Below are 57188 nucleotides of genomic sequence, written 5' to 3'. Positions count from 1 at the left end.
ATGACGGCCTCGGCGACCTCCTTCATCCCGAGTCGGCGGTCCATCGCGGTCTTCTGGATCCAGCGGAACGCGTCGGACTCGCTCAGCTTGAGCTGGCTCATGAGCACGCCCTTGGCGCGGTCGACGAGCTTGCGCGTCTCGAGCCGCTCGCCGAGGTCGGCGATCTCGGCCTCGAGGGCCTTGAGCTCCTGCCAGCGCGACGTCGCGATGTCGATGGCGGGTCGCAGGTCGTCGGCGGTGAACGGCTTGACGATGTAGGCCATGACGCCGGCGTCGCGGGCCCGCTCGACGAGCTCGGTCTGCGAGAACGCGGTGAGCATGATGACGGGGCACAGCTTGGCCTCGTGGAGCTGCTCGGCGGCCGAGAGCCCGTCGAGGACGGGCATCTTGACGTCCATGATGACGAGGTCGGGCCTGACCTCCTTGGCGAGCTCGACGGCCTGCTCGCCGTTGCTCGCCTGGCCGACGACGTCGTAGCCCTGCTCCCCCAGCATCTCGACGAGGTCGAGACGGATGAGCGCCTCGTCCTCGGCCACGAGGATGCGGGTGGCGCTGCCGACCGGCGCCGCGTTGCCGGCGTCCTCGGGTGCCGGCGTCGCCTCGGCGGCGGCCGGGGCCGCGGAGGCCTCGGCGGCGGTGGCGGGGGTCGGCCTGGGGGTCGTGCTCTCGTCAGTGCTCACGGGCAAAGCGTAGCCGGGGCCACGTTTCCGGCGCGTTTCGGGACCGTCATCCCCGCGTCGCGGTGGGCCCGGGGCCGGCCGTGGGGGTCACGGGCGGCCAGCGGTGCCGAGGGCGGGACTCGAACCCGCACGGCCTTGCGGCCAGAGCATTTTGAGTGCCCCGTGTCTGCCATTCCACCACCCCGGCCGGAGTGCCGCGCCAGCATACCCGTGACGACTGGGGAGCCGCGTCCGGTGGCCGCCCGCCCCTCCCCCGGACGCAGGTATGCCGCCGGGCCGGGCCCGGCGGCATACGTGGTCTCTCGATCGTGCGGTCGGACGAGCTCAGCTCGTGACCTCCTCCGGCCGGTAGGCCGGGGCGGCCCGGTTGACCGCGTCGCCGACGCGGTGGACGCGCAGCGCGTTCGTCGAGCCGGGGATGCCGGGGGGCGAGCCGGCGACGATGACGACGCGGTCACCCTCGGCGATGCGGCCCTCGGGGATGAGCTTGAGGTCGACCTGCATGGCGAACTGGTCGGTGTGGTGCATGCGCGGCACGAGGTAGGTCTCGATGCCCCAGACGAGCGCGAGGCGCGAGCGGACGCGCGGCTCGGAGGTGAAGGCCAGCATGGGCAGCCGCGGACGGATGCGGGCCATCCGCGTCGCCGAGCCGCCGGTCTCGGTGAAGGTGATGAGGAACTTCGCCCCGACGACCTCGCCGATCTCGGCCGCCGCCTTGGTGACCGCACCGCCGACCGTCTTGGGGTTGGTCTTCATCGGGGCGATCTTGTCGTAGCCGTGGACCTCGGTGGACTCGATGATCCGCGCCATGGTGCGCACGGAGTCGATCGGCCAGGCACCGACGGACGTCTCGCCGGAGAGCATGAGCGCGTCGGCGCCGTCGAGCACCGCGTTGGCGGCGTCGGAGGCCTCGGCGCGGGTCGGACGGGGGTTCTCGATCATCGACTCGAGCACCTGCGTGGCGACGATGACCGGCTTGGCCTCGCGGCGGGCCAGCTCGATGGCGCGCTTCTGCACGAGCGGCACGTCCTCGAGGGGCATCTCGACGCCGAGGTCCCCGCGGGCGACCATGATGCCGTCGAACGCCGCGACGATGCCCTCGAGGTTGTCGACGGCCTGCGGCTTCTCGATCTTGGCGATGACCGGGATGCGCTCGCCGAACTCGTCCATGATCGCGTGGACGTCGACGATGTCGTCGGCCGAGCGCACGAACGACAGGGCGATCATGTCGACGCCGAGGCGCATCGCGAAGCGGAGGTCCTCGCGGTCCTTGTCGGACAGGGCGGGGACGCTGACGGCCACGCCGGGCAGGTTGATGCCCTTGTTGTTGCTGACCTGGCCGCCGATGACCGTCTCGGTGAGCACGTCGGTGTCGGTGACCTCGACCGCGCGCAGCATGACCTTGCCGTCGTCGATGAGCAGCACGTCGCCGGGAGTCACGTCACCGGGCAGCCCGTCGTAGGTGGTGCCGACGATGCTGTCGTCGCCGTCGACCTCGCGGGTGGTGATGGTGAAGCGCTGGCCGGGGCTCAGCGTCACCGGACCGCCGGAGAAGCGCCCGGTGCGGATCTTGGGGCCCTGGAGGTCGACGAGGATGCCGACGGCACGTCCCGACGCGTCGCTCGCGGCGCGGCAGTCGCGGTAGACCTGCTCGTGCACGGAGTGGTCACCGTGGGAGAGGTTGAGACGGGCGACGTCCATGCCGGCGTCGACGAGGGCGCGGAGCTGGGTGGGCGATGAGGTCTTGGGTCCGATCGTGCAGACGATCTTGGCGCGACGCATGGTTCAACCTTATGGGTGCTGTGACGTGGGTCACCACGCGGGTTCGTCCTGTGGGACGCCCCGCGGCGTCGTCGGCGCGGGATCCGTTGTGGCTCAGGGTGATCATGAGCGTATGCCGTGTCGCCGGGGTGGCGACACGGCATACGTCCGGGTGTGGCGGGGTGGCCGGATGCCGGCCGGGCGGTCAGACGGTGATCGGGCGGTCGCTCGGGCCGATCGGTCGCGGGAGCGAGCTCGAGCCGGTGAGCCAGGCGTCGACGCCGGCGGCGGCGGCGCGGCCCTCGGCGATGGCCCAGACGATGAGCGACTGGCCGCGGCCGGCGTCGCCGGCGACGAAGACGCCGGGGACCGAGCTCATGAAGTTCTTGTCCCGCCGGACGTTGCTGCGCTCGTCGAGGTCGACACCGAGCTGCTCGACGACACCCGGACCCTGTGGGCCGAGGAAACCCATCGCGAAGAGGACCAGCTGGGCCGGGATCTCGCGCTCGGTGCCGGGCTTGGACGTCGGGCGGCCGTCGACGAACTCGACCTCGGTCAGTCGCAGGGCCGCGACGTTGCCGTCGTCGTCGCCGACGAACTCCGTCGTGCTGACGGCGTAGAGGCGCTCGCCGCCCTCCTCGTGGGCGCTCGCGACGCGGTAGAGCATCGGGTAGGTCGGCCACGGCTGGTTGCCGGGGCGGTCCTCCCCCGGCTGCGGCATGATCTCGAGGCTCGTGACGGACGCCGCGCCCTGTCGGTGGGCGGTGCCGATGCAGTCGGCACCGGTGTCACCGCCGCCGATGACGATGACGTGCTTGTCGGTGGCCAGGATCTGGCTCTCCACCGGCTCGCCGAGCGCAGCCCGGTTGCCCTGCGGGAGGTAGTCCATCGCCTGGTGGATGCCGCCGAGCTGACGGCCGGGGACGTCGAGGTCGCGCGGGACCGTGGCCCCGAGCGCGAGCACGACGGCGTCGTAGCGGTCGCGCAGCTGGCGACCGGTGATGTCGACCCCGACGTCCATCCCGTTGCGAAAGCGGGTGCCCTCGGCCGTCATCTGGTCCAGACGCCGGTCGAGGACCGACTTCTCCATCTTGAACTCGGGGATGCCGTACCGCAGCAGACCGCCGGGCTTGTCGGCGCGTTCGAAGACGGCGACCGTGTGGCCGGCGCGCGTCAGCTGCTGCGCGGCCGCCAGCCCGGCCGGGCCCGAGCCGACGACGGCGACCGTCTTGCCCGACAGCCGCTCGGGCGGAAGCGGCTTGACGAGACCCTCGTCGAAGGCGCGCTCGATCGTCGTGACCTCGACCTGCTTGATCGTCACGGCCGGCTGGTTGATGCCGAGCACGCACGCCGTCTCGCACGGTGCCGGGCAGAGGCGGCCGGTGAACTCCGGGAAGTTGTTCGTCGCGTGGAGCCGCTCGATGGCGTCGGACCAGTCCCCGCGCCAGGCGAAGTTGTTCCACTCGGGGATGAGGTTGCCGAGGGGACAGCCGGAGTGGCAGAACGGGATGCCGCAGTCCATGCAGCGGCCGGCCTGCCGCTGGAGCTGGCCGAGCTCCTGCTCCTCGTAGACCTCCTTCCAGTCCCGGATGCGCACGGGGACGGGACGGCGGGCCGGGAGCTCACGCTCGCGGGTGGTGAGAAAGCCTTGGGGGTCAGCCACGGGAAGCCTCCATGATCCGGTTCCACACTTCGGGTCCGTCGAGGTCGAGGCCTTGCACCTCGGCCTCGGCCCGGACGTCGAGGACACGCTGGTAGTCGCGCGGGAGCACGAGCGTGAAGCGGTCGCGCGCGGCCGCCCAGTCGTCGAGCAGGGCCTGCGCGACGGGCGACTCGGTCCACCTGACGTGGCCCTCGAGCAGCTCGCAGAGCGGCTCCTCGTCGTCGGGCCGCAGCGGCATGAGGTCGACCATCTCGCGGTTGACGAGGTCGGCGTCGAGGTCGAGGACGTAGGCGACACCACCGGACATGCCTGCCGCGAAGTTGCGCCCGGTCCGGCCGAGCACGACGGCCGTGCCACCGGTCATGTACTCGCAGCCGTGGTCGCCGACACCCTCGACGACCGCGTGGGCGCCGGAGTTGCGCACGCAGAAGCGCTCGCCGACGATGCCGCGCAGGAAGAGCTGCCCGGTCGTCGCGCCGTAGGCGATGACGTTGCCGCCGATGACGTTGTCCTCGGCCACGAGCGTGGCGTCGCGGTGCGGACGGACGGCGACACGGCCACCCGACAGGCCCTTGCCGACGTAGTCGTTGGCGTCGCCGAACAGCTGCATCGTGACGCCCGCCGGCAGGAAGGCGCCGAAGGACTGTCCCCCGGATCCGGTCATCGTCAGCTCGATCGTGTTGTCCGCGAGACCGTGCGGGTGCGCCTTGGTCACGTGGTGGCCGAGCATCGTGCCGACGGTGCGGTTGACGTTGCGCACCGCGATCTCGGTGCGCACCGGCTCGCCGGACTCGATGGCCGACAGGGCGCGGCTCAGCAGCTCGTTGTCGAGCGCCTTGTCGAGACCGTGGTCCTGCGTGGCCGACTGGTGGAGCGTGCCACCGGTCGGGTTGTCGGCCACGGCGAGGATGGGGCTGAGGTCGAGGCCGGAGGCCTTCCAGTGCGCGATGGCCTTGTCGAGGTCGAGGCTGCCGACCTGGCCGACGGCCTCCTCGATCGAGCGGAAGCCGAGCGAGGCCAGGTGCTCGCGCACCTCCTGCGCGATGTACTCGAAGAAGGTCTCGACGAACTCCGGCTTGCCGGAGAAGCGCGAGCGCAGCTCGGGGTTCTGGGTCGCGATGCCGACCGGACAGGTGTCGAGGTGGCAGACGCGCATCATGATGCAGCCCGAGACGACGAGCGGCGCGGTGGCGAAGCCGAACTCCTCGGCGCCGAGCAGCGCGGCCACGACGACGTCGCGACCGGTCTTGAGCTGCCCGTCGACCTGGACGACGATGCGGTCGCGCAGGCCGTTGAGCACGAGGGTCTGCTGGGCCTCGGCCAGGCCGAGCTCCCACGGCGCGCCCGCGTGCTTGAGCGAGGTGAGCGGCGAGGCGCCGGTGCCGCCGTCATGGCCGGAGATGAGCACGACGTCGGCGTGCGCCTTGGACACGCCGGCCGCGACGGTGCCGACCCCGATCTCGGAGACGAGCTTGACGTGGATGCGCGCCGCCGGGTTGGCGTTCTTGAGGTCGTGGATCAGCTGCGCGAGGTCCTCGATCGAGTAGATGTCGTGGTGCGGGGGCGGCGAGATGAGCCCGACGCCGGGCGTCGAGTGCCGCGTCTTGGCGACCCACGGGTAGACCTTGTGCCCGGGCAGCTGGCCGCCCTCGCCGGGCTTGGCGCCCTGCGCCATCTTGATCTGGATGTCGTCGGAGTGGGTGAGGTAGAGGCTCGTCACGCCGAAGCGTCCGGACGCGACCTGCTTGACGGCCGAGCGCCGCTCGGGGTCGAGCAGGCGGTCGATGTCCTCGCCGCCCTCGCCGGTGTTGGAGCGGCCGCCGAGGTGGTTCATCGCGATCGCGAGGGTCTCGTGAGCCTCCTTGGAGATCGAGCCGTAGCTCATCGCGCCGGTGTTGAAGCGCTTGACGATCTCGCTGACCGGCTCGACCTCCTCGATCGGCACGGGCAGGCGCCCCGTGACCCCGGTCGGCCGGAAGCCCATGAGGCCACGCAGCGTCATGAGGCGGGACGTCTGGTCGTCGATGCGCTCGGTGTACTGCTTGAAGATGTCGTAGCGGCGCTGCCGCGTCGAGTGCTGGAGGCGGAAGACCGTCTCGGGGTCGAAGAGGTGTGGCTCGCCCTCGCGGCGCCACTGGTACTCGCCACCGACCTCGAGGGTGCGGTGCGGCTGGTGGACGCCGTCCGGCGGGTAGGCCCGGGCATGCCGCTCGGCCGCCTCGCGGGCGATGACGTCGAGGCCGACACCGCCGAGCTGGCTGACCGTGCCGGTGAAGTAGCGGTCGACGAGTGGCTGGGCCAGGCCGATGGCCTCGAAGACCTGGGCGCCGCGGTAGGAGGCGACGGTCGAGATGCCCATCTTGGACATGACCTTGAGGACACCCTTGCCGAGCGCCTTGATGAGGTTGGCGACGGCCTTCTCGGGCGTGACGCCCTCGATCTCGCCCGCCCGGACGAGGTCCTCGACGGTCTCCATCGCCAGGTAGGGGTTGACGGCGGCGGCGCCGAAGCCGATGAGCAGGGCCACGTGGTGGACCTCGCGCACGTCGCCGGCCTCGACGAGCAGACCCACCTGGGTGCGGGTCTTCTCGCGGATGAGGTGGTGGTGGACGGCAGCCGTGAGCAGCAGCGACGGGATGGGCGCGAGGTCACGGCCCGAGTCCCGGTCGGAGAGCACGACGAAGCGGGCACCGCGCCGGATCGCCTGCGAGACCTCGGCGAAGATCTCCTCGAGGCGGTCGCGCATGGCGGCCGCTCCCCCGGTGACGTCGTAGAGGCCACGGACGACGTGCGTGGCGTAGCCGGGCAGGTCGCCGTCGGCGTTGATGTGCACGATCTTGGCGAGCTCGTCGTTGTCGATGACGGGGAAGTCGAGGACGAGCTGGCGGGCGTGGCTCGGGGAGGCCGACAGCGCATTGCCCTCGGGGCCCATGTACGTACCGAGTGAGGTGACGAGCTCCTCGCGGATCGCGTCGAGCGGTGGGTTGGTGACCTGCGCGAAGAGCTGGGTGAAGTAGTCGAAGAGCAGGCGCGGCCGCGAGGACAGGACGGCGATGGGCGTGTCGGTGCCCATCGAGCCGAGCGCCTCGCCACCGGACCGGGCCATCGGCGTCAGGAGGATGCGCAGCTCCTCGGCGGTGTAGCCGAAGGTCTGCTGGCGGCGGGCGACCGAGGCGGCCGTGTGCACGATGTGCTCACGCTCGGGGAGGTCCTCGAGGCGGATGAGACCCGCGTGCAGCCACTCGGCGTACGGCTTGGCCGCCGCGAGCTGGCTCTTGATCTCCTCGTCGCTGACGATCCGGCCGTGCTCGGTGTCGACGAGGAACATCTTGCCGGGCTGCAGCCGCCCCCGCTGGACGATGGTCCTCGGGTCGAGCTCGAGCACGCCGGACTCCGACGCGAGCACGACGAGTCCGTCGTCCGTGACCGTGTAGCGGCCGGGTCGCAGGCCGTTGCGGTCGAGGACCGCTCCGACGAGCGTGCCGTCGCTGAAGCAGACGTTGGCCGGACCGTCCCACGGCTCCATGAAGGTCGAGTGGAACTCGTAGAAGGCCTTGCGGGCGGGGTCCATCGTGGCGTGGTTCTCCCACGCCTCGGGGATCATCATGAGCACGGCGTGCGGGAGCGAGCGGCCACCGAGGTGGAGCAGCTCGAGCACCTCGTCGAAGCTCGCCGAGTCGGACGCCTCCGGCGTGCAGACGGGGAAGATCCGCTCGAGGTCGCCCGGGATGATGTCGGACGTCAGGAGGCTCTCGCGGGCGTGCATCCAGTTGCGGTTGCCCTTGACGGTGTTGATCTCGCCGTTGTGGGCGATGAATCGGTACGGGTGCGCGAGGGGCCACGACGGGAACGTGTTGGTCGAGAAGCGCGAGTGCACGAGGGCGAGCTCGCTCTTGAACCGGTGGTCGGACAGGTCGGGGAAGAACGGCTCGAGCTGGCCGGTCGTCAGCATGCCCTTGTAGACGATGGTGCGGGAGCTGAGCGAGGCGAAGTAGACGTCGACCTCGTGCTCGGCGCGCTTGCGCAGGCAGAAGGCGAGCCGGTCGAGACCGAGGGCCACCTGGCGGCCGATCGAGCTGCTGACGAAGAGCTGCTCGAAGAACGGCATGCAGTCCCGCGCGACCGTGCCGACGAGGTCGGCCTCGACGGGGACCTCGCGCCAGCCGAGCACCTTGAGGTTCTCGGCGACCGCGATCTCCTCGATGCGCGCCTTGGCGGCCGCGCGCTCGATGGGGTTCGGGGGCAGGAAGGCGATGCCGGCGGCATACGCCCCGCTGTTGGGGAGGGTGAAGGGGACGGTCGCCCGGAAGAACTCGTCGGGGATCTGCGTCAGGATGCCCGCTCCGTCACCGACGAGCGGGTCGGCGCCCGTGGCACCCCGGTGGTCGAGGTTGCGCAGCGCCGTGAGGGCGTGGTCGACGATGTCGTGACCTGCCGTCCCCCGCATCGTCGCGATGAGGGCGACGCCGCAGGCGTCGTGCTCGAACTCGCGTCGGTAGAGACCGGAGTTCTCCGGGTGTGCACTGAAGAGGGCACGGGTGCGGGTGTGCGGCGGCATCTTCACCGTCCTTCTGCTGGGTCCCAGGCGGGCGACCGCGACGGGGCCACGCGACATGACTGAGGGCATGTGGACGGCACTGGCCACAGGCGTTGCTGACGACGATATCGGAGGGACCGCTCGTCCTACCTGTTGATACGGCGGATTCCGAATCGTGAGACGCCGTGCTCACGTCCACGGTCGGGACGTGACGCAGACCGCATCAGGACTGCGCCGGACGGTCCGCCTTCGCCTCGGTGCCCACGGTGTCGTTCGGCCGGTCCGAGCCGGTCTGCACCGAAGGATCTTCGGGGTCACCGGCGCCCGGCTCGTCGGCCTGCTCGTCGGCCCGCGCGTCGGCCGGCCCGCCGTCCGCCGCCTCGTCCGCCTGGTCGCCCGCGCCGTTCGCGCCCGCCGGGGTCGGCTCGTCCGGTGGGACCGGGACCGGGGGCTGCTCCATCCGGGCGAAGTGCCGCCACAGGTAGACGCCGAGCAGGAACACGAGGATCGAGACCCACGTGTTGACGCGCTGACCGAGGATGAGGTTGGCCGAGTCGGTGCGCATGTTCTCGATGACGATGCGGCCGATGGGGTAGCCCATGACGTAGGCGGCGAAGACCTGCCCGGCCTTGAGCTGGCGATGACGGCCGAGCCAGATGAGGAAGGCCGCGAGCAGCAGGCACCAGAGGGCCTCGTAGAGGAACGTCGGGTGGAAGTAGCCCTTGACGACGGGGTTGCCCTGGCCGTCGACGACGGCTCGCCCGAGGGAGGTGTCCCACTCGTAGATGCGCAGCCGCCACGGCAGGTCGGTGGGCGCGCCGTAGATCTCGTTGTTGAACCAGTTGCCGAAGCGGCCCATGGCCTGGGCGATCGCGAGCCCGGGCGCGGCGGCGTCGACGAAGTCGCGGAAGGCGACGCCGTTCTTGCGGCAGCCGATCCACGCGCCGACGGCGCCGAGCGCCACGGCGCCCCAGATGCCGAGGCCGCCCTCGTAGATGGCGAACGCCTTCCACGGCTGGCCGTTCTCGCCGAAGTACGGCTGCGGCGTCGTGATGAGGTGGTAGATGCGTCCACCGACGATGCCGAACGGCACCGCCCACGCGGAGATGTCGATGGCGACGCCCTTGCGGTGGCCGCGGGCCTCGAGCCGCTTCTGCGTCAGCCAGACCGCGACGACGATGCCCGCGAGGATGCACAGGGCATAGCCGCGGATCGGCAGCGGGCCCAGGTGCCAGACCCCGACGCTCGGCGACGGGATGTCGGTGGGCAGGACGGCGCCCAACGCCGCCGGGACCCCGGCGAGGAGGCTCATGACCGACCCCGGCGGACGCCCTCGGCGAGCTCGCGGGCGAGGGAGCCGAGCGCCTCGAGGCCCTGCTCGTCGGAGTCGGCCTCGGTGAGGCAGCGCACGAGCGCCGATCCGACGATGACGCCGTCGGCGTAGCGGCCCACCTGGGCGGCCTGGTCGCCGGTGGAGACGCCGAGCCCGACGCAGACGGGCAGGTCGGTGTGCTCGCGGGTGCGCGAGACGAGGGCGTCCGCGGCCACGCCGACACTGGCGCGGGCACCGGTGACGCCCATGACGGCGGTCGCGTAGACGAAGCCCCGGCACTGGGAGGTCACGGCCTCGAGGCGCTCGGGCGTCGAGCTCGGCGCCACGAGGAAGACCTTGTCGAGGTCGTGGGCATCGGCAGCGGCGATCCAGTCGCCGGCCTCGTCGGGGATGAGGTCCGGCGTGATGAGCCCGGCTCCCCCGGCAGCGGCGAGGTCGGCGGCGAAGCGCTCGACGCCGTAGCGCAGGACCGGGTTCCAGTACGTCATGACGAGCGCACCCGCGCCGGCCGCCGAGACCTCGCGGGCCGCGGTGAAGATGTCGGTCAGGTGCACGCCGGCCGCGAGGGCCCGCACGGCAGCGTCCTGGATGACGGGGCCGTCCATGACGGGGTCGCTGTAGGGCACGCCGATCTCGACGATGTCGACGCCGGACTCGACGAGGACCTTCATCGCGGCGATCGACCCCTCGACCGAGGGGAAACCGACGGGGAGGTAGCCGATGAGGGCCGCGCGGTTGTCTGCACGGCACTTCTCGATGACGGTGGCGACGCTCACTGCTGCTCCCCCATGCCCTTGGCGCCGTCGTCGTCCGGCAGGCGCGGCGAGCCGTCGTCGTCGATGAGGCCGAACCACTCGGCGGCCGTGTGGACGTCCTTGTCGCCGCGCCCCGAGAGGTTGACGAGCAGGACGGCGTCGGGTCCGAGCTCGCGCCCGACCTTCATGGCGCCGGCGAGCGCGTGCGCGCTCTCGATGGCGGGCAGGATGCCCTCGGTGCGCGAGAGCAGCGAGAAGGCCTCCATGGCCTCGACGTCGCTGATCGGGCGGTACTCCGCGCGCCCCGACTCGAGCAGGTGCGCGTGCTCGGGTCCGACGCTGGGGTAGTCGAGCCCTGCCGAGACGCTGTGCGACTCGACCGTCTGGCCGTCCTCGTCCTGCATGACGTAGGTGAAGGCGCCGTGGAGCACGCCGGGGATGCCGGCCGAGAAGCGCGCCGCGTGCTTGCCGGACTCGACGCCCTCGCCGCCCGCCTCGAACCCGATGAGCCGGACCGAGCGGTCGTCGATGAAGCGGTGGAAGATGCCCATCGCGTTGGAGCCGCCGCCGACGCAGGCGAGGACGGCGTCGGGCAGCCGACCGACGAGGTCGAGCACCTGCTGGCGCGCCTCGACCCCGATGACGCGGTGGAAGTCGCGGACCATCTCGGGGAAGGGGTGCGGCCCGGTGACGGTGCCGAGGACGTAGTGCGTGGTGTCGACGTTGGCGACCCAGTCGCGGAACGCCTCGTTGACGGCGTCCTTGAGCGTCTTGCTGCCGTTGTCGACCGCGACGACCTCGGCGCCGAGCAGGCGCATCCGTGCGACGTTGAGCGCCTGGCGCTCGGTGTCCTTGCGACCCATGTAGACGACGCACTCGAGACCGAGCAGGGCGGCCGCCGTGGCCGTCGCGACGCCGTGCTGGCCGGCGCCCGTCTCGGCGATGACGCGCGTCTTGCCCATCCGCTTGGTCAGGAGGGCCTGGCCGAGGACGTTGTTGATCTTGTGCGAGCCGGTGTGGTTGAGGTCCTCGCGCTTGAGGATGACGCGCGCCCCGCCGCAGTGCTCCGCGAAACGCGGCACCTCGGTGATGATGCTCGGCCGCCCCGTGTAGGTGCGCTGGAGACGCTCGAGCTCGCCGACGAACTCCGGGTCGACGACGGCCTTGCGCCAGACCTCCTCGAGCTGCTCGAGGGCGGGGATGAGCGCCTCGGGGACGTAGCGTCCGCCGAAACCGCCGAAGCGGCCGTATGCCGGCACGTTGGATGTCGTGGTCATGCTCACTCTCCTGCCGAGCCGGGTCGGGCCGAGGCCCGGACCGCGGTCGCGGCGTCGATGAAGCCGCGGATCGCGGCCTCGGGGGCGCCGTCCTTGACGAGGGCCTCGCCGACGAGCACGGCTCCGGCTCCCGCGCGCACGTAGGCGGCGACGTCGGCCGGCCCGCTGACCCCGGACTCGGCCACGCCGACGACGCCCTCGGGGACGCGCGGCAGCAGGTCGGTCACGGTGCGGGGGTTCACCTCGAGGGTCTTGAGGTTGCGGGCGTTGACCCCGACGAGGACGGGGTCGAGCGCGAGCGCCCGGTCGAGCTCGGACGCGTCGTGGACCTCGACGAGAGCGGTCATGCCGAGCTCGCGGGCCTGGTCGTGCAGGTCACGCATGAGGTCGTCGCCGAGAGCCGCGACGATGAGCAGGATGAGGTCGGCGCCGTGGGCCCGGGCCTCGGTCACCTGGTAGGCGTCGACCATGAAGTCCTTGCGCAACAAGGGAGTCCGGACCGCCGCGCGCACCTCGTCGAGGTCGGCGAGGCTGCCGGAGAACCGGCGCTCCTCGGTGAGCACGCTGATGGCGCTCGCTCCCCCGGCGGCATACGACCGCGCCAGCAGGCCGGGCTCGGGGATGTCCGCCAGCGCGCCCTTGCTCGGGCTGGACCGCTTGACCTCGGCGATGACGGCGACGCCCTCGGCGGAGCGGATGCCCGGCATCGGGTCGAGCGCCGGGGGCACCGACGCGAGCAGCGCCTCCAGATCAGCAGGCGACAGCGCGGCGCGACGGCGTCCGAGATCCTCGCGGACGCCGCTGATGATCCCGTCGAGAACCGTCGGCACTGCTCTCAGCTCTTGCCGAGGGTCTCGGCGCCCGTCTCGTCGGGGGCGTCGACGATCGAGCCCGCCTGCGCGTGGTGCCCCTTGTTGCCGTAGCCGGCCATGGACATCGTCTTGCCCGCGGCGACACCGGCCACGATGACGACGGCACCGATGATGCCGAGGACGAGGCTGGGGATCACGACCGCGACCGACGCGATGGCCGTGCCGAGCAGGATGACTCCGACCCCGGTCCAGGCTGCGGTGCTGTGACCGTGGTCCTCGTGCTGCTCTTCCATGGCGTCCTCTCTGGTCCGGTCGGCGCCACTCGCGTGCGGGCCGACGACGTTCATTCTGTCAGGTCTCGTCAGGGGCGTCGCGCAGGGTCGGGTCCCGGCCCTCGGTCAGCTCGTCCCACGTCGTGCGGACCTCTCCACGCGGCCCGCTCGCCGGCTTCTCGCCCCGCTCGTAGCGACCCGAGAGACCGGCCCACGTGCGGCTCGACACGGCGGCCCAGGCGGACCCGAGGGCCAGCAGGAGCGCGGCCGCGACGGCGAGCCAGACCCACACGGTGCTCGCTCCGGTGGCGGCCGGAGCCGTCGTCCGGGCGAGCTCGCGGGCGACCGCGTCGGCGACGGTGTCGACCGGGCGCAGCGCGACGAGGACCGTCATCGCCAGGGCACCGAGCGACGCCAGCACGATGACGGCCGCCGAGACGGCCCGGATGATGCGGCCACCTGTCATGAGGCCGAGCAGGGCCACCACGCAGACGGCGGTGAGTCCGACGACCCCGGGTGCCGCGGTACCGCCGGTCACGTCGGTGACCGCCTGGCTGAGGACGTCCTTGGACTCGCCGCTCGCCCACGAGCGCGTCGTGAGGCCGAGCAGCAGCGCCGCGGGGACGAGGACGACGAGGGCTGCCCGCTTCTTGTCGAGGGCGCCGGGCCGGGTGCGGGAAGTCGTCATGGGCGGTGGTCTCCCAGCGGTCGCAGGCCCGCGGCGGCCGCCACGGCGCGCAGGGCGGCGGCGGCCTTGTTGACCGTCTCCTCGTACTCGAGGTGCGGCACCGAGTCGGCGACGATGCCCGCGCCGGCCTGGACGTGCGCGCGGCCGTCCTTGATGAGCGCGGTGCGGATGGCGATGGCCATGTCGAGGTCGCCGGCGAAGTCGAGGTAGCCGACGACACCGCCGTAGAGACCGCGGCGCAGCCCCTCGTAGGCGTCGATGAGGGACATGGCCCGCGGCTTGGGGGCTCCGCTCAGCGTGCCGGCGGGGAACGTGGCGACGAGCGCGTCGTAGGCGCTCTGGTCGTCGCGCAGGTCACCGACGACGGTCGACTCGATGTGCATGATGTGGCTGTAGCGACGGATCGACATGAAGTCGACCGTGTCGACCGTGCCGGCGCGGCAGATGCGCTGGAGGTCGTTGCGGGCGAGGTCGACGAGCATGAGGTGCTCGGCCCGCTCCTTCGCGTCGCCGAGCAGCTCCTCGGCGAGGTGCGCGTCGTGGTCGGGACTCTTGCCCCGCGGGCGCGACCCGGCGATGGGGTGGGTGATCGCCTGGCGTCCCGTCACCTTGATGAGCGCCTCGGGGCTCGAGCCGACGATGTCGTACGCCGTGCCGTCGGGGTGCGGCAGCCGCAGGAGGTACATGTACGGGCTGGGGTTGCTGACCCGCAGCGCGCGGTAGACGTCGAGGGCGTCGGCCCGGCAGGGCACGGTGAAGCGCTGGGAGACGACGATCTGGAAGGCCTCGCCGGCCCGGATCGCCTCCTTGGCCTCCTCGACCATCTCCTCGTACTCGGCCTGCGTGTGGCTGCTCGTCGGGTTGCTCGGGGTGGGCTCGATGGTGGCCACGGTGCTCGGCGCCGGGGCCGCGAGCTCGTCGGTCATCCGGTCGAGACGGCTCACGGCATCGGCCCACGCGTCCTCGATGCGCTCGTCGGTCGCGTCGTGGTTGACGGCGTTGGCGATGAGGAGCAGGGAGCCGTCGCTGTGGTCGAAGACCGCCAGGTCGGTGGCGAGCATCATGGCGACCTCGGGCAGGTCGAGCTCGTCGCGGCCGCCGTCGGGCACCTTCTCCCAGCGGCGGACGGCGTCGTAGGTGATGGCCCCGACGAGTCCACCGGTCAGGGGCGGCAGACCCGGCGTCCGCGGCGTCGCGAGGGCTGCGACGGTGTCGCGGACCGCCGCGGTCGGGTCACCGTCGGTGGGCAGTCCGGTGGGCGGCTCGCCGATCCAGTGGGCGCGGCCGTCCTTCTCGGTCAACGTCGCCGCGCTGCGCGCCCCGACGATCGAGTAGCGCGACCAGACGCCGCCGTGCTCGGCGGACTCGAGCAGGAAGGTGCCCGGGGCGTCCTTGGCGAGCTTGCGGTAGACGCCGACCGGGGTCTCCGCGTCGGCGAGCACCCGGCGTACGACCGGGATGACGCGACGGTGCTCGAGCGCCAGCTCGGTGAAGACCTCGAGGCTCGGCCACGTGCGTCCCCACGCGAGGTCGGCGTGTGGCGCGGGCGCAGCGGCGAGCGAGGTGTTCGAGTCGGGCACCGAGCCATTCTGGCTCACGCGGTCGTATGCCGTGTCCCCGCCTCACCCTTCGATCAGGCCCCCGGCGCTCCCCCACCACCTCGAGTGAGCGCGCAACCACAGTCGAGTGAGCGCGCAACCACAGTCGAGTGAGCGCGTAACTACAGTCGAGTGAGCGCCCGGTCACAGAATCGTGGGGCGCAGCGCTCGTTCGAGTGGGACCACGCGCTCACTCGAGTGGGACGGGGCGCTCACTCGAGTGGGACGGGGCGCTCACTCGAGTTTGCGTCAGGGGGTGGGGGTGGGCTCGCCGACGGTGGCGGGGAGCACGCGCGCGTCGAAGCACGTGCGGTCCCCGGTGTGGCAGGCCGCACCGACCTGGTCGACGGTGACGAGAAGGGCGTCACCGTCGCAGTCGAGGCGGACGCCTTTGACCCACTGGACGTGGCCGCTCGTGTCGCCCTTGCGCCAGTACTCCTGCCGGCTGCGCGACCAGAAGGTCACCCGACCCTCCACCAGCGTGCGGCGCAGGGCCTCGTCGTCCATCCAGCCGACCATGAGTACGTCGCCCGTGTCGTGCTGCTGCACCACGGCGGCGACGAGGCCGTGCTCGTCGCGCTTGAGCAGCTCGGCGATCTGCGGGTCGAGGCTGGTGGGGTCGGGGATCGGGTCGAGGGCGTCGGTCACCTGCCCATTGTGCCGGGACGGTCCATCCCGCCGACGGCCCGGTCCGGTCCACGCCGCCGATGGCCCGGTCCACCCGCCGACGGCCCGGTCCGGTCCACGCCGCCGATGGCCCGGTCCACCCGCCAGCGGCCCGGTCCACCCGCCGACGGCCCGGTCCGGTCCTACGATCGGCGGATGGCGACCGACCCGGCAGCCCGGACCGTGCTTTTGCTCCCGAGCCCTCTGCTCCCGGACTCGGTCCACGACGGCCTGCGCGACGCCCTCGACCACCGAGGCCTGGGCGCCTCCGTCGCACCGGCCGGGCTCGACGCGGGTCAGGGGGCGCTCGACCTCGTCCGGCGGTGGGCGCGCCTCGTCGGACCGGGCACGGTCCTCGTCGCACACAGCAACGCCGGCTACCTCGCACCGCTCGTCCGCGCGGCCGGCGGGGCGACCGCTCCGGTCGTGTTCATGGACGCTGCGCTGCCGCCGGCCGCCGGGTCCTGCGCGCTCGCTCCGGCTCCGTTCCGCGCGTGGCTGGGCGAGCTCGCCGACGCCGAGGGACAGCTACCGCCCTGGACCCGGTGGTGGCCGCGCAGCGACCTCGACGAGGTCCTGCCCGCGGACCTCTTCGCCGCGGTGGACGCGCAGTGCCCGCGCCTGTCCCTCGACTACGTCGACACCGTCGTGACGGTGCCGCCCGGCTGGGTGGAACGGCCCAACGCCTACATCGCCTTCGGCGACACCTACGCGGACGAGCGCGCCGTCGCCGTGCGCCACGACTGGCCCGTCGCAGACCTCGCGGGCTCGCACCTGGCCTTCGTCACGGAGCCCGCCGTCGTGGCTACGGCGATCGCCTCGCTCGTCGAGCGGCTCGGCGCGTAGGAGCGGTCAGACCGCCTGCTGCTGTGCGACCCACGACTCGTGGAGCTTCGAGTAGACACCACCGAGGCGGACGAGCTCCGTGTGGTGGCCGCGCTCGACGATGCGGCCGGCGTCGACGACGATCACCTCGTCGGCCGCCTGGGCCGTCGAGAGCCGGTGCGCGATCGCGATGGAGGTGCGGCCGCGGGTCAGCGAGTCGAGGGCACGCTGGATCCGCACCTCCGTGCTCGGGTCGACGGCCGACGTCGCCTCGTCGAGGACGAGCAGGTCGGGATCGGCGAGGTAGGCACGGGCCAGCGCCACGAGCTGGCGCTCTCCGGCCGAGAGCGACTCCCCGCGTTGGCCGACGTCGGTCGCCAGGCCGAGCGGCAGGGTCTCGACCCACGGGTCGAGGCCGAGCTCGGTGAGGGTGAGCCGCACGTCCTGCTCGCTCGCCTGCGGCCGTCCGAAGCGGACGTTGTCGAGCAGGGTGCCGTCGAAGAGGAACCCCTCCTGGGGGACGAGCACGACGCGGGACCGCAGGGACGAGAAGCGGATCGTGCGCAGGTCGACCCCGTCGAGCAGGACGTGGCCGCTGCTCGAGTCCATGAGCCGCGTGAGCAGCTTGGCGAGGGTCGACTTGCCCGAGCCGGTCTCGCCGACGATGGCGACGCGGCTGCGCGGCGCGATGGTGAGGTCGATGTCGTGGAGCACGGGCGCGCCCCCGGGGTAGGCGAACCCGACCTCGTTGAACTGCACGGTGATCGGCCCGCGCGGGAGCGTGACGCCCGCGTCGCCGGGGTCGGAGACGTCGGCCGGCGTGTCGATGATGCCGATGACCCGGCGCCATCCGGCGACGGCGTTCTGCATCTCGTTGAGGATCTCGGTGGCCTGCTGCACCGGCTGGGTGAAGAGGTTGACGAGGAAGAGGAAGGCGAGCAGCTCGCCCAGGGTCAGGCTGCCACCGGCCGCGAGGACGGTGCCGACGACGAGGACGACCGCCGTGGTGAGCCCGGAGACGAGCTGACCGGAGGTGAACGCCACGACCGAGCGGGCCTGGGCGCCGATCGCGGCCTTGCGGTGCGCCTCGACGGCGGCGTCGATCCGCTCCGCCGTGCGGTCCTCGACGCCGTAGGCGCGGATGGCCTGGGCCCCGACGACGGCCTCGGAGATCGCGCCGAGCATGTCGCCGACACGCTCACGGACCTTGGTGTACGCGCGCCCGACGATGCCCTGGAACTTGCGGATGATGACGAAGAGCGGCACGAAGCAGAGCCACACGACGAGGCCGAGCAGCGGGCTGTAGACCACCATGAGGACGGTCGCCAGCGTGATCTGCGCGATGTTGATGAGCAGCATGAGCCCGCCGAACTGCACGAACATCGAGATCGTGTCGACGTCCGAGGTCACGCGCGAGACGAGCGACCCTCGACGTTCGGTGTTCTGGGTGAGCATCGCGAGGTCGTGGATGTGGCGGAACGCCTTGAGGCGCAATGTCGCCAAGCCGTTCTCGGACGAACGGAAGAGTCGGATGTTGACGAAGTAGGCGGACACCGCCGTCACGGCGACACCGACGAGGGCGATGCCGATGTAGACGGCCACGAGCTGCGTGTCCGGACCACCCTCGGCGAGGATGCCGTTGTCGGTGATCCGCTGGACGACGAACGGCACGAGCACCCGACCGAGGGTCGAGAGCACGGCGAGGAGCACCGTGACCCAGATGCCCTTGCGCAGCTCGGGCGAGAGCTCGACACCGCGACGGAGGGTCTGCCACGTCGTCATCTCCTTGCCCGTCGCGACACCGTGGTGCTCGACGAGGACCTGGGACCGCATGCTCATCGGGAGACCTCCTCGGCCGCGTCGGCACCGCGCCCGTGCTCGTCGTACTCCTCTGCGGCCGCGATGGCCTCGCGCTCCGCGGCCTCGCGGGCGTATGCCGTGACGAGCCGCTCGTAGCCAACGCACCGGCCCAGCAGCGCGGCGTGGGAGCCGTGGTCGACGACGCGACCGCCCTCCATGTAGACGACCTCGTCGGCGAGCAGGATCGTGGCCATGCGGTAGGCGACGACGAGGACCGTCGTGCCCGAGCTCGCCTCGCGAAGACGGGCGAGGATGGCCTGCTCGACGCTGGGGTCGACGGCCGACGTGGCGTCGTCGAGGATGAGCAGCTGCGGCTCACGGATCACGGCACGGGCCAGGGCGATGCGCTGGCGCTGCCCACCGGAGAGGCTCGCGCCGCGTTCGCCGACATGGGTGTCGAGGCCGTCGGGCAGCCGCTCGACGAAGCCGGCGCCCTGTGCGACGTCCAGCGCACGCCAGACGCTCTCGTCGTCGCGCTCGGCGCCGAGGGTGATGTTGCCGCGCACGCTGTCGTCGAACATGAACGTCTGCTGCGCGACGAGCGCGGCGACGTCGCTGACGCCTCCACGGCGAACCTCGCGCAGGTCGACGTCGTCGACGAGGACGGCTCCCGAGTCGGGGTCGACGAGCCGCATGACGAGGTTGGTCAGTGTCGACTTGCCGCTGCCGGTGGGACCGACGATCGCGACGGTGGCGCCGGGCGCGACGTCGAGCGTGACGTCGACGACCGCGGGGTTGAGGTCCGGCTCGCCCGTCTCGGACTCGATCTCGTAGGCGTACGCGAGGCGCTCGGCCTGCAGGTGGCTGGCGGCACCGGAGGGCAGCGCGCGGTCGCCGAAGGTCATGCTGCCCGTGGCGTCCAGGACGGCAGAGACGCGCTTCCAGCCGACGACGGCGCGCGGCAGCTCGGCCAGGACCCAGCCGAGGGCACGGACGGGGAAGGCGAGGATCGAGAAGAGGTAGGCGATCTGCACGACCTGGGCCGCCGTGAGCTGTCCGCTGCTCACCCGCAGGGTGCCGACGAAGAGCACCGCGAGCGTGCCGATGGTCGGGATGGCCTCGATCGCGGGGTCGAAGCGGCCCCGCGTGCGGCCGACCTCGATGTTGGCGTCGCGCAGCTCGTGGGTGACGACGCGGAAGCGCTCGGCCTCGTGGTCCTCTCGCCCGAGCGACTTGACGATGAGGGCGGCCTCGAAGCTCTCGTGGGCGACCTCCGAGACGTCGGCACGCAGCTGCTGGGCCCGGGTGACGCGCGGCGACATGGCCCGCTGGAAGGCGACGTTGGCCAGGAAGAGCATGGGGAAGACCGTGAGCCCCACGAGCGCGAGCCACGGGTCGACGATGACCATCTGGACGATGCCGAAGACGAGCATGACGACGACGCCGAGAGCCATCGGCAGCGGCGCGAAGATGTTCCACGTCGCCTCGACGTCGGCGTTGGCGTTGGAGAGCAGCTGGCCGGATGGGTGCCGGTGGTGCCAACTGAGCGGCAGCCGGAGGTACTGGCGGGTGACCTGTCGGCGGTACATCGCGCCGAGGTTGTACATGGCGACGCCGCCGGCGATGCGGCGGCCGATGACCCCGACTATCGTCGTGAGCACGACCGCCGCCATGACGCCCCCGATGAACCACAGCTGGGACGCGGTGACGTGGCCGGCCGCGATCGCGGGCGCGACGGCCCGCTCCACGACGAAGCCGATGGCCGCGGCCGTGAGGCTCGTCATGACGCCGTAGACGACGCTGCCGACCACGGCGAGGGCGAACCAGCGGGGCTGGCCCTTGATGCCCCGACCGATGACGGCGAGACCCTCCCGAAGGGTCGAGGTGGGCGGGACGTTCACGGTGTGCTGCTCCCCTGGTGACGTGCTCTGTGGTCGACCCCTCAGCCTCTCACGCGTCACCGACACCTCTGGCATCCGGCCGTCTCGCCCAGAACCACTCCGCGCCCGCGTCCCCCGGATCGTCGGCGCGCTCGAACCCGAGACGCGCGAGGACCCGGTGGCTGGCGACGTTGCCGGGCTCGGTGTGAGCGGTCACGGACAGCCCGGCGGCCTCGAGCGAGCGCACCATCCCCGACAGGACGTCGGTCATCAGACCCCCTCCCCGGGCCTGCTCGACGAGCCCGTAGCCGACCTCGACGACGCCCGCCTCTGGTGGCCCGAAGCAGCCGATCGAGCCGACGGCCCGCCCGTCGGACCTCCGGACGATGTGGCGCGGTGACCACGCGTCGGGGTGGGACGTCAGCATCCCGACGGCGTCGAGGTCGTCCTCGCGCGGGTAGCCCTCGGCCCACCCGTCGCGCCTCTCCCCCGCCCGCATCGCCGCGGCCTCCTCGGACGTGATGGGCACGAGCCGGGCCTCGCGGGTCTCGATGGGCGCCGGACCGATCGGCTGCGCCGGCGCGCCGGTCCGGACCCAGTGCCGCAGGACCCCGTCCCGCTCGTCCTCGAGGATGCCGCCGCACGACGTGATGGTCCGCGCGGACGCGGTGTTCGTCGCGTCGCACGTCACGAGGACCGGGTCGATGCCGCGGGACGCGGCAAGCCCCAGCCCGAGACCCAGCGCCGCGCTGGCGATCCCCTGGCGCCGGAACGCCGGCGAGACGGCATACCCGATGTGTCCGCCCTCGACGAGGAGGGACGCGGTGAGCGCGTGGCGGACGGCGATCGTGCCGACGACGCGACCGTCACGGACGACCCACCGGTTCGTCGACGCCACGCGTCCCTCCGGGAGGGCCGCGTCGGGCCGCTCCATCCGGCCGAGCCAGTCGACCCACTCCTCGAAGGTGTCCGGGACACGCAGCACCTCGCGGTCCGCCGCGCGGTAGCTCGAGCCGTGGATGGTCTCGCCGGCGAAGTCGTCCACCATCTCCCACCACGAGTCGGACAGGTCGACGGTGGGGCGCACGAGCTCGATCACCGTCCGACCCTAGGGACCCGGCCCGGCCGGGTGCCACCGGATTCGGGCGGCGCCGCGCCCTGAGAGGATGGGGCCATGACGCGACACGCCCAGTCCGAACGCCTCCAGCTCTGCGACGAGCTCGACCGGCTCGGCCCCGACGAGCCGACGTTGTGCGAGGGGTGGGACACGCGTGACCTGGCGGCCCACCTGCTGGTCCGCGAGCACCGGCCCGACCTGACGGCCGGACGCTTCGTCCCGTTCCTCGCGGGTCACCTCGAGAAGGAGCAGGGCAAGATCGCGCACGGCGACTACACGGCGCTCGTCGACCGCGTCCGCCGCGGCGCCCCGATGTGGAACCCCATGGCGCACCCGAAGGTCGACGAGGTGACCAACCTCATCGAGTTCTTCGTCCACCACGAGGACGCGCGCCGCGCCCAGCCCGGGTGGGAGCCGCGCGAGCTGTCGCCCCAGCTGTCGGGCAAGCTCTGGTCGGCGCTCAAGCGCTCGGCACGTCTGATGTTCCGGAAGGCGCCCACCGGGATCGTCCTCATCGCCGAGGGCCAGGGCCGGCACGCTGCCAAGCTGCCCGACGAGCACGGCACCGTCGTGCTCCGCGGGACGCCCGCCGAGCTCGTGCTCTACGCGTACGGGCGCAAGAGCGTGGCGCGCGTCGAGTTCGAGGGCGACGCCGACGACATCGCGGCCCTCCAGAGGACCGACCTCGGCATCAGCTGATCCTCTGGCCCGGGGGCGCCCGCCCTCAGCGGACCGTCACACCGGCTGCGCGCAGCGCGTCCTTGACGTCGCCGACGGTGAGCTCGCGGAAGTGGAAGACGCTCGCGGCGAGGACGGCGTCCGCCCCGGCGGCGACCGCGGGCGCGAAGTGCTCGACCCGTCCGGCGCCCCCGCTCGCGATGACGGGCACCGACACGGCCGCGCGCACCCGCCGGATCAGCTCGAGGTCGAAGCCGTCCTTCGTGCCGTCGGCGTCCATCGAGTTGAGCAGGATCTCGCCCGCCCCGAGCTCCGCAGCCCGCGCGCACCACTCGACGGCGTCGAGGTCGACCGGGGTGCGCCCTCCGTGCGTCGTCATGACGAAGTCGTCGGTGGGCCTCCCGTCGTCACCGAGGCGCCGGCGGACGTCGGCCGACAGGACGAGCACCTGTGCGCCGAACCGGGCCGCGATCTCGGAGACCAGCTCGGGTCGGGCGAGGGCGGCGGTGTTGACCCCCACCTTGTCGGCGCCGGCGCGCAGGAGGCGGTCGACGTCGTCGACGGTGCGCACGCCACCCCCGACGGTGAGCGGGATGAAGACCTGCTCGGCCGTCCGACGCACGACGTCGTAGGTGGTCTCCCGGTCACCGCTGCTCGCCGTGACGTCGAGGAAGGTCAGCTCGTCGACGCCCTGGTCGTCGTAGAGCTTCGCGAGCTCGACGGGGTCGCCGGCGTCACGGAGGTTCTCGAAGTTGACGCCCTTGACGACGCGCCCCGCGTCGACGTCGAGACAGGCGATGACTCTCGTGGCGACCGGCATACGACAAATCTAGGGCAGCCCGGGGGACGGTCACGGGTCGGTAGGGTCGCGCCCATGTGGGACGAGGTGACGCGACCGCCGCGCGAGGAGCACGTCGCCGCCGTCGTGTCCCTCGCGCTCGCGGCGGAGCCCCGCTGCGGTGACGTCGTGGTCATCGCCCTCGACGGGCCGAGCGGCGCCGGGAAGACGACGCTGGCCCGCGGCATCGAGCTCGCCCTGGCGCCACGGGGCCCCGTGGCCGTCGTGCACATGGACCACCTCTACCCGGGCTGGGACGGGCTGGCCCAGGCACCCGGGCTGCTCACGGCGCAGGTGCTCGAGCCGCTGGCGCGCGGCGAGCGGGCGACCTACCGGCTGTGGAGCTGGGTCCGCGAGCAGTGGTCGGGCACGCGCGACGTGCCGCCGTGCCGCTTCCTCGTCGTCGAGGGGTGCGGCTCCAGCGTGGCGCCCGCTGGGGAGTATGCCGCCGTGTCCGTCTTCGTGGACGCCGACACCGCGTTGCGGATGCGCCGCGGGATCGACCGTGACGGTGAGGCCTACCGACCCCAGTGGCAGCGCTGGGCCGACCAGGAGTCGGCGCTCTTCACCGCCGACGCGACGAGGGAGCGCGCTGACCTCGTCCTCGACACATCTAGTCTCTGATGGTGCTTCGACGAGACCGACCGCTCTGCCCCCTTCCGCCCGTCTGGGTCATGGCGCTCGCGCTCGTCGCCGTCGCCGCGAACCTCCGGATCGCGATCACGAGCGTCCCACCGCTGCTCGACGCCATCTCCGCCGACCTCGGTCTCAGCCACGCCGCGGCCGGGGCGCTCACGACCCTGCCGGTCCTCTGCATGGGCCTCTTCGCGCCGGTCGCGAGCCGGATCGCCCACCACACGGGCGCGGCCGCCGCGGTCCTCGGGGCGGTCATCAGCATCCTCGTCGGCACGGCCAGCCGCTTCGCCGGCGAGCACGTCGTCGTGCTCTACGCCGGGACGTTCCTCTGCGGTGTCGGGATCGCCGTCGCCGGCACCCTGCTGCCGAGACTCGTCAAGACCTTCTTCCCGCCCGAGCGCACGGGTCTCGTCACGGGCCTCTACATGCTCGCGATGATGGGTGGGGCGGCCCTCAGCTCGGCGGTCGCCGTGCCGCTCGCCGACCGCCTCGGAAGCTGGCAGGGCTCGCTCGGGTCGTGGTCGGTCGTCGCCCTCGTCGGCGCCCTCGCCTGGGCCCCGTTCACCCTCCGGGCCAACCCGCACCACACCCCCGACGAGGAGGGTCCCGGTCGGCTGCCGTGGCGGCACCCGACGGCCTGGCTCGTCGCCGGATACCTCACCCTGCAGTCGTGGTGCTTCTACTCGGCCGTCACGTGGCTCGCCCCGACGTACGTCGAGCACGGATGGTCGCGGGGGTCCGCCGGCTACCTCGCGGCGGTCTTCAGCGGTGCCCAGATCGTCTCCGGCCTGCTCGGCCCCGTCGTCAGCGACCGGACCCGCGACATGCGCCGTCTCCTGTGGCCGGCCGCGGTGCTCGGGACCATCGGCTCCCTCGGCATCTGGTTGTCGCCCCTCACGGCGCCCTGGGTGTGGGCGGTCGTCACCGGGCTCGGTCAGGGCGCGGCCTTCTCCCTCGCGCTCGTGCTCCTCGTGCGCTACGCCCGCACCCCCGAGGCGAGCGGGCGCCTGACCGGCATGGCCTTCCTCATCTCCTACGGCCTCGCCTCGATCGGACCGCTGGCGATGGGGCTCGTGCGCGACGTCACCGGGAGCCTGTCGCTCGTGTGGGGCATCCTCGCCGCGATCGGGGTGGTCCAGCTCTTCGTCGTCCAGCGTCTGCGGCCCGACCTGCGCCGCGTGGAGTGAGCACAGCGCGGTGCGCGCGTGAGGGTTTGGTGACGCCGGGACCGGGCCGGTCGTTCGACTCCCGACCCCCACATCTGGGGCTCGTGGTGCGCCTGGGACGAGCCAATTAGGGCGAAACGGCGTACAAGGGGCGATTTGCCTGTGCAGAATGCTCGCCGGACGTGCTGACTGCAAGGAGACGGACGAATGCTGCCCCGCCCCACCCCGCTGCCCGAGCGAGACCCCGACGTCGACCGCAGGACGACCGCGCGCCTGCTCTCCGGCCTCGTCGTCGCGGCCCTCCTCGCCGCGGTGCCGGGCCTCGCGACCGCGCCGACGGCGTCCGCCGCCTCCGTCACCGCCGTGGCTGCGCCGTCCCTCGCCGCCGTCACCGGCACCGCCCCCACGGCCGTCAGCCTCTCCGTCGTGGCGGGCCCGACCCGAGGTGGCACGACGGTCGAGCTGTCGGGCACGGGCGTGGGCGCGACGACGACGGCCTGGTTCGGCTCGACCGCCGTCACCCGCATCACGAAGGTCTCGAGCACCCGCGTCCGGGTCGTCACCCCGGCCCACCCCGTCGGCGTGGCCAGCGTCCGGGTCACCACCCCCGCCGGGACGTCGCCCATCTCGTCCCGCGCCAGCTTCGCCTTCGACGCCGTCCCGACCGTGTCCACCCTGTCGTCCCGCACCGCCACGACGCGCGGCGGCACCACCGTGACGCTGACCGGCACCGGGCTCTACCGCACGAGCGCCGTGCTCTTCGGCGCCACCCCCGCGACGGGCCTCACCCGCCTGTCGGCGACGCAGGTCCGCGTCACGGTCCCGGCGCACGCAGCAGGCACCGTCGACGTCCGCGCCACGACGCCGGGCGGCACCTCGCCGGTGTCCTCCGCCACGCGCTTCACCTACACCGCTCCTCCCGTCATCACCCCGCCGGCGGTGACGGGCCTCTCCGTCGCCGCCGGTCCACTGAGCGGCGGCACGGTCGTGACCCTGACGGGCACCCGGTTCACGGGTGCCACCGCGGTGACCTTCGGCGCGACGACGGCCCGCTTCACGGTGCTCTCCGCGACCCAGGTGCGCGCCACCTCCCCGGCCCGTGTGGCCGGCCTCGTCAACGTGCGGGTCCGGACAGCGGCCGGCCTCTCGTCCGGCTACTCCGCGAACAGCTTTGCCTACGAAGCGGTTCCGACCCTCACTGGCATCTCTCCCGCCACCGGCCCCACGGCTGGTGGAGCCACCGTGACCCTGACGGGCACCGGCCTCAACCGGGCCACGAGCGTCGCGTTCGGCTCGTCGGCCACCACGAAGGTCGTGCGGGTCTCGGCGACCACGCTCCGGGTCACGACCCCGGCACGCCCCGTGGGAAGCGTCGACGTGCGCGTGACCACCCCGGGCGGCACCTCGGCCGTGACCTCACGTGCCCGTTACGGCTACCAGGCACCCCCGGCCGTCACGTCGCTGTCGACCACGGCCGGACCCGTCCGTGGTGGCACCGTCGTCACGCTCACCGGCACGCGGTTCACGGGCGCGACCCGGGTCGACTTCGGCGGCACGGCAGCGCGCTTCAGCCTCCTGTCGGCCACGAGCATCCGGGCCACGACACCCGCCCACGCGGCCGGGCTCGTCGCCGTCACCGTGACGACCCCGTACGGCACGTCGCCCCAGCACACGTCGAGCACCTTCGCGTTCGACCCGGTCCCGGCCATCACGTCCCTCTCGCCCCAGACCGGCCCACCGTCCGGTGGCACGGTCGTGACGCTGACCGGCACCGGTCTGAGCCGGGCGACCGCCGTCCGCTTCGGCACGGTCGCGGCGACCAACGTCGTCCGGGTCTCGGCGACTACGCTGCGCGCCACGACGCCGCGCCATGCCTCCGGACCCGTCGACGTCCAGGTCACCACTCCGGGCGGAACCTCGGCCGCCGGGGTCGGCGCCCGCTTCGCCTACGGCTCGCCTCCGGTCGTCAGCGCACTGTCCGCCACGGCAGGCCCGCTCCGCGGCGGCACGGTCGTGACGATCACCGGCGCCCACCTGTCCGACGCCACCTCGGTGCGCTTCGGCGCCGTCGCGGCCACCGGCCTCGTGCGCGTCTCGGACACCAGCCTCCGGGTCACCGCTCCGCCGCAGGCCGAGGGGACGGTGTCCGTACGCGTCACCAATCCCAACGGTACGAGCCCGGAGTCCGCGGGCGGCCGGTTCACCTACGTCGGGGTGCCCGCCGTGTCCGCCCTGTCGATCCCGGCGGGCCCGCTGCGCGGCGGCGTCGTCGTCACCGTCACCGGCACCCGCCTCGGCCTCGCGACGGGCGTGGACTTCGGCGGCGTGGCCGGGACCGGGATCGTCCGGGTCTCCGACACCACACTGCGGATCACCGCGCCCGCCCAGGGAGTCGGCACGGTCGACGTCCGGGTCACCACCCCCGGCGGCACCTCGCCTGCCGTCGTGGCGGGCCAGTTCACGTACCAGGCCGTGCCGACCGTCACCTCCGTCTCCCCGACCCTGGCACCCACGAAGGGCGGCGGCACCGTCGTCCTCACCGGGACGGCATACGACCGCGTCTCGTCCGTGACGTTCGGCGGCGTCGCCGCCACCGCGGTGACGCGCCTCTCGGCGACCCAGCTGCGGGTCACCCTGCCGGTTCACGCCGAGGGTGACGTCGACGTGCGCGTCACGACTCCCGGTGGCATCTCCCTCGTGGTGCCGGCGGGCCGTTTCACCTTCCAGGACCCGCCCGTCGTTGCCTCGGTCTCGCCCTCCTCGGGGCCGCTGGCCGGTGGCACGGTGGTCACCCTGCGGGGCACGTCGTTCACCGACGTGCGCAACGTCCTCTTCAACGGAGTCGCGGCGACCTCGTTCACCCGGGTCTCTGCCACCCAGGTGACCGCCGTGGTCCCGGCCAGGATCGCGACCGGCGCGATCCCGATCCGCCTTACGACGCGCGCCGGCACCGTCGTGCGCACCGACGGCTTCACCTACGTCGCCGGGGCGACGCTGCAGCCCGGGCAGTGGCTCTCCTCCGGCACGGCGCTGCGGTCGTCCACGGGGGCCTACCTCGCCACCATGCAGGCGGACGGCAACCTCGTCGTCACGACCTCTGCGGGCGTCCGGCGCTGGACGAGCGCCACCCCGGGCGCCGGCAACCGCCTCTCGGTCCGGGCCGACGGCAACGTCGTCATGACCCGCACCGACGGCAGCGTCGCGTGGTCGAGCGGTACCAACGGGTGGACCGGCGGGCTGCTCACCCTGACCAACGACGGCCTGCTCCAGGTGCGGCAGGGCACGACGACGGTCTGGGACCACCGCGGCTACCGCTACGACCGGATGCTGCCGGGACAGGTGCTGCGCTCCGGCGAGTCGATCCTGTCGACGAGCAAGGCGTGGCAGCTGACGATGCGCACCGACGGCAACCTCGTGCTGGCCTCTGCCGCCGGCGTGCGCGAGTGGGCGACCTTCACGACGGGCGCGGGCAGCACCGCCACGATGCAGACCGACGGCAACTTCGTCGTGCGCAACTCGCGCGGGGTGACGCTGTGGTCCACCGGGACGAGCGGGAGCGGGTCGGTCGTGCGCGTGCTCGGGAACGCCAACGTCGCGATCTACCGCGCCACGACCGTCACGTGGGCCATCACCGGCGGACCGGCGCCCACGGGCTGGAAGTGCTACTCCCGTGCGACCCAGGACTGCATCGAGCGGTTCGGCTACTACGGGCAGCGCGCGTGGAACTACCCCGTCGACCCGTGGGGCAACAACTGCACGAACTTCTCCGCGTACCGCCTCTCGCGTGACGGGGTGAAGAACCCCGGCAACCTCGGCAACGCGACGAACTGGGACACGAACGCCCGGGCCAAGGGCTTCGCCGTGGACCAGAAGCCCCGCGTCGGCGACATCGCCCAGTGGAACTCCAACCACGTCGCGTACGTGGACTGGGTCAGCGCAGACGGCGACACCGTCGCGATCTCCGAGAGCGGTTACGGCGGAACGGTGCTCGGAGCAACCTACACGTCGATGAGCGGTCGGCGCATCCTCGAGCGAGGCAGCTCCTCCTGGCCGTCGAACTTCATCCACTTCCGCTGACAGCGGGGCCTCGGGACCCAGCCGGTCCCGAGGCCTTGTCGCGTCGCCCGCGGGATGGGAGCCTGCGACGGTGACCCGGACCATCTACGACGCCGTCGGCGGGATGCCCGCACTCGTCGCCCTCGCGCACGCCTGGCACGAGCGCGTCCTCGTCGACCCCGTCGTGTCGCACGCCTTCTCGCACGGCTACCACCCCGACCACACCGCACGGCTCGCGGCGTACTGGGCCGAGGCGCTCGGCGGCCCTCCCACCTACTCCGGGTCCGTGGCGAGCGAGTCGGCGGTCGTGCGGATGCACTCGGGCAACGGCCCGCACCACGACATGGACGAGCGGGCGCTCGCGTGCTTCGAGCGGGCCGTCGAGGACGCCGGCCTCGCGGACGACCCGGAGGTGCGCGACGCCCTCGTCGCGTACTTCGGCTGGGCGGTGGGCTACATGAGCACCTACCACGGGTCGGCCGACGAGGTGCCCGACGGCCTGACCGTGCCGCAGTGGTCGTGGGACGGCCTCGTCGACGGCACGGACTCCCGGGCGACGGCCTCGCCGGCTCAGCCCCAGTAGTCGTCGATCGCCGCGGGACCCTCCTCGGTCGCGGCGGACGTCCGCCGCTCGGTGACCGTGAGACGTCCCCGGTAGAAGAGCATTGGCCGGCCCGACTCGCCGTCCTCGAGATCGAGGACGCGGCCGACGACGACATCGTGGTCCCCCGCGACGTGCACCTGCTCGACCGAGCAGTGCACGCGCACGAGCACACCGGGAAGGCTCGGGCCACCGTGCTGCGACGGCTCCCAGTCGAGGGAGTCGAAACGGGCGCCGCCGGCCGAGCCGAAGCGCGCGATGAGGTCGCGCTGCTCGTGTCCGAGCACGTTGACGGTGAAGCGGCCGTCGTCCCGCATGCGCGGCCACGACCGGCCACGGTGGTCGGCGCAGAAGAGCACGAGCGGCGGGTGCAGGGAGACCGACGCGAACGACTGGCAGGCGAAGCCGACGGGCTCACCGCCCTGGGCGAACCCGGTCACGATCGTCACCCCCGTGGCGAAGTGGCCGAGCGCGTGGCGCATCCGCTCCGGCGTCGGCTCACCCGTCGGCTCACCCGTCGGCCCCGTCGGCCCCGTCGGCCCCGTCGGTCCAGCCGTCATGCCGGGTCCTGGCGCGGACCGGGCTCACGCGCCTCGCCGAACGCCTGGACGAGCGCCGCGAGACGGGAGGCCTCCCGGCCGGCGAGCGGACCATCGGCCTTCTGGATCGCCATGACCGCCACGGTGTCGCCGTCCTCGAGGTCGAGGGTGACCCAGGGCTCTCCCCCGCCGAACTGGATGCCGACGACCTCGGGCCACTCGAGCGTCCGGGTGAGCACGAGGTTGCGCACGACGAGCCCGGCCGGGCTCGGCACCGCGCGGATCGACGCGTACCGCCACGCGAGGAAGGCGATGACGACGCCGAGACCGAAGAACATGATGCGGTCGCCGAGCCCCCACCGACCGTCGACCTGCGCCGGCATGACGACGGCGATGATGCCGAAGAGGGCGAGCGAGGACCAGACCGCGCCGAGCGCGACCGCCCGGCCGCGATGGGGGCGGAAAGGGGCCCACGCGGCCGAGTCGGCGGCCGGGTCGTGCTCCGGCTGGGACGAGGGCTGCTGCGTCATCGGTTCACGTCCGTCATCCCCGTCGTGCGTCACAGCCGGCAGGCGGCGATGTCGGTCACGAGGATCGCCCGCGCGCCGAGGTCGTAGAGCTCGTCCATGAGTCGGTTGCGCCCGATGCGAGGCACCATGGCGCGCACGGCGACCCACGCCTCGTCCTGCATCGGCGAGACCGTGGGCGACTCGAGGCCCGGCGTCAGCCGGCAGGCCCGGTCGACGAGGTCCTTCGGGCAGTCGTAGTCGAGCATGACGTACGTGCGGGCCGTGATGACGCCGGCGATGCGCCGCTGGAGCACCTCGATGGCCTGGTCCTCGCCGGGGCGGTCGCCGCGGATGAGGACGGCCTCGGACTGCAGGATCGGCTCGCCGAACACCTCGAGGCCCTGCTGGCGCAGGGTCGTCCCGGTCTCGACGACGTCGGCGATGCAGTCGGCCACCCCGAGGGTGATGGCCGTCTCGACCGCGCCGTCGAGGCGCACGACCTCCGCCGAGAGCCCACGGGCGGCGAGGTCGGAACGCACCAGGCCGGCATAGGACGTGGCGACCCGCTTGCCCGCGATGTCGTCGACGGTGCCCACGTGGCCGGGCTTGCCGGCATACCGGAAGGTCGAGGCGCCGAAGCCGAGCGACATGACCTCGACGGCGCTCGAGCCCGAGTCGAGCAGCAGGTCACGACCGGTGACGCCCCCGTCGACCGTGCCGGAGCCGACGTAGACCGCGATGTCGCGGGGGCGCAGGTAGAAGAACTCGACGTCGTTCTCGGCGTCCGCGACGACGAGCTCCTTGGTGTCACGGCGCACGCGGTAGCCCGCCTCGCGCAGCAGCTCGACGGTCGCGTCGGAGAGAGAGCCCTTGTTGGGCACGGCGATTCGCAGCATGGAGTGAACAGTCCTCAGAGGTGGGAGTAGACGTCGTCGAGCGAGATGCCCTTGGCGAGCATGAGGACCTGCAGGTGGTAGAGGAGCTGGCTGATCTCCTCGGCGGCCTCGTCGTTCGACTGGTACTCGGCGGCCATCCACACCTCGGCCGCCTCCTCGACGATCTTCTTGCCGATCGCGTGGACGCCGGCGTCGAGCTGCGCGACGGTGCCCGAACCCTCGGGTCGCGTCTGCGCCTTCTCGGCCAGCTCGGCATACAGCTGCTCAAAGCTCTTCACGGTGCCCCAGCCTACGGGCCGCACAGCCGTGTCCCGGACGGTGCTCACGTCGTGGCGACGCCGCGGAGGGCGACGACGGTCGCCACGGCCGCGGACGCGGCCTCGTGGCCCTTGTCCTCGGCGGAGTCGGGCAGCCCGGCGCGGTCGAGCGCCTGGGCCTCGTCGTCGCACGTGAGCACGCCGAAACCGATCGGCGTGCTCGTGCGCACCGAGACGTCGGTGATGCCGACCGTCGCGGCCTGGCAGACGTAGTCGAAGTGTGGCGTGCCACCGCGGATGACGACCCCCAGGGCGACGAGCGCGTCGTAGCGGTGGGCGAGGGTCGCGCACGCGACCGGCAGCTCGAACGTCCCGGGGACGCGGACGACGTCGACGTGCGTGACCCCGGCGTCGGCGAGGCCACGACGCGCGCCGTCGAGGAGGCCGTCCATGACCTGCTCGTGCCAGCTCGCCGCGACGACGGCGACCCGCAGCCCGGTGCCGTCGGTGCTGATGGTGGGGGCGCCGTCCTTCATGCCGTCTCCTTGCCGTGCCGGTCGGTCGGGACCGGGATGTCGTGACCCATGCGCTCGCGCTTGGTCGTGAGGTACTGCTCGTTGTCCGCGCCCATCGGTCCGTGGAGCCGCTCGACCGCGACGACGTCGAGCCCGAGCTGGCGCAGCGACGAGACCTTGTTGGGGTTGTTCGTCAGGAGGACGACCTGCGTCGCACCGAGGTCGTGCAGGATCGCCGCACCGGCGGCGTACTCCCGCGCGTCGACGGGCAGGCCGAGAGCCGTCTGGGCATCGACGGTGTCGGCGCCGCCGTCCTGCTCGGAGTAGGCCCGGAGCTTGTCGACGAGCCCCACGCCCCGGCCCTCGTGACCGCCGAGGTACACGACGACGCCACCGTCGCGCCCGACGCGCGCGAGGGACGCCTGGAGCTGGGGCCCACAGTCGCAGCGCAGCGACCCGAACGCGTCGCCGGTCAGGCACTCGGAGTGCAGGCGCGTGACGACGGGTCCGCTCCGGCCGCGGCCCTGCAGCCCCCGCGGGCTGACGAGGGCGACGTGCTCGTCGCCGGTCAGGGTGTCGCGGTAGCCGTGGGCCGTGAACGTGCCGTGCACCGTCGGGATGCGGGTGGTCGCGAGGCGTTCGACCCGGTCCAGGCGCTGCCGGTGGTCGATGAGCTGCTCGATGGTGATGACGGGCAGGCCGAACTCGCTGCCGAGCCCGACCACGGCGTCGAAGCGCATCATCGTGCCGTCGTCGTGGACGAGCTCACCGATGACGCCGACCGGCGACAGGCCCGCCAGCCGGGTCAGGTCGACCGCCGCCTCGGTGTGGCCGGGACGGGTCAGCACGCCTCCGTGGCGGGCGCGCAGCGGCAGGATGTGCCCGGGCCGGATGAGGTCGGCGGGCGTCGAGTCGACGTCGGCGAGCATCCGGACGGTGTGCAGGCGGTCCGCCGCGCTGATGCCCGTGGTGACCCCTGACGCGGCATCGACGGAGACGGTGTAGGCGGTCCGCAGCGGGTCGCGGTTCTCGGCGACCATGAGCGGCAGCTCGAGCCGGTCGGCGATCTCGTCGGGCATCGGCGCGCAGAGGTAGCCGGACGAGTGCCGGATGGTCCACGCCATCCAGTCCTCGGTGGCGGTCTCGGCCGCGAGGACCAGGTCGCCCTCGTTCTCGCGGTCCTCGTCGTCGAGCACGAGGACGGGACGGCCCGCCTGCAGCGCCTCGAGGGCCTCCTCGACGGTGGAGAGGGTGGTCATGACTCGACCTCCTGCCGGTCGGTCTGTCGGTCGGTCTGTCGGTCGGTCTGTCGGTCGGTCTGTCGGTCGGGCTGGCGGTGGCTGAGCAGTCGCTCGACGTACTTCGCGATGACGTCGACCTCGAGGTTGACGACGTCACCGACCCCCTTGTGCCCCAGGGTCGTCAGGTCGAGCGTCGTGGGGATGAGCGAGACGCCGAACACCCCGTCGCCGACGTGGGCGACGGTGAGCGAGACCCCGTCCACGGTGATCGAGCCCTTCTCGACCACGTATGCCGCCAGGCCCGCTGGGAGCGTGAAGTCGACCGTCTCCCAACGGTCCCCGGGCGTTCGCGAGGTGATGGTGGCAGTCCCGTCGACGTGGCCCTGCACGACGTGACCACCGAAGCGGCCGTCGGCCGGCATGGCGCGTTCGAGGTTGACGCGGTCACCGGGGGCCAGGGCCCCGAGACTGCTGCGGGCGAGGGTCTCGGCCATGACGTCGACCGTGAAGCCGGAGGAGTCGTGCTCGGTCACCGTGAGGCAGACGCCGTTGACGGAGATGGAGGCGCCGTGGGTGGCGTCGCTGACGACGAGGGGTCCGTCGATGCGCAGCACGGCCGAGTCGGCGCCGTGCTCGATGGCGGCGACGGTGCCGAGCTCCTCGACGATTCCGGTGAACATGGCTGTCTCCTCAGGGTTCTGCGGGCACTCGCGGGTGGGCGCCGGCGTGGATGCGGACGTCTCCCCCGACGACCGTCACGTCGACGAGATCAAGGCGTCGGACGTCTGCGATGGAGGTGATGCCGAGGTCGGCCACGGCGGCCCGGCCCGAGCCGAGCAGCGCCGGGGCGACGTAGGCGTAGACGTCGTCGACGAGACCGGCGCGCAGGAACGCCGCGGCGAGCGTAGGGCCTCCCTCGAGCCAGACATCACGGATTCCGTTGTGCCACAAGCGTTCCAGTGCCTCGTTGGGGTCGCGAGTGGTCAGGTGCAGCACCTCCCCCGGAGCGTCGTGGAGGCGCGCTCCGGCCGGAAGTCCACGCTCTCCCATGACGACGCGAAGGGGCTGCTGCGGCGCGAGCCCGCCACCCGGCATACGCACCGTGAGACGGGGGTCGTCGGCGAGCACGGTGCCCGTGCCGACGAGGACGGCGTCACGGGTGGCGCGCAGCCCGTGGACGTCGGCGCGCGCTGCCTCTCCCGTGATCCACTGGCTGCTGCCGTCGGCCGCGGCGCTCCTGCCGTCGAGGGTCGTGGCGAGCTTCCACGTGACGAGCGGCCGGCCGAGGGCCACGCAGCGAGCCCAGCGGTCGTTGAGGGCGGCCGCCTCGTCGGCGAGCACACCTCCGGTCACGTGGATGCCGGCGGCGTGCAGCACCTCGGCGCCTCCCGCCGCGTCCGGGTTGGGATCCGACTGCGCGAAGACGACCCGCGCCACGCCGGCCTCGACGAGCGCCTCGGCGCAGGGGCCGGTGCGGCCGGTGTGCGAGCACGGCTCGAGCGTCACGTAGGCGGTCGCGCCCCGGGCCGCGGGGCCGGCCGACCTCAGCGCCTCGATCTCCGCGTGCGGCGTGCCGGCTCCGTGGTGGTGACCCTCTCCGACGACGAGGGCGCCGTCGGCAGCGACGATGACGCAGCCGACCCGCGGGTTGGGGTCGGGCCACGGCCCGGACGCGGCGAGCCGGAGGGCTCGTCGCATCCAGGCCGGGGCGGCCGTGTCACCCATGGGTCAGCTCGACGTCCCGGTCAGCTGCGGCTCGACGTCGCGTTCGGCGACCCGTGACACCTTGACCCACTGGGTGAAGCCGTAGATGACGAAGAGGCCGTAGAACGTGTAGAGCACACCGGTCGGCACGTAGTCGGTCGCGAAGGCGAACGGCACGCCGACGAGGTCGACGGCGATCCACGCGAGCCAGAACTCGTTCCAGCCGCGCGCCATCGCGTAGGTCGCGACGATCGAGCCGACGAAGATCCAGGCGTCGCACCAGTAGAACCACCACTCGGGCGTGAAGAACGGGTTCGGCGAAAGGTTCCACAGCCAGACGAAGACCTGGTGCACGACGACCGTGCCGACGAGCCAGAAGACGACGACGGCGACGCGCTCACGGCTCGTGGCCCAGCGGGGCGTGATCGCCACACCGCTCGAGTCGTCAGCGTGGTTGAGCCGGCGGACCTGCGACCAGCGCCACCAGCCGTAGATGCTCGTGATGATGAAGAAGACCTGCCGGCCGGCCTGACCGAAGAGCGGGATGCGCTCGTCCGCCCCGAAGACGGCACCCAGGTAGACGAAGAACAGCATGATGTTCGCGAGGATCCCCACCGGCCAGGCCCAGACCCACCGGCGCATGCCGAGGTAGGCGGAGGCGAGCCCGATGAGGACGCCGATCAGCTCGAGCCAGTGCAGCTGGTACGGCCCGATCGGGATGGTGGCGTCGATGGCCTGTTGGAAGACGTTCTTCGTCTCGTCGGCCAGAGCAAGAGCCTGCATGTGGTGTTCGTCCTTGGTCGTTCGTCGTGGCACGGACGAACTCCGGGGTGACTCCACACGCCCACGTGGTCCGGACCCGGACGGACGATGCCGACGGCCCAGGCCACGACGGCCTGTTTCGTGCTGCCTCCCATCCGGACTTTCACCGTCGGTCCCGGAATTTCACCAGGTCAACCGGCCGCTGGATGCGGTCGGGTCGCGGACTGTAACCGCCGGCTCGGAATTACACCGACCCCGGAGCACGTAGTGCCAGTATGCACCCGCGTCCGTCGGCCGTGCACGCCGCGACCGCGTGACGGGCGCCACGGCAGGCGCCTTCGCTGTCCGTCCCGGCAGAGCGGCCGGTCAGAGACGCTCAGCGCCGCTGCAGGGCGAGCTGGATCGCGGCCGGGCCCGTGACACACCGTGTGCCGCCCGCTGCCGTGGGGCGCAGACGACGTCGAGCGCGGAAGAAGAGAGATCGACACCCGTGTCGAAATCACCGGTCCCCGTTCGTGTAGTAGGCATGACGCGGACAACAGGGTCCGCCCGGACAGAAGGAGCCCGTCGTGGCCGAGTACCTCCTCTACTTCAACCAGCAGTGGGTCGGCGACCACTCCGAGGAGTGGTTCCGCGGTCGCGGACCGCTCGCGATGGCGGCCGTCGACGAGATGAAGGCGGCCGGCGTGTACGTCTTCGCCGGGGGTCTCGAGGAGGAGGACGGACCCGTCTACCACGCCGACCCGACGAGCGGCCAGGTGATGATCACCGACGGTCCCTACGTCGAGACGAAGGAGTTCCTCGGCGGTTTCGCCATCGTGGACGTGCCCGACGACGAGACCGCCACGATGTGGGCCGGGAAGATCGCCGAGGCCTGCGGCTGGCCCCATGAGGTCCGCCGGTTCAAGTCACGGCCCAAGGTCGACTGACCGCCTCGACGGGCGCGTCGCCGCACCCGTCGGGCCGCACCCGTCGGGCGCACCCGGCGGCCCGCACCCGTCGGCCCGCACGCTCCACACCCGCCGGCGGCCCGCGGACTTCCCGAGCCGGGGAGTCCGCGGGCGCGCAAGTGGCAGCTCTCCGTTCGCCCGAAGCAGGTCAGCGCACCCTAGGCTGCGTCCGTGACCAGAGCCGCCACCGCGACCGTGGGAGAGCGCTGCCCGCAGTGCTCGACCGCCACGGTCGCCGCAGCCGGATCCGATGTTCCCTGGTGTCCGGGGTGCGAGTTCGGCCTCGACACGTACGACCCGTCGACCGCACCGTGGCGCGGCACCCGATGGCTCAGTCGGTGGGGCTACCGACGGGCCTTCCACCTCGACGACGAGCTGCGCTCGCAGCTCGTCGTCGACCCGTCGTCGGCTGCTCTCAGACGAAGCGGCGAGACGGCGCTCATGGCCGTCTCTGCCCTCATCACGATCGTCTCGCTCGCGTGCTTCGTCGGTGTCGTGCTCGTCTGGTCCCGGACCGACTGGGTCCCGCCGGCGAAGTTCTTCGCATCGGTCGGTCTCGTCCTGCTCGGCATCTGGACGAGACCCCGGTTCGGACGCCTCCCACGGAGTCTGAAGAAGGTCCCGGCGGACCAGGCACCCGCCCTCCGCGGCCTGATCCGGGAGGTGGCCTCCGCCGTGGGCACCTCGGAGCCCGACGTCCTCGTCCTGCTCGCCGACGAGGTGAACATGGCGGTGACGCGAGTCGGCGTCCGGGGCCGCTCGGTCCTCGTCATCGGCATCCCACTGTGGCTGCTCCTCACCCCGGAGATGCGCGTCGCCGTGCTCGCGCACGAGCTCGGCCACCTCAACAACCGGGACCCCCTGCGCGCAACCCTGACCCGGCCCGCCACGGCGATCTTCGCGAGTGCCGTCGACTGGACCGGCGGGCACAACCCGTGGCGCAGACTGGGCGACCGGCTCGACCGCGCCGACGACGACTCCTTCGCGACGATGCTGTTCCGTCTCCTGCTAGCGGCGGTCAACACGATCTTCGCGTCGGTCCAGCTCGCCATCGACGCCGTCGCGGCCCCGGATCACCGCAGGGCCGAGTACGCCGCCGATCTGGCGTCGCGCGAGGCAGCGGGCTCGACGGCCACGATCGCCGCGCTGGACCGGCTCACCTTCCTCGACGACCTCGTCAAGGCACTCGTGCACGACGTCGTCACGAAGGCCCCGACCGACTGGGTCACCCTCGCCGAACGTCGCCAGGCCGCCCTCCAGGACCAGCTGCTCGTGCGGCGCCAGGCGTCCCGCCGTGGGAGCGACCTCTGGGCGACACATCCCCCGAACGGCTGTCGAGCGGCGCTGATCGAGGCACTTCCCGTGGTCCCCGGGACCGTGCCGGTCGATCCCGAGCACGGCGCGCGCGTCGACGCCGAGCTGCGTCACTGGTACGCGTCCACCCACCGGGAGATCCTCGGGGCTCGCGACTTCCTGGGTTGAGCGGGCATCCGTCCCGGGACCGCTGACCGGTCCCGCGCGCCCGCGCCCTCCGTGACGGTCGGACGCCGTCGGGTCAGTGCCGGTGCGTGAGAGCCAGGGCGCGGAGCTCGTCGACGGCGACCGCCGCGTCCTCGGCGCCGTACACCGCTGAGCCGGCGACGAACACGTCGGCGCCCGCCTCGGCGCACTGCTCGATCGTGTCGGCGCTGACGCCGCCGTCGACCTGGATCCAGATCTCGCCGCCGTGGCGGCGCACGGCCTCGCGCACCTGGCGGACCTTGGGCATCTGGTCGGCCATGAAGGACTGCCCGCCGAAGCCCGGTTCGACCGTCATGACGAGCACCATGTCGAGGTCTGGCAGCAGGTCCTCGTAGGGCGCGAACGCCGTCCCGGGCTTGAGCGCCATCGACGCTCGGGCACCCGCGGCCCGCAGGGTCCGCGCCAGCTCGCGGGGCTCGCGTGCCGCCTCGACGTGGAAGGTCACCGACTGGCACCCCGCCTCGGCGTAGGCCGGCGCCCAGCGGTCGGGGTCCTCGATCATGAGGTGTGCGTCGATGGGGATCGGGCTCACCGCGAGCAGCGCCTCGACGACGGGCAGCCCGAGGGTGAGGTTCGGCACGAAGTGGGCGTCCATGACGTCGACGTGCGCCCAGTCGGCGTTCGAGATGCGCCCGAGCTCCGCCTCGAGGTTGGCGAAGTCGGCGGACAGGATGCTCGGTGAGATCTGCACGCGCACAGCCTAGGGGCGCGTGGCCGGAGTCAGGCACCGCCCTTGGCCCACACCGAGACGTGCGACTCCGACTCAGCCGTGAAGGCACTGCGGTCCCAGTCCGCCCAGCGGTGCGTCAGGGTCAGGCCCGCCAGGCGCGCCATGAGGTCGAGCTCCGACGGCCACACGTAGCGGTGCGCCGAGGCGGCATACCTCGCCAGCTCCCGCCCCTGGGCGTCCTGCCGGCCCTCCCGGACGTAGTGGTGCGAGACCGACAGCTGGGACACGACGTCGACGGTGTCGAAGCCGGCGTGGCGCCTGCCGACGTGAAAGGGCACGGCGGTCTGCCCGGGCGGCATCCGGCGCAGCTGCGGCACGAAGACCTCGACGACGAAGCACCCTCCCGGAGCGAGCTGCCCGGCGACGGTGCGGAAGCACTCGACCTGGTCGTCCTGGGTCAGCAGGTTCGTGATCGTGTTGTAGACGAGGTACGCGAGGCGGTAGCCACTGCCCACCCGGGTGGTCGCCATGTCACCGATCGTCACCGCCAACCGGTCACCACCCGGCTTGCGTCTCAGCTCGGCGACCATCGCCTCCGAGACGTCGACGCCGTGCACCTCGACGCCGCGCCCTGCGAGGGGCAGCGCGACCCGCCCGGTGCCGATCGCGAGCTCGAGGGCCGGGCCCTCCCCGGCGAGGGCATGGAGCACGTCGACGGTCGGGCCGAGGACGGCCGGCTCGAACATGTGGGCCGACCCCGCGTCGTACGTCGGCGCCACCCTCTCGTCGAAGGGGGTGGGCTCGAGGTCGTCGGTCGCGTATGCCGTCACGGCCCCACCCTGCCCACCGCGCGGTCCCGCGTGCGAGCGCTTTTCGGCCCTACCGCTTGCGCAGCAGGGCGAAGAACATGGCGTCGGTGCCGTGGACGTGCGGCCAGAGCTGGACGTACGGCCCGTCGCCGAGACCCGGCAGCTCGCGCCCGGAGGCATCGACGAAGAGCGGACGCGCGTCGACCAGCTCGACGTCGCCGCGTCGCTTGAGGACGTCGGTGACGACGAAGCGCGTCTCGTTGAGGTGCGGGCTGCACGTCGCGTAGCCGACGAGTCCCCCGGGCGTGGTGGCCGCGAGGGCGGACTCGAGCAGCTCGCGCTGCAGCCCGGCCAGGGCCGCCACGTCGCCGGGGCTGCGCCTCCACCGCGCCTCGGGGCGGCGTCGCAGTGCTCCGAGGCCCGTGCACGGGGCGTCGATGAGGACGCGGCTGAAGGCGCCCGGCTCGAGCTCGCCGAGCTCCCGCCCGTCCCCGTGTCGGACCTTGAGGCTCGTGTCCAGCTCGCGTGCCTCGGCCCGGGCCGCCGCCAGGGTCTGCCACACGAGGTCGGCACGGTGCTCGCTGATCTCGTTGGCCACGAAGGGGATCCGTCGCTCGATGGCAAGGGCTGCGAGCAGCCCCGCCTTGCCGCCCGGGCCCGCGCAGAGGTCGAGCCACCGCTCGTGCTCGGCGGCCTCACCCTCGGTGTCGGCGGCCGCGAGGGCGAGGACGAGCAGCTGCGAGCCCTCGTCCTGGACCGCTGCCCGTCCGTCGCGCACGGCCGAGATGGCTCCCGGGTCACCCTCCGGCAGCGTCGCCCCGACGGGGCTGAGCCCGGAGCGCTCCGCGCCGGCGTCCTCGAGCTCGTCGAGCGATGCGAGACCGGGTCGCGCGACGAGAGACACCTTGGCGGCAGCGTTGTCGCTCTCGAGCAGCGCCGTCAGCGACTCCTCGACGTCGTTCGGACCTGCGGCGCCGTGCCCGATGAGGGCGGCTCGGAGCGCCTTGGCGATCCACACGGGGTGCGACGTGCGCAGCGCGAGGCGCTCGATGGGATCGACGACGTCCCGCGTGACCACGTCGATCCACTCGTCCGGCTCGCGCTCGCTGATGCGCCGCATGACGGCGTTGACGAAGCCGGCCGCCCCGGCCCCGTTGACCTGCCGGGCCAGCGCGACGGTCTCGTCGACGGCCGCGTGGCTGGGCACGCGCATCCCGAGCAGCTGGTGCGCACCGAGCCGCAGGGTGTCGAGCACGTTGGCGTCGATCCTGTCGACGGGCCGACCCGCGGCGGACGCGATGATCGCGTCGTAGAGACCGGAGAGGCGCGTCGCCCCGTAGACGAGCTCGGTGGCGAAGCCGGCGTCTCGTCCGGCGATCCGCTTGTCGCGCAGCAGCTTCGGCAGCGTGAGGTTGGCATAGGCGCCGTCGGCGACGTCACGCATCGCGGTGTAGGCGGCGAGCCTCGGCGCGTCCGTGCGCCGGGCCCGCTCCGACGGCCGCTGCTCCGAGCGGTGCCCGGCGGAGCGCTCACGCGCCTGCGGCCGCTGGCGGTCTCCGCGTCGCCCGTCGCCCGGTCGACCGCCGCCGCGTGGCTCGTCACTCATCGCCGACCCCTTCCCCAGCCTCGATGCGCGTGCCTCGGGCCCAGTCGGCGGCCGCCATCGGCTTCTTGCCGTGCGCCTGCACCGTGCCCAGACGGACCGGGCCGGTGCCCGTGCCGACGTAGACGGCCTTCTTCGTCACGAGGAGCCTGCCGGCCTCGAGCGCCCCGAGCGCCTCGAGCGCCTCGAGCGCCTCGAGCGCCTCGGAGCCGGGGACCTCGCCGGCGTCCGCGAGGCTCACGGGCCAGACCTTGAGTCGCTCGCCGCGGAAGGTCGTCCAGGCCCCGGGGGCCGGCGTGCAGCCGCGCACGAGCCGGTCGACCGCGGTCGCCGGACGCGTCCACACGATGCGGGCGTCCTCGACCTCGATCTTCGGCGCGAGCGAGACGCCCTCGCTCGGCTGCGGTACGGCGACGAGGTCGCCGGACTCGAGCCCGTCCAGGGTGGCGACGAGCAGGCCGGCCCCGGCGGTCGACAGTCGACCCAGCAGGTCGCCGGCGGTGTCGGTGGGCCGGATCGTCTCGGTCATGACCCCGAGGACCGGGCCGGTGTCGAGACCGCGCTCGATGACGAACGTCGACGCACCGGTCACCTCGTCGCCCGCCATGATCGCGTGCTGGACCGGTGCCGCTCCACGCCAGGCGGGCAGGAGCGAGAAGTGCAGGTTGATCCAGCCGAGACGCGGGATGGCGAGCGCGTCGGGTGGGATGAGGTTGCCGTAGGCCACGACCGGGCACGCATCGGGAGCGAGCGCCGTGAGGGCGTCCATGAAGTCGGGGTCCTTGACGCGCGCGGGGGTGAGCACCGGCAGCCCGAGCTGCTCGGCCCGACGACGGACGGGCGAGGCCTCGAGCCGCCGCCCGCGGCCCGAGGGGGCGTCGGGTCGGGTGACGACGCCGACGAGCTCGTGGCCCGAGGACGCGATGGCATCGAGGCTCGGCACCGCCGCCTCGGGGGTGCCTGCGAAGACGACTCTCATGTCACATCGCCCGGCCGAAGGTCGAGTGGGGGCTGATCCGCACCTCGGGCGGGTCCTCGGCGAACCACTCCGCCGCACGGATGGCCCGCATCGCCTCACGGCGCGCCTCGGGGTCGAGCCGGTCGAGGAAGAGGATGCCGTCGAGGTGGTCGGTCTCGTGCTGGACGCAGCGGGCGAGCAGCTGCGTGCCCTCGAGCACGACGGGTTCGCCCCACATGTTCTGTCCCTTGGCCACGACCGACAGGGCACGCTTGGTGTCGAACGCCAGGCCGGGGATCGAGAGGCACCCCTCGGGCCCGTCCTGCTCGTCGTCGGAGAGGTCGAGGACGGGGTTGACGAGGTGGCCGAGCACGCCGTCGACCCAGTAGGTGAAGACGCGGAGGCCGACACCGATCTGTGGGGCCGCGAGGCCGGCGCCGGGGGCGTCGAGCATCGTGTCCTCGAGGTCCTTGACGAGCACGCGCAGCTGCTTGTCGAAGTCGGTGACCTCGGCGGCGGCGGTCCGCAGGACCGGGTCACCGAAGAGTCGGATGTCCTTGATCGACACAGGTCTCCAGGGGTCGGGAAGGCGTGGGGCGCCGCCAGTCTAGGACCGCGACGGCTCGTCGGCCTCGGCGCCGGCCGCTGCGCCGGTCACGTCGCGGGTCGCGTCGCGGGCCTCGGCGCCACCCGCGGATCCGGCCACGGCCGGGTCTACGCTCGTGCGCCCCAGCTCACGCACCGATCGCGACAGCAGCGCGGAGAGGGAGATGACGACGTAGACCCCGGCGCTGACGAGCATCAGCACCTCCGTATCGACCGTCGTCGCGAGCCAACCGTAGAGGAACGTCCCGATGGGGATGGCGACGAACGACCCCAGCGCGTCGTAGCTCGACACCCGCGAGAGCACCGAGACGGGGACGTGCTCGTGCAGGGCCGTGCTCCACCCGACGCCGAAGACCTCCACGGCCGCGCCGGCGAGGAAGAACCCGATGGCGACGGGCACGATCGCGGGTGCGACGCCGAGGAGCACCATCGGGACGGCGAGCACGCAGATGGCGAGCATCCCGGCGCGCAGCGGTCGCCGCAGCTGCAGCCGCAGCATGACGAGGGTCATCAGGACGGTGCCGATCGCCTCGGCGCTGAGCACGAGGCCCCAGCCCGCCTCTCCGATGGAGGCGGTCGAGCTCGCGATGAGCGGGCCGAGGACGCCGAGGACTCCGGCGTGGATGGCGTTGGTCAGCCCGAAGGCGAGCACGATGACCCAGAGCCACTCGCGCCGGGTGAACTCGCTCCACCCCTCCCGCAGCTCGCGCACCATCGAGTGGTGCGCCCGCCCTTCCTCCTGGGACCGCCGGGGCAGCCCGACGCGCGTCAGGCAGACGATGGCGACGGCGTAGGTCAGGGCGTCGACGGCGAGCGCCCATCCGGGTCCGACCCCGACGACGAGCAGGCCGGCGACCGCGGGTCCGATGATGGACAGGCCGCTCCGGCTGAACGACAGCAGCGCGTTGGCCTGCTGGAGCCGCGACCGGTCGACGACGAGCGGGACGATGCCCATCATCGCGGGCATCGTGAACGCCGAGACCGCGCCGTTGACGCCCTCGAGGACGGTCAGCTGCGTCAGCGTCGCGTCGCCGCTGATGATGAGGTACGCCGCGAGCGCCTGGGTCAGGCACGTGAGCACGTGCGACACCTGGAGCACGACGATCCGCGAGAAGCGGTCGGCGATGACGCCTCCGACGAGGAGGAAGACGACCATCGTCAGGGTCCGCACGCCGAGCACCTGTGCGAGGGCCGTCGCCGACTGGTCGATGTGCAGCACGGCGAACGCGAGGGCCACGGGCACCATGACCGAGCCTGCGGTCGAGACGGTGCGGGCCGTGAAGTACCACGCGAAGCGGCGGTCGGACAGCACCCCGAGCGACGCCTGGACCTTCATGACGCCTCCTTCGCGTCCCGGAGCCTGAAGGCAGCGACGGACAGGGCTGCCCGCACGGTGCCCTCGGTCCGCGGCGGGCGCGCCGAGGCGTGCATCAGGGCGCTCGCCTCGTCGACGAGGGCCGTGACCTTGTCCCAGACCTCCTCCTCGACCCACAGCTCGGCGTCGGTGAAACGGCTCGGCGTGCCGGGAGCGAGCTCGAGGAGACGCCGGGGGATCATGTCGGCGAGCACCCGCGCGTGGGCGAGCCGGTCCTCGTCGCGCGTGTCCTGCGGGCGGCGCACGACCGGCGCGTCCCAGGGGTGGCGGTACTTCTTGGCCCTACCTCCGCGCACCGTCTCCTCCCCCGCGACCTCGAGCAGGCCCGCGGCGAGCAGCAGGCGCAGGTGGTAGCTGGCGTTGGCCTGCGTGACGTCGAGCTCGCGCGCGACCTCGGCGGCGCTCAGCTCGGCGCCGGTCAGCAGCGAGAGCATCTGCAGTCGCAGCGGGTGGGCCGTGGCGCGGAGCTCGCTGATCCGCTCTTCCTCCAAAGACATGTTTGGGAGTATGCCGTCCGGCCGGGTCAACCGTCAAGCATTCCTTTGGAGGTCGTGCCGCCCAAGTCGGGAGCCCGTCAGCCCTGGCCGTAGGCGAGGTGCACGACGCCGCTGTCGTAGGCCTCGGTCTCGAGCAGGCGCAGCCCCGACACGGCCTCGTCGGTGAAGAGCCGCTCCCCCGCGCCGAGCACGACGGGGAAGACGAAGAGGTGAAGACCGTCGACGAGCCCGTCCCGCAGCATGGCCCGGACGAGCGTGCCGCTGCCGCTGACGTAGAGCGATCCGTCCACCTCGTCCCGCAGGGCGCGGATCGCCTCCGCGTCGTACGTGCCGAGGACTCGGGAGTTGTTCCACTCGGGATCACGCAGCGTCGAGGAGACGACGTTCTTGCGCGCCCCGTTGAAGAAGGACGCGCCGGGGTCGTCGTCGTCACTGCGGGCCGACCAGGCGGGCGCGAACATCTCGTACGTCCGGCGCCCGAGGAGCAGCTCGGAGCCCGGACCGGTGAGGCGCGCGATCGCCTCGCCCATCTTCGGGTCGAAGGGGAACTCGGCCGTCCAGCTCGGGCTCTCGTACACCCCGTCGAGCGAGATGAACTCGTGGACCTCGATGCGTCCCATGTGGTGCCTCCTGTCGGTGGTGGTGGTGGCTGCTCAGTCGGTGGGTCGGTCGTCGCGTTCGACGTCGAAGGTGAAGCCCTGGGTCCGCAGACGCTCGACGAGGACCTCGCCGAGGGCCGTGGCGGGCGTGCAGACGCCGGACCGACGCGGCAGTCCCTCGTCGAGCGCCAGGGCGAGGGCGGTCTGACCCAGCATGACCGCCGTGCCGCCGTAGCCGGGGTCGTAGTCGGCGCCGACCCGAGTGCGGTAGCGCGCGCCCGTCGTCGTCGTGGCGCGGATCTCGAGGCGGAAGCGCCCGGCGGCCTGTGCCTCTGGACTGGGGCCCTCGCCGGGCTTGGGCAGGAAGCGGTCGATGACGGCCCGCGTCGGGCGGAACGCCATGCCGGCGACGACGCCGCCCAGCCCGACCGCCATCCCGCCGGCGAGGACCGGCGACATGGGGCCGGAGCCGAAGTCGGTCGCCTCGCGGTAGCGCAGGTCGCGACCGTAGGACCAGTCGGTCAGGGTGTTCGACAGTCGCACGATCCGGGTGTTGAACGACGCCATGACGAAGGGCCCCGACCACCGTCCGGTCGACGGGTCGCGGTCGACGGGCACGAGCCGGCGCAGGCGGCCGAGGACGCCGGTGGACACGCGGCGCCCTGACGAGGGCTCCTCGGCGCGCCGGGGGCTCAACGCGTACGAGTCGCCGAGCACGCGGCGGGCGCCGGCGTCCGCACGGGCCGTGATGGCCTGCTGTCGGGCGGAGTCGATGGTGCCGCCGGAGAAGCCACCCTTCAGGGACCGGACGAGCAGCGTCGTCTCGGTGAGCGTGCCCTCGCCGTCCGCGGCCGCGCGCTGGGCCGTCGTCAGGACGCCGAGGTCGGAGGGGATGGAGTCGAAACCGCACGCGTGCACGATGGCGGCGCCGGTCTCGCGGGCCCGGGCGTCGAGCTCGTCGAGGGACCACCGCACGAAGAGTACCTCGCCGGTGAGGTCGGCGTAGTGCGTCCCCGACTCGGCGCAGGCCCGGGCCACCTCCTTGCCGTACGTCGCGTACGGGCCGACGGTCGTGGCGAGCACGCGTGTGCGACCGGCGAGCTCGCGGAGGGCGGGAGCGTCCGTCGCGTCCACGGCCACGAGCTCCCAGGACGCCGCGGCCCGGCCGAGCTCGATGCGCAGCGCCTCGAGCTTGGGACGCGACCTGCCCGCCAGAGCGATCCGGACGTGGGGCCCTGCGTGGGCGGCGAGGTGGGCGGCGGTCAGCGCCCCGACGAAGCCGGTGGCGCCGTACAGGACGATGTCGAGCTCGCGTTCGGGCATGTCGTCACTCTGTCACGGCGTCGTGCCCGTGACGCCACCGAGACGCCGCCGAGACGCCACCGAGACGCGACGGCGGATCAGAACGTGTCGAGCGGGTCGACCCGCACGGCCACGACGTCCGTCTCCTTGCGTGCCGAACGGAAGGCCTTCAGCGCCAGCAGGGCCCGGGTCAGCGACTCGGTCTCGGAGGCCGGCACGCGGACGAGCACGTGGTGGTCGGCGACCGCACGCTCGGGCTCCCCGTCGGCCGGCGCGCGCCGGGGAGGGGCACCCGCGTGCGAGAGCCGGACCGGGCCGAGCACCTGGGCGACGTCGGGCAGGTCGGCCTGCCCGAGCGCCTCCTCGAGCGGGCGACGGCCACCGGTCAGCTGGGCCACGCGCACGGCCGGCGGAAGGCCGAGCTCACGCCGCTCCGCCAGCTCGCGGGCCGCGAGCCAGGCGGGGTCCCACCGCACGAGCGCCTCGACGGCCGGCAGGGCCACGGCTTCCGGGGCGCCGCTCAGCACCACGGCACGCCCCTCGCGGGCCAGCGCCGCAGCGGCCATCCACCGTCGGACGGCCTCGAGGGGCGCGTCGAGCACGGGCAGGTCGAGGCTCGCCCACGCGTCGAGCAGCAGCACGGCGGTGTAGCCGCCGTCGGCGACGGGCTCGGCTCCCGGCGTCGCGATGACGAGGGCGGGCTCGCTCCCGACGGCGGAGAGCACCTCCCCGGAGCCCGACGTGTGGACGGGGAAGCCCGGGAAGGCGCGCCCGATCTCCTCCGCCGTGCGCCGGGCGCCCGTGATCGAGGAACGCAGGCGACGCGAGCCGCAGTGTCCGCACTCGAAGCCGTGGCCGCTGAGGGCCAGGCCGCACCACCGGCAGGCCGGGGCCGTCCCGGCGGCGCCGAGGGCGACCGGCCCCTGGCATCGGACGCACCGCACCGGCGTGCGGCACTCGGCGCAGCTGAGGGACGGCAGGTAGCCGCGCCGCGGGACCTGGACGAGCACCGGCCCGTCGACGAGGGCGTCCTTGGCGACGCGCCAGGCACGCGAGGGCAGATGCGCCCGGGCCGCAGGCCCGTCGCGCTCCTCGTCGACCCCTTCACCCGCGATGGTGACGCGGGGAGCGACGGCGCGAACGGTCGGGGCGTCGGCCTCGACGGGCACGAGGGCGCCCGCCTCGATGGCGACCTGGACGCGCAGGCTTCGCCCGAACCCTCCGGTCAGCAGGGCGGCGCCGGTCGCGGACGCCCTCAGCCCGAGCACGACCCCCACGTGGTGGTAGGGCGCTCGCGGCTCGGCGAGCAGGTCGTCGCCGTCGTCCCACCACGCGACGAGGCCGAGGTCGCGGACGGGGGCGAAGGCCGCCGCGCGCGTGCCGATGACGACCCGGACGTGACCGCGGAGCACCTTGAGCCACGCCGTGTAGCGCGCCTGCGGGCCCTGGTCGGAGGTGAGCCGCACGTGGCGCCCCTTGCCGAGCACGGCGGTCAGGGCGGCGTCGAGCCGGTCGACGTCGCGGTGGTCGGGCACGACGACGAGCGCGCCCCGGCCCGCGGCCAGCGCCGTGGCGACGGCGACGGCGAGGGCTGCGGGCCAGTCCGCGTCTCCCGTGCGTCCCGGCAGCGCGGCCCACGCCGCGGCGGGACCCTCCCCGGAGGCGACGCGACGCAGCCACGCCGGACCGGCCGGGTAGGCCGTCCACGCACCGGGGTCCGGCGCCTCCAGCGCCTCCTGGGGCGGGCACTCCATCGCGAGGTTGCGCTCGGCCGTGGCGTGGCGCTTGGGGACCGCGAGGCGCAGGACGTCGCTCAGGGTGCCGGCATACCGGTCGGCGACGGCCCGGCAGAGAGCGAGGACCTCGGGGGTCAGCACCGGCTCGGGACTGACGACACGCCGCAGCGGCGTCAGGCGGCCGTCGTGCTGCGGCTGGCCACGCCGCTCGACGACGAAGCCGTCGAGCTCGCGGCCGGAGAAGCGCACCCGCACGCGCGCACCGGGCACGGCGTCGGCGTCGAGCTCCTCGGGCACGGCGTACTCGAAGACGCGGTCGAGGTGCGCGAGCGGGGTCTCCACCACGACGGCAGCGACCGGCCGTCCGGCCGGTCGCTGCTTGGTCTCGTCGTCGCCCACGGGGGCGAATCTAGCCTCAGCCGGAGACGGCCGTGCGCAGGGCCTCGACGCGGTCGGTGCGCTCCCACGTGAACGGGTTCTCGACCCCGTCGGCCTTGGTGCGGCCGAAGTGGCCGTAGGCGGCGGTCGGGCGGTAGATCGGGCGCAGCAGGTCGAGCGCGTCGACGATGGCGGCCGGGCGCAGGTCGAAGACGTCGCCGATGGCCTGCTGGATCTTGTCGACCGGGACCGTCTCGGTGCCGAAGGTCTCGATGTAGAGGCCGACCGGCTGCGCCTTGCCGATGGCGTAGGCGACCTGGACCTCGCAGCGACGGGCGAGGCCCGCGGCGACGACGTTCTTGGCGACCCAGCGCATGGCGTAGGCGGCCGAGCGGTCGACCTTGCTCGGGTCCTTGCCCGAGAAGGCGCCGCCGCCGTGGCGGGCCATGCCGCCGTAGGTGTCGACGATGATCTTGCGTCCGGTCAGACCGGCGTCACCCATCGGGCCACCGATCTCGAAGCGACCGGTCGGGTTGATCAGGGCCCGGTAGCTCGACACGTCGAGGTCGGTGCCGCTCTCGCGCAGCTCGGCGAGGACGGGCTCGATGACGTGGGCGAGGATGTCGGGCTCGAGCATGCCCTCGAGCGAGACGTCGGGAGCGTGCTGGGTCGAGAGCACGACGGTGTCGAGCGAGACGGCCCGGTCGCCCTCGTAGGCGATGGTGACCTGCGTCTTGCCGTCGGGGCGCAGGTAGGCGAGCTCGTCGCTCTTGCGCACCTGCGTCAGGCGCTCCGAGAGGCGGTGGGCGAGGTGGATCGGCAGCGGCATGAGCTCGGCCGTGTCGTCGCACGCGTAGCCGAACATCAGGCCCTGGTCGCCGGCGCCCTGCTTGTCGAGCAGGTCGTCGACGTCACCCGTGCGGTGCTCGTGCGCCGTGTCGACGCCCTGGGCGATGTCGGGCGACTGCGCGCCGATGGAGATCGAGACGCCGCAGGTGCGCCCGTCGAAGCCCTTCTGCGAGCCGTCGTAGCCGACCTCGAGGATGGTCTCGCGCACGATCTTCGGGATCTCGACGTAGGCCGTCGTCGACACCTCACCGGCGACGTGGACGAGCCCGGTCGTGACCATGGTCTCGACCGCGACGCGGGCCTGCGGGTCGTCGGTGAGGAGCGCGTCGAGGATCGAGTCGCTGATCTGGTCGCAGATCTTGTCCGGGTGCCCCTCGGTGACGGACTCGGACGTGAACAGACGTGCGGACACTTGCTCTCCCTCGGTCGGGTGCGTGGTGATGTGCTTCGTGGTGTGCGTGCCGGGCGCGCGGTGACGGGCGGGTACGCGTGTGGGGCGAGAGTCTAGTGCTCAGTCGAGCAGGGGCGAGATGGTGTCCCACAGCGCGTCGGCGACGGCGTCCTTGGAGGTCGGGCCGACCGTGGTCGCCTCGTCGCTGCCGCGGCGGAGCAGGTGCACCGTCGTGTCGTCCTTGCCGAAGGTCAGGTCGGTGCCGACCTCGTTGACGACCTGCAGGTCGCTGCCCTTGCGGACGAACTTCGCCCGCGCGTGGTCCATGACGCTGCCGTGGGCGTCACCCGTCTCGGCCGCGAAGCTGACGATGAACGGCGTCGCCGCCCCACGCGCGTCGCGGTCCGCGACGAGCCCGCGGACGATGTCGGGGTTCTCGACGAGCTCGACCCGCAGCCCGGCGTCGGGGTCGGACGACTTCTTGATCTTGCTCTCGCTCACGAGCGCCGGCCGGAAGTCGGCCGGGGCGGCAGCCATGACGACGACGTCGGCGTCCGACGCCGCCTCCTCGACCGCCCGCTGCAGCTCGAGCGTCGTCTCGACCGGCACGACGTCGATGCCGTCGGGCACCGGGAGCGAGACGTTGGCGGCCACGAGGGTGACCTTCGCCCCGCGGTCGGCGGCGGCGCGCGCGATGGCCACGCCCTGCTTGCCGGACGAGCGGTTGCCGAGATAGCGCACCGGGTCGAGCGGCTCGCGCGTGCCACCGGCGGACACGACGACGCGGCGGCCCTCGAGGTCGCGCAGCGGCGCCCCCGCCACCGCGGCACCGTCACCCGAGACGATCGCGAGGCAGGCGGCATACAACGCCTCGGGCTCGGGGAGCCGGCCGGCGCCGGAATCCTTGCCCGTCAGGCGACCCACCGCGGGCTCGATGACGTGCGCTCCGCGCGAGCGCAGCGTCGCGACGTTGGCCTGCGTGGCCGGGTGCTCCCACATCTCCGTGTGCATGGCCGGCGCGAAGGCGACCGGGCACCGGGCGGTGAGCAGGGTGTTGGTGAGCAGGTCGTCGGCCAGGCCGTGTGCGGCCTTGGCGAGCAGGTCGGCGGTCGCCGGCGCCACGACGACGAGGTCGGCCGACTGGCCGATGCGAACGTGCGGGACCTCGTGCACCGCCGTCCACACCTCGGTGCTGACGGGCTTGCCCGAGAGAGCCGACCACGTCGGCGCACCGACGAACTGGAGCGCCGCCGCGGTGGGCACGACCGTGACGTCGTGCCCGTGCTCGGTGAAGAGCCGGAGCAGCGAGCACGCCTTGTAGGCGGCGATGCCGCCACTCACCCCGAGGACGACGCGCATCGGCTGCTCCGGACCCGTCGGGGTGCTCAGGCCTCGGTGGGCGTCGAGGTCAGCAGGCCCTCGTTGATCTCGCGCAGCGCGATCGACAGCGGCTTCTCGTGGACCTCGGTCTCGACGAGCGGGCCGACGTAGTCGAGCAGGCCCTCCTGCAGCTGGGAGTAGTAGGCGTTGATCTGACGGGCGCGCTTGGCGGAGTAGATGACGAGCGCGTACTTCGAGTCAGCGGCGGTCAGGAGGTCGTCGATCGGCGGGTTGGTGATGCCGATGGGAGCAGCCTGGGTACCGGACACAGTGATCTCGTTTCGTTGGTTTCAGCGGGCTTGAGGTGCGCGCCGCGACGTCGACGGCGATGCGGTCGTATGCCGTCGGCTGGCACACATCACGTCGGGACTCACCGGTCGGTGCGTCCCGATCTCATCAATGATACGAGTTCTTCGCTGGCCCGACGAACATCGTCGTTGACGATGACCTCGTCGAACTCGCTCTGGGCCGCCATCTCCCCCCGTGCGGTGGAGAGGCGACGCTCGCGCTCGGCCTCGTCCTCGGTGCCGCGGCCGACGAGCCGGCGCACCAGCTCGTCCCAGCTCGGCGGTGCGAGGAAGACGAAGAGCGCCTCGGGCCACGTCTCGCGCACCTGCCGAGCGCCCTGCAGGTCGATCTCGAGCAGGGCGTCGCGGCCCTCTCGGATGACGCGCTCGACGGGGCCCCGCGGCGTGCCGTACTTGGCGGCTCCGTGGACCACGGCGTACTCGAGGAACTCCCCCGCCTCGACGAGACGGTCGAACTCGTGGTCGTCGACGAAGTGGTAGTGCACGCCGTCGACCTCGCCCGGGCGCGGGCGGCGGGTCGTCATCGAGACGGAGAACCAGACGCCCGGGAAGTGCGTGCGCACGTAGGCCGCGATGGTGCCCTTGCCGACCGCGGTGGGGCCGGCGAGCACCGTGAGCCGACCACGCCGGGGGGCTGCTGCGTCGTGCTCGGGCTCCGCGGGCGGTGTCGGGTCAGCCGACATCACGGCTTCTCGAAGCGGTGGAGCAGGGCTGCGACCTGGTTGGCCCCGAGCCCGCGCACGCGTCGCGACTCGGCGATGCCGACCTCGGCCATGATCGCCTTGGCGCGGACGCGTCCGACGCCGGGCATCGACTCGAGCAGCTCGGTGACCTTCATCTTGCCGATGACCGGGTCGGCCTTGCCGTCCTCGAGGACCTCGGAGAGGGAGCCGCTGGAGTACTTGAGCCGGTTCTTGACCGCTGCTCGCTCCCGACGTGCGGCTGCAGCCTTCTCGAGTGCTGCGGCCCGTTGCTCAGGGGTGAGCGGTGGAAGCGCCACGGTCTTCGGTCTCCTCGCTGCCTGCGGGGAGCGCCCTGCGCCCCCTGCCGTTCTTCACGTCTCGCGTGTCTGTCTCCGCCGAACCTAGCGATCCGGCCGTGCGCGCCGCAACGCGGGCCCCGCCGGCGCGCCTGTCCGGACGCTCCCCGCCGAGGTCAGGACGTGCACGGACGCCGTTCACCGACCGCTCAGCTGCCGAGGTCGATCCCGCACGTCTCCTTGGCATGGGTCTCGATCCGCTTGGCGGAGCTCTCGAAGCCCTGCATCTGCTTCGTCAGGGCGGTGAGGTCGGGCTTGGCCACCGTGAACTTCGTGACGAGGACCTGCAGCGAGGCCCAGTCCGCCTTGACCTCCTCGGGGGCGCTCGCCTCGATCCGGGTGATCGTCGCGACGAAACGGGACGCGGCGGCGGGGTCCTTGAGCGTCGCACCCGCGTCCTTCCAGTCCGCCTCGGCGGCCGTCAGGGCGTCGCAGTAGGAGCCGGTCGACCCCGACGAGCAGGCCGCGACCGAGGTCGCCGTGAGGAGCAGCGCGAGGGCCACCGAAGGGCCCGTGCGCAAGGCGGTCGTTCGCATCACCACACCGTATGCCGTGTCGTCGGCGACGTCCCGCGACTGCACGATGCGACGGGGTGCACGCGGGGTCAGCCCCGCAGGGTGTCGCGGACCTCGTTCGTCTTGGCGACGAGCCGGCTCGGGTCGGGACCGGCGGCGAGGATCTCGCGGCTCGATGCCGCGAGCACCTGGCCGCGGGCCGCGCCGAAGGTCGAGGCGAGCGAGTCGACGGTGCCGCCCTGGGCACCGAAGCCCGGGGCGAGCACCGGCGTCGCGGCACCCACGAGGTCGAGCCCGAGGTCGTGGACGGCACTGCCGACCGTGGCACCGATGACGAGCCCGATGCTGCCCAGCTCACCGCGACCTCGCGCCGCGGCGTTGTCACCCGCCGCGCCCTCGACGACGGACGCAGCGACGGTCCGGCCGTCGCGCACGGCGTGCTGGACGGTCGCGCCCTCGGGATTCGAGGTCAGGGCGAGGACGAAGAGCCCGCGCCCCGTCTGCTCGGCGAGGTCGATCGCGGGGCGGAGCGACTCGTAGCCGAGGTACGGGCTGACGGTGAGCGCGTCCGGAGGGGCGACGGCGTCCGGGCCGAGGTAGGCCTCGGCGTAGGCGCCCATGGTCGAGCCGATGTCGCCGCGCTTCGCGTCGAGGATCGTCAGCGTCCCGGCCTCGTGCAGGTCGGTCAGCACGCGCTCGAGCACGGCCAGGCCACGGCTGCCGAAGACCTCGAAGAAGGCGGACTGCGGCTTGACCGCGGCGACCCGGCCGGCGAACGCCTCGACGCAGGTCAGGGCGAAGCGCTCGAGGCCGGCGACGTCGTAGGACAGACCCCACGACTCGACGAGGCCCCGGTGGGGGTCGATGCCGGCGCACAGCGGGCCGTGGGACGCCATGGCGTCCTGGAGGCGGGCACCGAAGGCCTGGGTCATCGTTCGGTCTCCTTCACGGTTCGGGTGGCTCAGCGACCGTGGGCCACGGCGACGGCGTCGGTGAAGTGCTCGAAGCCCTTGGCGTCGAGCAGCTCGCAGAGCTCGCGCAGGACACGGACCGGCGCCGACGGGTCGTTGAAGACGGCGGTGCCGACCTGGATCGCGCTCGCGCCGGCGGCGACGAGCTCGAGGGCGTCACGGCCCGTGCGCACGCCCCCGACGCCGATGATCGGCACCGTGGGGATGCGGCCCTCGAACATCGCCTGACGCACCTGCCAGACGGCCCGCACCGCGACCGGGCGGATGCCGGGTCCCGACAGGCCGCCGGTGACGCCGCCGAGCTGCGGACGCATCCGATCGGTGTCGATGACCATGCCGAGCAGGGTGTTGATCATCGTCAGGCCGTCCGCACCGGCCTTGACGCAGGCGGCCGCGATGGCGGTGATGTCGGTGACGTCCGGGCTCAGCTTGGCGAACACGGGGATGTCGCGCGGCAGCTGCTCGCGCACGAGCGCGACGACCTTGGCCGAGGCGAGTGGGTCGCAGGCGAAGACGAGGCCCCGGTTGGCGACGTTGGGACACGAGATGTTGACCTCGACGCCGATGACGGCGTCGAAGGCCCGGCTCGCGCGGAGCGTGGCCGCGACGTGGGCGTACTCGGTGCTCGAGCTGCCGGCGATCGAGGGCAGCACCCGCGCGCCGACGGACTGGAGCCAGGGCAGGTCCTCGTCGACGAACGCCTCGATGCCCGGGCCCTGCAGGCCGATCGAGTTGAGCATCCCCGACGGAGTCTCGGCCATGCGGGGGGTGCCACGACCGGAGCGCGGGTCGGCCATGACGGACTTGGTGACGAACGCCCCGAGGTCGGCGACGTCGAAGAAGCGGTGCAGCTCCCTGCCGTTGGCCGCGCAGCCGGAGGCGGTCATGAGGGGGTTGGGCAGCCGGTGGCCGCCCCCGAGGTCGACGGAGAGGTCCACCATCAGTGACCACCCACCTTCGGGGCGCCGACGGCATCGTCGGGGACACGGGCGTGACCCCCGTCGAAGGCGTCCCACCGGACACGGTCGCCGCGGAAGACCGGTCCCTCGACGCACGAGCGCACCATCCGGGTGCGGCCGTCGGAGCCGACGACCGGCATGACGCACGTCATGCAGACGCCGACACCGCAGGCCATGGACTCCTCGACGGCGACCTGTGCGACGGCGCCGTGCGCCTGGGCGACCCGGGTGATCGACTCGAGCATCCCCATGGGGCCGCAGCCGTAGACGACACCGGCCTTCGTGCGCTCGATGATCTCGGGCAGCGGGTCGCTGACCCAGCCCTGCTGACCGGCTGAGCCGTCGTCGGTCGTCACCGTGACGCCGTCGCAGCTGCGGCGGGCCTCGACGACCCCGAAGAGGCGGTCCTCGCTCGCGGCGCCCAGGACCATCTCGACGTGGCAGCCGCGCTCGCGCAGCTCGGCGGCGAGCCAGAAGAGCGGTGCGCTGCCGTAGCCGCCGCCGACGAGGACGCAGGCGACGGGGTCGGTCGGCAGCGGGAACGCCTTGCCGAGCGGACCGACGACGTCGATCGTGTCGTGCGGCGCGCGGTCGACGATCCATCGGGTGCCGGTGCCGACGGCAGAGACGACGATCTCGACGGTGCCGCCGTAGGTGCCGCTCGGGCTGACCTTGTGGATCGAGAAGGACCGACGCAACAGGGTGCCGGACGTCTCGCCGCCGACGGCGAGCGCGACGAACTGACCCGGGCGGGCCAGCTCGGCGACGCCGGGGGCGACGAGGGTGAGGTGCTGGTACGCGCCGACCCGTCGGGTCGCGATGACCTCGGCGACCTCCTGCGTCACCCGGGCGCGCAGCTGGCGCTCGCTCATGCGGTCGCCCCTGCCGTGCTCGGGGCCGTCGCCGCGGGCACTCGGGTGCCCCGCCCGTAGAGGTCGAGGTCGCGGGCGTGGTCCTGCAGCGACTTGACCCGGATCTCCTCGGTGAGCCCCGCCTCGATGCCGAGGACGGCCGCGGCGAGCGTCGCGATCGTCGTGATGATCGGCTTGTCGGCACTCGTCGTGGCCGCGCGGATCGCGTAGCCGTCGGCTCGGGCGTCCTGTCCCGACGGCGTGTTGACGACCATCTGCACGGTGCCCTCCTGGATGAGGTCGACGATCGACTTCTCGCCCGGGGCGTCGCCGTCGCGCTCGGTGATCTTGCGGACCAGCGTCGCGGGGATGCCGTTGCGCTTGAGCACCGCGGCCGTGCCGCTCGTCGCGAGGATGGTGAAGCCGAGGTCGACGAGGCGCTTGACCGGGAAGAGCATGGCGCGCTTGTCACGGTTGGCCACCGACACGAAGATCGCCCCCGAGCGCGGCAGCGCCGAACCGCCGCCCTGCTGGGCCTTGGAGAAGGCCGAGCCGAAGTCGACGTCGATGCCCATGACCTCGCCCGTCGAGCGCATCTCGGGGCCGAGGAGCGAGTCGACCGCGACGCCCTCCCTGGTGCGGAATCGCTTGAAGGGCAGCACCGCCTCCTTGCACGAGACGGGAGCGTGGTCGGGCATCCGTCCGCCGTCGCCGGTCGGGGGCAGCATGCCCTCCTCGCGCAGCTCCTTGATCGTGGCGCCGAGCATGACCCGGGCCGCCGCGCTCGCGATGGGCACGCCCGTCGCCTTGGCGACGAACGGCACCGTGCGCGACGCGCGGGGGTTGGCCTCGATGACGT

53 protein-coding genes, 1 tRNA gene and 1 riboswitch (2 of these 55 running past the window's edge) are annotated in these 57188 nt (G+C 72.6%); of the genes, 8 read left to right on the top strand and 46 right to left on the bottom strand.

Annotated elements, in window-relative coordinates:
• The 13 genes from H283_RS25155 to hisI form a co-directional block, all read right to left on the bottom strand.
• Positions 1 to 680, bottom strand: partial view of a response regulator gene (locus H283_RS25155; RefSeq protein WP_020144038.1) — the 5' portion only. The gene continues 22 nt to the left of window position 1, outside the view; the window shows 680 of its 702 coding nt (coding positions 1–680); it begins with the start codon at positions 678 to 680; its stop codon lies off the left edge, out of view.
• Positions 681 to 784: 104 nt separating this feature from the next.
• Positions 785 to 867: transfer RNA gene (locus H283_RS0113425), tRNA-Leu, on the bottom strand.
• 137 nt (positions 868 to 1004) lie between these two features.
• Positions 1005 to 2462, bottom strand: a complete 1458-nt coding sequence (gene pyk, locus H283_RS0113420; protein WP_020144037.1) for a pyruvate kinase — start codon at positions 2460 to 2462, stop codon at positions 1005 to 1007.
• Between the two features lie 184 nt (positions 2463 to 2646).
• Positions 2647 to 4104, bottom strand: coding sequence for a glutamate synthase subunit beta (locus H283_RS0113415; protein ID WP_020144036.1), 1458 nt, complete (start codon positions 4102 to 4104; stop codon positions 2647 to 2649).
• Positions 4097 to 8662: a glutamate synthase large subunit gene (gltB, locus tag H283_RS0113410; protein WP_028785576.1), complete on the bottom strand. Its 4566-nt coding sequence runs from the start codon at positions 8660 to 8662 to the stop codon at positions 4097 to 4099. The genes H283_RS0113415 and gltB overlap by 8 nt, the downstream gene beginning before the upstream one ends.
• Before the next feature lie 202 nt (positions 8663 to 8864).
• Positions 8865 to 9953, bottom strand: coding sequence for a prolipoprotein diacylglyceryl transferase (gene lgt / locus H283_RS25150; RefSeq protein WP_020144034.1), 1089 nt, complete (start codon positions 9951 to 9953; stop codon positions 8865 to 8867).
• Positions 9950 to 10750 (bottom strand): tryptophan synthase subunit alpha, encoded by an 801-nt coding sequence (trpA, locus tag H283_RS0113400; protein ID WP_020144033.1) that lies wholly within the window; start codon positions 10748 to 10750, stop codon positions 9950 to 9952. Before trpA ends, lgt begins: the two co-directional genes overlap by 4 nt.
• Complete coding sequence (trpB, locus tag H283_RS0113395) at positions 10747 to 12006, bottom strand: tryptophan synthase subunit beta (protein ID WP_043649458.1); 1260 nt, start codon at positions 12004 to 12006, stop codon at positions 10747 to 10749. Before trpB ends, trpA begins: the two co-directional genes overlap by 4 nt.
• A gap of 2 nt (positions 12007 to 12008) precedes the next feature.
• Positions 12009 to 12836, bottom strand: a complete 828-nt coding sequence (gene trpC, locus H283_RS0113390) for an indole-3-glycerol phosphate synthase TrpC (protein ID WP_020144031.1) — start codon at positions 12834 to 12836, stop codon at positions 12009 to 12011.
• A gap of 5 nt (positions 12837 to 12841) precedes the next feature.
• A complete protein-coding gene (locus tag H283_RS0113385; RefSeq protein WP_043649555.1) occupies positions 12842 to 13111 on the bottom strand; it encodes an HGxxPAAW family protein in 270 nt (89 codons plus the stop codon).
• 58 nt (positions 13112 to 13169) lie between these two features.
• Positions 13170 to 13778 (bottom strand): Trp biosynthesis-associated membrane protein, encoded by a 609-nt coding sequence (locus tag H283_RS0113380; RefSeq protein WP_020144029.1) that lies wholly within the window; start codon positions 13776 to 13778, stop codon positions 13170 to 13172.
• Positions 13775 to 15358 carry an anthranilate synthase component I gene (locus H283_RS0113375; RefSeq protein WP_020144028.1) on the bottom strand — a complete coding sequence of 528 codons (1584 nt, stop codon included), beginning with the start codon at positions 15356 to 15358 and terminating at the stop codon, positions 13775 to 13777. The genes H283_RS0113380 and H283_RS0113375 overlap by 4 nt, the downstream gene beginning before the upstream one ends.
• 267 nt (positions 15359 to 15625) lie before the next feature.
• Complete coding sequence (hisI, locus tag H283_RS0113370) at positions 15626 to 16024, bottom strand: phosphoribosyl-AMP cyclohydrolase (RefSeq protein ID WP_020144027.1); 399 nt, start codon at positions 16022 to 16024, stop codon at positions 15626 to 15628.
• A 174-nt stretch (positions 16025 to 16198) separates the two neighbouring features.
• Between hisI and H283_RS25145 the strand changes: the two genes are divergently transcribed.
• A complete protein-coding gene (locus H283_RS25145; RefSeq protein WP_020144026.1) occupies positions 16199 to 16888 on the top strand; it encodes a hypothetical protein in 690 nt (229 codons plus the stop codon).
• A gap of 6 nt (positions 16889 to 16894) precedes the next feature.
• On the opposite strand, the gene H283_RS0113360 is transcribed toward H283_RS25145, so the two are convergent.
• Genes H283_RS0113360 through H283_RS27780 form a run of 3 tightly spaced genes read right to left on the bottom strand, consistent with a single transcriptional unit; the run spans position 16895 to position 21646 of the window.
• On the bottom strand, positions 16895 to 18706 hold the full coding sequence (locus H283_RS0113360) for an ABC transporter ATP-binding protein (RefSeq protein WP_020144025.1): 1812 nt from the start codon (positions 18704 to 18706) through the stop codon (positions 16895 to 16897).
• Complete coding sequence (locus tag H283_RS0113355; RefSeq protein ID WP_020144024.1) at positions 18703 to 20568, bottom strand: ABC transporter ATP-binding protein; 1866 nt, start codon at positions 20566 to 20568, stop codon at positions 18703 to 18705. Before H283_RS0113355 ends, H283_RS0113360 begins: the two co-directional genes overlap by 4 nt.
• A gap of 49 nt (positions 20569 to 20617) precedes the next feature.
• Positions 20618 to 21646: a GNAT family N-acetyltransferase gene (locus tag H283_RS27780; protein WP_020144023.1), complete on the bottom strand. Its 1029-nt coding sequence runs from the start codon at positions 21644 to 21646 to the stop codon at positions 20618 to 20620.
• A 75-nt stretch (positions 21647 to 21721) separates the two neighbouring features.
• On the opposite strand from H283_RS27780, the gene H283_RS0113340 reads away from it, so the two are divergent.
• Complete coding sequence (locus H283_RS0113340; RefSeq protein ID WP_020144022.1) at positions 21722 to 22363, top strand: TIGR03085 family metal-binding protein; 642 nt, start codon at positions 21722 to 21724, stop codon at positions 22361 to 22363.
• A gap of 25 nt (positions 22364 to 22388) precedes the next feature.
• Here H283_RS0113340 and hisF read toward each other — a convergent pair whose 3' ends face one another.
• Positions 22389 to 23162, bottom strand: a complete 774-nt coding sequence (gene hisF / locus H283_RS0113335) for an imidazole glycerol phosphate synthase subunit HisF (RefSeq protein ID WP_020144021.1) — start codon at positions 23160 to 23162, stop codon at positions 22389 to 22391.
• A gap of 54 nt (positions 23163 to 23216) precedes the next feature.
• On the opposite strand from hisF, the gene H283_RS0113330 reads away from it, so the two are divergent.
• The 4 genes from H283_RS0113330 (at position 23217) to H283_RS0113315 (ending at position 29621) form a co-directional block, all read left to right on the top strand.
• Positions 23217 to 23804 carry a uridine kinase gene (locus H283_RS0113330; protein WP_020144020.1) on the top strand — a complete coding sequence of 196 codons (588 nt, stop codon included), beginning with the start codon at positions 23217 to 23219 and terminating at the stop codon, positions 23802 to 23804.
• Complete coding sequence (locus tag H283_RS0113325) at positions 23804 to 25003, top strand: CynX/NimT family MFS transporter (protein ID WP_043649456.1); 1200 nt, start codon at positions 23804 to 23806, stop codon at positions 25001 to 25003. The genes H283_RS0113330 and H283_RS0113325 overlap by 1 nt, the downstream gene beginning before the upstream one ends.
• A gap of 186 nt (positions 25004 to 25189) precedes the next feature.
• A complete protein-coding gene (locus H283_RS26730) occupies positions 25190 to 29059 on the top strand; it encodes an IPT/TIG domain-containing protein (protein ID WP_051103640.1) in 3870 nt (1289 codons plus the stop codon).
• 70 nt (positions 29060 to 29129) lie between these two features.
• A complete protein-coding gene (locus tag H283_RS0113315) occupies positions 29130 to 29621 on the top strand; it encodes a group II truncated hemoglobin (RefSeq protein WP_020144018.1) in 492 nt (163 codons plus the stop codon).
• Here H283_RS0113315 and H283_RS0113310 read toward each other — a convergent pair.
• Genes H283_RS0113310 through pnuC form a run of 9 tightly spaced genes read right to left on the bottom strand, consistent with a single transcriptional unit; the run spans position 29609 to position 36083 of the window.
• On the bottom strand, positions 29609 to 30199 hold the full coding sequence (locus H283_RS0113310) for a flavin reductase family protein (protein ID WP_020144017.1): 591 nt from the start codon (positions 30197 to 30199) through the stop codon (positions 29609 to 29611). The two genes, H283_RS0113315 and H283_RS0113310, sit on opposite strands and share 13 nt — an antisense overlap.
• Positions 30196 to 30708: a PH domain-containing protein gene (locus tag H283_RS0113305; protein WP_020144016.1), complete on the bottom strand. Its 513-nt coding sequence runs from the start codon at positions 30706 to 30708 to the stop codon at positions 30196 to 30198. The genes H283_RS0113310 and H283_RS0113305 overlap by 4 nt, the downstream gene beginning before the upstream one ends.
• Before the next feature lie 29 nt (positions 30709 to 30737).
• Positions 30738 to 31583 carry an ATP phosphoribosyltransferase gene (gene hisG / locus H283_RS0113300; protein ID WP_020144015.1) on the bottom strand — a complete coding sequence of 282 codons (846 nt, stop codon included), beginning with the start codon at positions 31581 to 31583 and terminating at the stop codon, positions 30738 to 30740.
• A 14-nt stretch (positions 31584 to 31597) separates the two neighbouring features.
• Positions 31598 to 31861 carry a phosphoribosyl-ATP diphosphatase gene (locus tag H283_RS0113295; protein WP_028785574.1) on the bottom strand — a complete coding sequence of 88 codons (264 nt, stop codon included), beginning with the start codon at positions 31859 to 31861 and terminating at the stop codon, positions 31598 to 31600.
• Positions 31862 to 31905: 44 nt separating this feature from the next.
• Entirely contained in the window at positions 31906 to 32376 is a 471-nt protein-coding gene (gene ribH, locus H283_RS0113290) for a 6,7-dimethyl-8-ribityllumazine synthase (protein ID WP_020144013.1), read from the bottom strand.
• Positions 32373 to 33614 carry a 3,4-dihydroxy-2-butanone-4-phosphate synthase gene (gene ribB / locus H283_RS0113285; RefSeq protein WP_020144012.1) on the bottom strand — a complete coding sequence of 414 codons (1242 nt, stop codon included), beginning with the start codon at positions 33612 to 33614 and terminating at the stop codon, positions 32373 to 32375. The genes ribH and ribB overlap by 4 nt, the downstream gene beginning before the upstream one ends.
• Positions 33611 to 34276: a riboflavin synthase gene (locus tag H283_RS0113280; protein ID WP_020144011.1), complete on the bottom strand. Its 666-nt coding sequence runs from the start codon at positions 34274 to 34276 to the stop codon at positions 33611 to 33613. Before H283_RS0113280 ends, ribB begins: the two co-directional genes overlap by 4 nt.
• A 10-nt stretch (positions 34277 to 34286) precedes the next feature.
• A complete protein-coding gene (gene ribD, locus H283_RS0113275; protein ID WP_020144010.1) occupies positions 34287 to 35321 on the bottom strand; it encodes a bifunctional diaminohydroxyphosphoribosylaminopyrimidine deaminase/5-amino-6-(5-phosphoribosylamino)uracil reductase RibD in 1035 nt (344 codons plus the stop codon).
• Between the two features lie 3 nt (positions 35322 to 35324).
• Positions 35325 to 36083: a nicotinamide riboside transporter PnuC gene (gene pnuC, locus H283_RS0113270; RefSeq protein WP_020144009.1), complete on the bottom strand. Its 759-nt coding sequence runs from the start codon at positions 36081 to 36083 to the stop codon at positions 35325 to 35327.
• Between the two features lie 116 nt (positions 36084 to 36199).
• A riboswitch (FMN riboswitch) is annotated at positions 36200 to 36330 on the bottom strand.
• Between the two features lie 301 nt (positions 36331 to 36631).
• Between pnuC and H283_RS0113265 the strand changes: the two genes are divergently transcribed.
• Together H283_RS0113265 and H283_RS0113260 are read left to right on the top strand one after the other, a co-directional pair.
• Complete coding sequence (locus H283_RS0113265) at positions 36632 to 36991, top strand: YciI family protein (protein ID WP_020144008.1); 360 nt, start codon at positions 36632 to 36634, stop codon at positions 36989 to 36991.
• Positions 36992 to 37183: 192 nt separating this feature from the next.
• The gene (locus H283_RS0113260) at positions 37184 to 38494 is read left to right on the top strand and encodes a M48 family metallopeptidase (RefSeq protein ID WP_020144007.1); all 1311 of its coding nucleotides are present in this window, start codon (positions 37184 to 37186) and stop codon (positions 38492 to 38494) included.
• A 73-nt stretch (positions 38495 to 38567) separates the two neighbouring features.
• On the opposite strand, the gene rpe is transcribed toward H283_RS0113260, so the two are convergent.
• The 20 genes from rpe to carB form a co-directional block, all read right to left on the bottom strand.
• Positions 38568 to 39224, bottom strand: a complete 657-nt coding sequence (gene rpe / locus H283_RS0113255; protein WP_043649535.1) for a ribulose-phosphate 3-epimerase — start codon at positions 39222 to 39224, stop codon at positions 38568 to 38570.
• A 29-nt stretch (positions 39225 to 39253) separates the two neighbouring features.
• The gene (locus tag H283_RS0113250; protein ID WP_020144005.1) at positions 39254 to 40033 is read right to left on the bottom strand and encodes a class I SAM-dependent methyltransferase; all 780 of its coding nucleotides are present in this window, start codon (positions 40031 to 40033) and stop codon (positions 39254 to 39256) included.
• A gap of 49 nt (positions 40034 to 40082) precedes the next feature.
• Entirely contained in the window at positions 40083 to 41618 is a 1536-nt protein-coding gene (locus H283_RS0113245; protein ID WP_020144004.1) for an RsmB/NOP family class I SAM-dependent RNA methyltransferase, read from the bottom strand.
• The gene (fmt, locus tag H283_RS0113240) at positions 41611 to 42594 is read right to left on the bottom strand and encodes a methionyl-tRNA formyltransferase (RefSeq protein ID WP_020144003.1); all 984 of its coding nucleotides are present in this window, start codon (positions 42592 to 42594) and stop codon (positions 41611 to 41613) included. The genes H283_RS0113245 and fmt overlap by 8 nt, the downstream gene beginning before the upstream one ends.
• Before the next feature lies 1 nt (position 42595).
• Positions 42596 to 43141 carry a peptide deformylase gene (gene def, locus H283_RS0113235; protein WP_020144002.1) on the bottom strand — a complete coding sequence of 182 codons (546 nt, stop codon included), beginning with the start codon at positions 43139 to 43141 and terminating at the stop codon, positions 42596 to 42598.
• A gap of 39 nt (positions 43142 to 43180) precedes the next feature.
• Positions 43181 to 44515, bottom strand: a complete 1335-nt coding sequence (locus H283_RS0113230) for an MFS transporter (protein WP_020144001.1) — start codon at positions 44513 to 44515, stop codon at positions 43181 to 43183.
• Positions 44512 to 45051, bottom strand: a complete 540-nt coding sequence (locus H283_RS0113225; protein WP_028785572.1) for a helix-turn-helix domain-containing protein — start codon at positions 45049 to 45051, stop codon at positions 44512 to 44514. Before H283_RS0113225 ends, H283_RS0113230 begins: the two co-directional genes overlap by 4 nt.
• A gap of 77 nt (positions 45052 to 45128) precedes the next feature.
• Positions 45129 to 45671: a dihydrofolate reductase family protein gene (locus H283_RS0113220; protein ID WP_020143999.1), complete on the bottom strand. Its 543-nt coding sequence runs from the start codon at positions 45669 to 45671 to the stop codon at positions 45129 to 45131.
• Between the two features lie 33 nt (positions 45672 to 45704).
• Positions 45705 to 46973, bottom strand: a complete 1269-nt coding sequence (locus tag H283_RS0113215) for a trans-acting enoyl reductase family protein (RefSeq protein WP_020143998.1) — start codon at positions 46971 to 46973, stop codon at positions 45705 to 45707.
• A gap of 77 nt (positions 46974 to 47050) precedes the next feature.
• Positions 47051 to 49087, bottom strand: a complete 2037-nt coding sequence (locus H283_RS0113210) for a primosomal protein N' (protein ID WP_020143997.1) — start codon at positions 49085 to 49087, stop codon at positions 47051 to 47053.
• Positions 49088 to 49103: 16 nt separating this feature from the next.
• On the bottom strand, positions 49104 to 50327 hold the full coding sequence (metK, locus tag H283_RS0113205; protein ID WP_020143996.1) for a methionine adenosyltransferase: 1224 nt from the start codon (positions 50325 to 50327) through the stop codon (positions 49104 to 49106).
• Positions 50328 to 50426: 99 nt separating this feature from the next.
• Entirely contained in the window at positions 50427 to 51665 is a 1239-nt protein-coding gene (gene coaBC, locus H283_RS0113200) for a bifunctional phosphopantothenoylcysteine decarboxylase/phosphopantothenate--cysteine ligase CoaBC (RefSeq protein WP_020143995.1), read from the bottom strand.
• A gap of 26 nt (positions 51666 to 51691) precedes the next feature.
• Entirely contained in the window at positions 51692 to 51955 is a 264-nt protein-coding gene (gene rpoZ, locus H283_RS0113195; protein WP_020143994.1) for a DNA-directed RNA polymerase subunit omega, read from the bottom strand.
• A 101-nt stretch (positions 51956 to 52056) separates the two neighbouring features.
• On the bottom strand, positions 52057 to 52677 hold the full coding sequence (gene gmk, locus H283_RS0113190; protein ID WP_020143993.1) for a guanylate kinase: 621 nt from the start codon (positions 52675 to 52677) through the stop codon (positions 52057 to 52059).
• Positions 52677 to 52994, bottom strand: a complete 318-nt coding sequence (mihF, locus tag H283_RS0113185) for an integration host factor, actinobacterial type (protein ID WP_020143992.1) — start codon at positions 52992 to 52994, stop codon at positions 52677 to 52679. The genes gmk and mihF overlap by 1 nt, the downstream gene beginning before the upstream one ends.
• Positions 52995 to 53182: 188 nt before the next feature.
• Positions 53183 to 53569 carry a hypothetical protein gene (locus H283_RS0113180; RefSeq protein ID WP_156023189.1) on the bottom strand — a complete coding sequence of 129 codons (387 nt, stop codon included), beginning with the start codon at positions 53567 to 53569 and terminating at the stop codon, positions 53183 to 53185.
• A gap of 68 nt (positions 53570 to 53637) precedes the next feature.
• On the bottom strand, positions 53638 to 54480 hold the full coding sequence (pyrF, locus tag H283_RS0113175; RefSeq protein ID WP_020143990.1) for an orotidine-5'-phosphate decarboxylase: 843 nt from the start codon (positions 54478 to 54480) through the stop codon (positions 53638 to 53640).
• A gap of 29 nt (positions 54481 to 54509) precedes the next feature.
• The gene (locus H283_RS0113170) at positions 54510 to 55460 is read right to left on the bottom strand and encodes a dihydroorotate dehydrogenase (RefSeq protein ID WP_020143989.1); all 951 of its coding nucleotides are present in this window, start codon (positions 55458 to 55460) and stop codon (positions 54510 to 54512) included.
• Complete coding sequence (locus H283_RS0113165) at positions 55460 to 56350, bottom strand: dihydroorotate dehydrogenase electron transfer subunit (protein WP_020143988.1); 891 nt, start codon at positions 56348 to 56350, stop codon at positions 55460 to 55462. The genes H283_RS0113170 and H283_RS0113165 overlap by 1 nt, the downstream gene beginning before the upstream one ends.
• Positions 56347 to 57188, bottom strand: partial view of a carbamoyl-phosphate synthase large subunit gene (carB, locus tag H283_RS0113160; RefSeq protein WP_020143987.1) — the final stretch only. Its footprint extends 2509 nt past the window's final position; the window shows 842 of its 3351 coding nt (coding positions 2510–3351); its start codon lies beyond the right edge, outside the window; it ends in the stop codon at positions 56347 to 56349. The genes H283_RS0113165 and carB overlap by 4 nt, the downstream gene beginning before the upstream one ends.

It is taken from the genome of Terracoccus sp. 273MFTsu3.1, assembly GCF_000383675.1.
GTDB lineage: Bacteria > Actinomycetota > Actinomycetes > Actinomycetales > Dermatophilaceae > Terrabacter.
This window is presented reverse-complemented; position numbering and strand designations above follow the sequence as displayed.

Excerpts from the sequence above, each read along its gene's own strand:
- pyk (WP_020144037.1), bottom strand. The coding sequence starts at position 2,462 with ATGCGTCGCGCCAAGATCGTCTGCACGATCGGACCCAAGACCTCATCG.
- gltB (WP_028785576.1), bottom strand. The coding sequence starts at position 8,662 with ATGCCGCCGCACACCCGCACCCGTGCCCTCTTCAGTGCACACCCGGAG.
- lgt (WP_020144034.1), bottom strand. The coding sequence starts at position 9,953 with ATGAGCCTCCTCGCCGGGGTCCCGGCGGCGTTGGGCGCCGTCCTGCCC.
- trpB (WP_043649458.1), bottom strand. The coding sequence starts at position 12,006 with ATGACCACGACATCCAACGTGCCGGCATACGGCCGCTTCGGCGGTTTC.
- H283_RS0113385 (WP_043649555.1), bottom strand. The coding sequence starts at position 13,111 with ATGGAAGAGCAGCACGAGGACCACGGTCACAGCACCGCAGCCTGGACC.
- H283_RS0113380 (WP_020144029.1), bottom strand. The coding sequence starts at position 13,778 with ATGACGACTTCCCGCACCCGGCCCGGCGCCCTCGACAAGAAGCGGGCA.
- H283_RS25145 (WP_020144026.1), top strand. The coding sequence starts at position 16,199 with ATGGCGACCGACCCGGCAGCCCGGACCGTGCTTTTGCTCCCGAGCCCT.
- H283_RS0113360 (WP_020144025.1), bottom strand. The coding sequence starts at position 18,706 with ATGAGCATGCGGTCCCAGGTCCTCGTCGAGCACCACGGTGTCGCGACG.
- H283_RS0113340 (WP_020144022.1), top strand. The coding sequence starts at position 21,722 with ATGACGCGACACGCCCAGTCCGAACGCCTCCAGCTCTGCGACGAGCTC.
- hisF (WP_020144021.1), bottom strand. The coding sequence starts at position 23,162 with ATGCCGGTCGCCACGAGAGTCATCGCCTGTCTCGACGTCGACGCGGGG.
- H283_RS0113330 (WP_020144020.1), top strand. The coding sequence starts at position 23,217 with ATGTGGGACGAGGTGACGCGACCGCCGCGCGAGGAGCACGTCGCCGCC.
- H283_RS0113325 (WP_043649456.1), top strand. The coding sequence starts at position 23,804 with ATGGTGCTTCGACGAGACCGACCGCTCTGCCCCCTTCCGCCCGTCTGG.
- H283_RS26730 (WP_051103640.1), top strand. The coding sequence starts at position 25,190 with ATGCTGCCCCGCCCCACCCCGCTGCCCGAGCGAGACCCCGACGTCGAC.
- H283_RS0113310 (WP_020144017.1), bottom strand. The coding sequence starts at position 30,199 with ATGACGGCTGGACCGACGGGGCCGACGGGGCCGACGGGGCCGACGGGT.
- H283_RS0113305 (WP_020144016.1), bottom strand. The coding sequence starts at position 30,708 with ATGACGCAGCAGCCCTCGTCCCAGCCGGAGCACGACCCGGCCGCCGAC.
- hisG (WP_020144015.1), bottom strand. The coding sequence starts at position 31,583 with ATGCTGCGAATCGCCGTGCCCAACAAGGGCTCTCTCTCCGACGCGACC.
- ribH (WP_020144013.1), bottom strand. The coding sequence starts at position 32,376 with ATGAAGGACGGCGCCCCCACCATCAGCACCGACGGCACCGGGCTGCGG.
- ribB (WP_020144012.1), bottom strand. The coding sequence starts at position 33,614 with ATGACCACCCTCTCCACCGTCGAGGAGGCCCTCGAGGCGCTGCAGGCG.
- H283_RS0113280 (WP_020144011.1), bottom strand. The coding sequence starts at position 34,276 with ATGTTCACCGGAATCGTCGAGGAGCTCGGCACCGTCGCCGCCATCGAG.
- ribD (WP_020144010.1), bottom strand. The coding sequence starts at position 35,321 with ATGGGTGACACGGCCGCCCCGGCCTGGATGCGACGAGCCCTCCGGCTC.
- pnuC (WP_020144009.1), bottom strand. The coding sequence starts at position 36,083 with ATGCAGGCTCTTGCTCTGGCCGACGAGACGAAGAACGTCTTCCAACAG.
- H283_RS0113245 (WP_020144004.1), bottom strand. The coding sequence starts at position 41,618 with ATGAGTGACGAGCCACGCGGCGGCGGTCGACCGGGCGACGGGCGACGC.
- fmt (WP_020144003.1), bottom strand. The coding sequence starts at position 42,594 with ATGAGAGTCGTCTTCGCAGGCACCCCCGAGGCGGCGGTGCCGAGCCTC.
- H283_RS0113230 (WP_020144001.1), bottom strand. The coding sequence starts at position 44,515 with ATGAAGGTCCAGGCGTCGCTCGGGGTGCTGTCCGACCGCCGCTTCGCG.
- H283_RS0113225 (WP_028785572.1), bottom strand. The coding sequence starts at position 45,051 with ATGTCTTTGGAGGAAGAGCGGATCAGCGAGCTCCGCGCCACGGCCCAC.
- H283_RS0113220 (WP_020143999.1), bottom strand. The coding sequence starts at position 45,671 with ATGGGACGCATCGAGGTCCACGAGTTCATCTCGCTCGACGGGGTGTAC.
- H283_RS0113215 (WP_020143998.1), bottom strand. The coding sequence starts at position 46,973 with ATGCCCGAACGCGAGCTCGACATCGTCCTGTACGGCGCCACCGGCTTC.
- coaBC (WP_020143995.1), bottom strand. The coding sequence starts at position 51,665 with ATGCGCGTCGTCCTCGGGGTGAGTGGCGGCATCGCCGCCTACAAGGCG.
- gmk (WP_020143993.1), bottom strand. The coding sequence starts at position 52,677 with ATGTCGGCTGACCCGACACCGCCCGCGGAGCCCGAGCACGACGCAGCA.
- H283_RS0113180 (WP_156023189.1), bottom strand. The coding sequence starts at position 53,569 with ATGCGAACGACCGCCTTGCGCACGGGCCCTTCGGTGGCCCTCGCGCTG.
- pyrF (WP_020143990.1), bottom strand. The coding sequence starts at position 54,480 with ATGACCCAGGCCTTCGGTGCCCGCCTCCAGGACGCCATGGCGTCCCAC.
- H283_RS0113170 (WP_020143989.1), bottom strand. The coding sequence starts at position 55,460 with ATGGTGGACCTCTCCGTCGACCTCGGGGGCGGCCACCGGCTGCCCAAC.
- H283_RS0113165 (WP_020143988.1), bottom strand. The coding sequence starts at position 56,350 with ATGAGCGAGCGCCAGCTGCGCGCCCGGGTGACGCAGGAGGTCGCCGAG.